Source organism: Cellulomonas sp. KU4C (genome assembly GCF_056868065.1).
Genome location: NZ_CP200322.1, coordinates 3768094 through 3824090 on the forward strand (window position 1 = coordinate 3768094; position 55997 = coordinate 3824090).

The window sequence follows — 55997 nt, forward strand, 5'->3', positions numbered from 1 at the left end:
TCTGCGAAGCCTTGCTGGGGTACCAGGACTCGAACCTAGACTAACTGAACCAGAATCAGTCGTGCTGCCAATTACACCATACCCCAATGGCATTCAGCGCCATCTCGACCACCCCGCGCACCAGCATCGCGACGCACGGAGCGCCGATCTGCGGGTGGAGGAGCGGCGTCAACCGGACGCCTCACCGACCGAGAACATTACCGGACGGGATCGCTGGCACCAAACCGGCCGCTGGGAGACGTGGATCACGCCGCCGGGAGGGCCGCCCCGGGCTCAGAGGCCGAGCACGCCCGGGAAGCTCCGCCAGCGTGGTGATCACCACGTCCGACGGCGCCGGCTCCCCCGCGTTCGCGTCCTTCGCTCCCAGCCCCGGACGGGCCAGCCAGACGCCCCGCAGCCCCGCGGCGGCGGCCGCGCGGGCGTCGACGTCCAGCTCGTCGCCCACGTACGCGGTGCGGCCCGGCTCCGTGCCCAGCCGGCGGCACGCCTCGGCGAACACCCGCGGGTCGGGCTTGCCGAACCCGAGGGTGTCGACGCCGACCAGCAGCGGCACCTCGTCGACCAGGCCGACCGCGGTCAGCTTGGCGACCTGGTAGGCCGTCGCGGCGTTCGTCAGCGCGCCGACCCGGACCCCGGCGTCCAGCAGGTGCCGGACCACCGCGGCGGCGTCGTCGTGGGCCGCCCAGGCTCCGGTGAACCGCTCCTCGAACAGGGCGTTCCACCGGTCGTAGGCGGCGTCGTCGAGCACCGGGCCGCCGAACGCCGCGTGCAGGTCGTTGGCGCGGGCCATCCGCTGCTCGCGGTAGCCCACCTCGCCCCGGGTGTACTGCCGGTACCGACCGCCGGCGTCCGCGCGCCAGTGGTCCAGCAGCGCGGTGTCCCCCGCGGCGTCGAGGTGCGGCAGCCACCGCTCCCGGACCGCCGCCAGCGCCTGCGCGAACGCCCCGTGCGTGTCGACCAGGGTGTCGTCGACGTCGAACAGGACCCCGTCGACGGGCCGGCCCGTCACAGCGAGGCGCGCAGCGCCGCGAACCGGGCGAGGGTCGAGGCCTGCCCGAGGATCTCGAGCGACTCGAACAGCGGCGGCGACACCCGGCGCCCGGAGACGGCGACGCGCAGCGGGGTGAACGCGAACCGCGGCTTGATGCCCAGCCCGTCGACCAGCGCGGCCTGCAGGGCGTCCTGGACGGCCTCGGTGGTGAACCCGTCCGCCGGGAGCGCCGCCAGCGCCTCCGTGGCCGCGTCCAGCACCTGCGCGGCGGTGTCCTTGAGCGCCCCGCGGGCGTCCTCCTCCACCACCAGGGCGTCGTCCGCGACGAACAGGAAGCCGAGCATCCCGACGACCTCGCCCAGCAGCGTCACTCGGGTCTGGATCAGCGGCGCGCCCGCGTCGAGCAGCGCGCGGTGCTCGGCGGACAGGTCGGCGTACGCGTCCGCGGGCACCAGACCGGCACGGTGCAGGTAGGGCACCAGGCGGTCGCGGAAGTCGTCGGGGGCCAGCAGCCGGATGTGCTCGGCGTTGATCGCCTCGGCCTTCTTCAGGTCGAACCGCGCCGGGTTGGGGTTCACGTCGGCGACGTCGAACGCCTCGACCAGCTCGGCGACCGAGAACACGTCGCGGTCCGGGCCGATCGACCAGCCGAGCAGCGACAGGTAGTTGAGCAGGCCCTCGGGTGTGAACCCGCGGTCGCGGTGCAGGAACAGGTTCGACTCGGGGTCGCGCTTGGAGAGCTTCTTGTTGCCCTCGCCCATCACGTACGGCAGGTGCCCGAACTCCGGCGCCACCGTCGCGACGCCGATGTCCAGCAGCGCCCGGTACAGCACGACCTGGCGCGGGGTGGAGGACAGCAGGTCCTCGCCGCGCAGCACGTGCGTGATGCCCATGAGCGCGTCGTCGACGGGGTTGACCAGCGTGTAGAGCGGCTGGCCGTTGCCGCGGACGATCACGTAGTCCGGCACGGAGCCGGCCTTGAACGTGATCTCGCCGCGGACCAGGTCGGTGAACGTCACGTCCTCGTCGGGCATCCGCAGCCGCAGCACGGGCTCGCGGCCCTCGGCGCGGTAGGCGGCCTTCTGCTCGTCGGTCAGCGCGCGGTCGAAGCCGTCGTAGCCGAGCTTCGGGTCACGGCCGGCGGCGCGGTGCCGGGCCTCGACCTCCTCGGGCGTCGAGAAGGACTCGTAGGCGTGGCCGGCCGCCAGCAGCCGGGCCGCGACGTCGGCGTACAGGTCCATCCGCTGCGACTGCCGGTAGGGCTCGTGCGGGCCGCCGACCTCGACGCCCTCGTCCCAGTCGAGGCCGAGCCAGCGCAGCGCGTCGAGCAGCTGCTGGTACGACTCCTCGGAGTCGCGCGCGGCGTCCGTGTCCTCGATGCGGAACACGAAGGTGCCGCCGACGTGCCGGGCGTACGCCCAGTTGAACAGCGCCGTGCGGATCAGGCCGACGTGCGGCGTCCCCGTCGGGCTCGGGCAGAAACGGACCCGGACGGCGCTGCCGGCGGACGGGACGGGATCGGTTGCACTCACGCCGCCCACCCTAGCGAGGGTGGGCGGCGTGCCGAGAACGCTCAGGACCGACGCAGCACCGGGTTGCGCAGCGTGCCGATCTCCTCGACCTCGACCTCGACGACGTCCCGCTCGACGATCAGGCCGACGCCCGCGGGGGTGCCGGTGAGGATGACGTCGCCGGGCAGCAGGGTCACGACCTCGGAGATGTACGAGATCAGCGCCGGCACGTCGAACACCATCTGCGACGTGCGGCCGTCCTGCTTGGCCTCGCCGTTGACCCGCGAGCGCACGGCCAGGTCCTCGACGTCGAGCCCGGGGACGATCCACGGTCCGATCGGGCAGGACGTGTCGAAGCCCTTGGCGCGGACCCACTGGCCGTCGGTGCGCTGGGCGTCCCGGGCGGTCACGTCGTTGGCGACGGTGAAGCCGAACACCTTGCTCAGCGCGTGCTCCGGGCTGACGTCCTTGGTGACCTTGCCGATGACGACGGCGAGCTCGGCCTCGTAGGAGACCTCCTCGGTCCAGTCGGGCAGCACGATCGGGTCGTCCGGGCCGACCACCGCGGTGTTCGGCTTGAAGAACAGCAGCGGCGCCGTCGGCACCTCGTTGCCCATCTCGGCGGCGTGGTCGGCGTAGTTCCGGCCGACGCCGACGATCTTGGACCGCGGGATCACCGGGGCGAGCAGGCGGACGCCGTCGCCGAGCGGGATCCGCTCACCGGTGGGCTGCACCGGGGTGTAGATGGGGTCGCCGGAGATGACGACGAGCTGCTCCTGACCGGGATCGCCCTCGACCAGGGCGTAGCGGGGGTCGTCCCCCGTGGTGAACCTCGCGATACGCACGGGGACAACCCTAGCCGTCAGACCCGGGCCAGCACCTCGCCGTGCAGCACGGCGAACCAGCCGTCCGGGGCGTCGCCCCACTCGCGCCAGCCGGCGGCCAGCTGCTCGAGCGCGACCTCGTCGGCCAGCCCGTGCGCCACGGCCTGGTGCGCGAAGTCCGACGCGACGCAGCGCTCGGCCCACAGCCCGGCCCACCAGGTGCGGTCCTCCTCGGACGCGTACGACCAGACCCCCGCGGTCGCGACGAGCGCGTCCGGGTCGAAGCCGGCGGCCAGCGCCCAGGAGCTCAGCCGGCGGCCGGCGTCGGCCTCCGCGCCGTTGGCCTGGGTGACCTCGTGGTAGAGCGCGGACCACTCGTCGAGCACCGGCGAGGCGGGGTACCAGGTCATCCCGGCGTAGTCGGCGTCCCGCACGGCCACCACACCGCCGGGGCGGGCGACGCGGCGCAGCTCGCGCAGGGCGGCGACCGGGTCGCCGAGGTGCTGGAGCAGCTGGTGGGCGTGCACGACGTCGAACGTGCCGTCCTCGAACGGCAGCGCGTACGCGTCGCCCACCGCGAAGGTCACGTCCGGGGCGCCCTCGGTCGCGGCGGCCTCCGCGCGCGCCAGCTCCAGGACCGCCTCGGACCGGTCGACGCCGACCACCCGGCCCGGCGCGACGCGCGCGGCCAGGTCCAGGGTGAGGTTGCCGGGGCCGCAGCCCACGTCGAGCAGCGACTGCCCGGGCTGCAGGGCGGGCAGCAGGTAGGCCGCCGAGTTCTCCGCGGTGCGCCACCGGTGGGAGCGCAGCACGCTGTCGTGGTGGCCGTGGGTGTAGACCTCGGCCTCATGCGTGTCAGTCACCCCCCGACGGTAGTGGCGCCCGGGGTGCTCGTTCCAGTGCGCGGTACGTGCCGTCCCGGTGGGCGAGACAGGCGGGTCCGGCGGCTACCGTGGCCGCCATGCAGCGGATCACCGGCGTGGACGTCGCCCGCGGGCTCGCGGTCCTCGGGATGCTCACCGCCCACGTCGGACCGGGCGAGCCGGACTCCCCCTGGCCCTGGTCGCTGACCCAGGTCGCCGACGGCCGGTCGGCCGCGCTGTTCGTGCTGCTGTCCGGCATCTCGGTGGCGCTGATCTCCGGCGGCCCCGACCCGGCGGTCGGCACCCGGCGGGTCCAGGCCCGCACGAAGCTGCTGGTCCGCGCGTTCGGCGTGCTCGGCATCGGCGTCGTGGCCGTGCTGCTGGGCACGCCCGTCGTCGTGATCCTGCCCACCTACGCCGTGCTGTTCGCGGCCGCGGTCCCGCTGCTCGGCGCGAGCCCGCGGCGGCTGCTGACCGGCGCCGTCGTCGTGGCGCTGGCCGGCCCGGTGCTGCGCCTGGCGCTGGAGCCGGCGTTCGCGCGCCTGCCCGGCCGGGCGTGGACCGACCTGCTCGTCGGCGCGTACTACCCCGCCGTCGTCTGGTTCGCGTACGTCCTGATCGGGCTCGCGGTGGGCCGCTGCGACCTGCGGGACCGCGCGGTCCGGCTGCGGCTGCTCGGTGCCGGCGCCGGCCTGGCGGTCCTCGGCCACGGGGCGTCGGCGGTCCTGACCCGCACCCTCGGTCCCGGCACCGGCCTCGACGCGCTGGTCACCACCGAGCCGCACTCCAGCAGCCCGCTCGAGGTGGTCGCGAACACCGGCGTCGGGCTCGCCGTGCTGGCGCTGTGCCTGCTGGTCGCCGACGCCGCGCCGCGGCTCGTCGCCCCCGTCGCCGCCACGGGTGCGCTGGCGCTGACCGCCTACACGGTGCAGCTCGTCGGGATCGCCGCGCTCGGGTCCGCGGTGGTGTGGGAGCCCGACGTCGTCACCTGGATCGCGTTCCTGGTCGTCACGCTCGCGGGCTGCTGGCTGTGGCGGGCGGCGTTCGGCCGCGGGCCGCTGGAGCGGGCCCTGCACACCCTCGCCGCCCGGGCGTCGGACGTCGCCCCGGACCCGCTGCCGCCGCGCTGACCCCGCCGGACCCCGCGGGCACCGGACGGCACCGGGCGGCACCCGGCGTCACGGCCAGTCGAGCCGCCGGTCCCAGCGGTCGCCGTCCCGGGAGTAGCGGACCCGCAGGTGCGCCCGGTCGTGGTCGCCCTGCCACAGCTCGACCTCGTCGGCCTCGACCGCCCACAGCTGCCAGGTCGACGGCACCAGCCGCGGGTCCCGGTCCACCCGGGCGCGCGCCTCCCCGACCGCCGCGACCATGTCCTCCACGGAGCGCAGCGGCTCACCCGGACGTGACGCGAGCGCCGCGGCGCGGGCGCTGGGCGACCTGCGCAGGAAGTCCGCCGCGCACTCCTCGGGGTCGAGCAGCCGCACCGCCCCCGCGACCCGGACCTGCCGCCCGAGCGGCTGCCAGTAGAACGTGAGCGCCGCCCGCGGGTTCGCCGCGAGATCCCGGGCCTTGCCCGCGCGGGCGTCCGTCGAGAACACCCACGCGCCGTCGGCGACGTCGGTCAGCAGCACCACGCGCGCGGCGGGCCGCCCGCCGGCGTCCGCCGTCGCGAGGGTCATCGCGTGCGGCTCGGGCACCCCGGCGCTCACCGCCGCGACGAACCACTCCTCGAACGCCTCCACCGGGTCCGCCGGCAGCGCGTAGGGGTCGACCTCGGGCAGGTCGCCGGTGAGCGCGGGCAGGCCGCGCAGCCACTCGCGCAGGGTCGGTCGGGGCACCATCGCCCCAGTATCGGTCCGCCCCGGCGGCCGGACCCGGGACACCGGTCCCGCCGCCGCCCGGTCCCGCCGCCGCCCGCTCCCGCCGAGGTCGCCCCTCCCGGCCGAGGTCGCCGGTCCTCGGGTGCGACCTCGGCCGGTTCCCCCGACCTCGGCAGGCCGGGGGGTGCCGTGTGGCGCGGGGGTGCCGTGACGGGCGGGCGGGCGCTCGCGTCAGGCCAGCTCGAGCAGCGGCTGACCCGCGGTGACGTGGGCGCCCGGCTCGACCAGGCGGGTCAGCGTGTCCGGCGGCGCCTCCAGCCCGATCACCGGGCAGATCGCCGAGCGCCCGCCGGCCTCGACCGCCGCGGGGTCCCACTCGACCAGCAGCTGGCCCGGCGTGACGGCGTCCCCCTCGGCGACGTGCAGGACGAACCCCTCGCCGCCGAGCTGCACGGTGTTGATCCCGAGGTGCACCAGCACGCCCCGGCCGCCCTCCGCGAGCAGCACGAACGCGTGCGGGTGCAGCTTCGCGACCGTGCCGGCCACCGGGGCGACGACCCCAGCGACGCCGGTGCCCGTGTCCGGCGCGAGGGCCAGACCCGGTCCGACGATCTCCTGCGCGAACACCGGGTCGTCGACGTCCGCGAGCGCGTGCACGACGCCGGTGACGGGCGCGAGGACCGTCAGACCCGCCATCAGCGCAGGTCCTCGATGTCGGAGGCGAGGGTGTCGGCCTCGGGACCGACGATGACCTGCACGACCGTGCCCTGCTGCATGACCGCGATGGCGCCCGCGGCCTTGAGCACGGACTCGGTGACCTTCGCCGGGTCCTCGACCTCGACGCGCAGCCGCGTGATGCAGGGCTCGAGGTCGACGATGTTCGCGTCCCCGCCCAGTCCGGCGAGGATCTGCTCGGCCTTGCTCATGGTGTGTCTCCTTGGTGGATCCGGTGGTTCGGTCGGTCTGGTCGGTCGGGTCGGTCGGAGGTGGGTCGGTCAGCGGGGGCGGGTCACATCAGGTCCTCGAGGTCGCTCGCGAGGGTGTCGACGCTGGGGCCGATGACGACCTGCACGACGCGCCCGGAGACCATCACCCCGAAGGCGCCGGCGGCCCGCAGGGCCGCGGTGTCGACCCGGCCGGGCTCCTTGACGAGCGACCGCAGCCGCGTGGTGCACGGCTCGATCTCGTCGATGTTGGCGACCCCGCCGAGCCCCGCGAGGATCGCCGCGGCCTGCCCGGTCCCTGCGGTGCTCATCCGGTCTCTCCCGTCGGTCACGGCTCGACCCCCACGCGGATCTCGTCGGCGGTCCGCGTGCGCGGGACCAGGGCGGGCCCGGGTGCGCTGAGCGGCACCCAGACGCTGTACCGGTCGCCGCGGTAGCAGGCGCGCGAGTACATGGCGGGCGTGTCGGTGCTGAAGGTCCGCCGGGTCGCGCGCAGGACCGCGCGGGGGCCGCGCAGGTCGAGCAGCGCGGCCTCCTCGTCGGTGGCCTCCGCCGCCGTGAGCGTCTCCTCGCCCCACGACGGGTCGAGCCCGACGGCGCGCAGGGCGTCGTGCATGCTCGGCGGCGGCCCGTCGGCCAGCAGGTCCGGCACGAGCGCGACGGCGACCCAGTGCTGCTCGATGCTCATCGGGGACCCGTCGGCGTAGCGCACCCGCCACAGGTGGTGCAGCGGGGCGCCGACGTCGGTGCCGAGCGCGTCCGCGGCCTCGGGCGACGCGGGCACGGTGCGGGCGTCCAGCACCCGGGTCTCCGGGCGCATCCCGCGACGGCGCATCTCCTCGCCGAACGTGGTCAGCCGCATCTCGAAGTCCATCCGCTGCGGGGCGACGAACGTGCCGCGCCCCTGCTCGCGGACCAGGACCCCCTCGGCGACCAGCGCGTCGATCGCCTGCCGCACCGTCATCCGGGAGACGCCGAACCGCTCGCAGAGGGTGCGCTCGGACGGCACGGCGTCGCCGACGTGCAGCGACCGCTCGACGAGGTCCATCAGGTAGGTGCGCACCGCCTGGTACTTGTGGCCGGTGGCGGGGGCGACCGTGGTCGCGGGCGCCTCGGGGGCGGGACGGGGCTGCTGGACGTGCACGCGCTCACCCTCCCACCTCGGTCGTCGTCGGCCGCGCACCGGTGCGCACTGTGGTCCTTGACACATCTTCCGGTCTAGACCAGTCTGCTCGCAACTGGTCCAGACAACTTGCCGGACTCGACGGCGACAAGCAAGTTCGACCGCTCCCCTCCCCCTCTCTCGACGAGGAGTCACCATGACCGCCACCACGGTGGACACCCCCAAGCGGGGCATCCCCGGGCTCGCGCAGCTGCAGCGCGTGGGCCGCTCGCTCATGCTCCCCATCGCCTCCCTGCCCGCCGCCGCGCTGCTGCTCCGGCTCGGCCAGGCCGACATGCTCGGCGCGGACGGCCTCGGCGCGAACGCGGACTGGCTGCTGCCCGTCGCCGACGTGCTCGCCGCGGCCGGCAACGCGCTGCTGGGCAACCTGCCGCTGCTCTTCGCGCTGGGTGTCGCCATCGGGTACGCCCGCAAGTCCGACGGGTCCACCGGGCTCGCGGCCCTGATCGGCTACCTCGTGTTCAAGGGCGTCACCGACGCGCTGTCCCCGTACATCCTCGGCAAGCCGGCCGCGGTCGAGCCCGGGGGCGTCCTCGACTCGGCCGACCCGGCGGCGCTCCAGGCGGCGGCCGACGGCGACTACAACGGGCTCGTCCTGCACTCGATCACCGAGGCGCTGGCGGGACCGAAGCAGGAGCTCATCAACTACGGCGTGCTCGGCGGCATCGTCATCGGCCTGACCGCCGCGCTGCTGTTCCAGAAGTTCTACCGGATCAAGCTGCCCCCGTACCTGGCGTTCTTCGGCGGACGCCGGTTCGTCCCGATCGTCACCGCGGGCGCGGCCGTCCTGATCGCCGTCGTCGCGGCCCTCATCTACCCCGCGTTCGACGCCGGGTTCACGTCCGTCGGCGAGTGGGTCACCGGGTCGACGATCGTCGGCGGCTTCGTGTTCGGCACGCTCAACCGGCTGCTGCTGCCGTTCGGCCTGCACCACCTGCTGAACTCGCTGCCCTGGTTCCAGTTCGGGGCCTACGAGGCCGACGGCCAGGTGTGGAACGGCGACATCGCCCGGTTCCTGCACGGCGACCCGACCGCCGGCGGCTTCATGACCGGGTTCTTCCCGATCATGATGTTCGCCCTCCCGGCCGCCGCGCTCGCGATCGTGCACACGTCCAAGCCCCAGAACCGCAAGAAGATCGCCGGCATCATGGGCTCGGCCGCGCTGGTCGCGTTCGTCACGGGCGTCACGGAGCCGCTGGAGTTCGCGTTCGTCTACGTGGCCTACCCGCTGTACGCGATCCACGCGGTGCTCACCGGCACCTCGCTGGCCCTGGTCAACGCGCTCGAGATCCGCAGCGGCTTCGGCTTCTCGGCGGGCGCGATCGACTACCTGCTGAACTTCCGGATCGCCGACCAGCCGCTGCTGCTGATCGTCATCGGGCTCGGGTACGCGGTCGTCTACTACTTCCTGTTCCGGTTCATGATCGTGAAGTTCAACTTCAAGACGCCGGGCCGCGAGGACGACACGGCCGCCGACGCGACCGGCGACCCGGCGTCGGAGGTCGAGGTCCCCGCGACCGCGGGCACCGCCACCGCGACCTCGGCGCCGCCCGGCCGCACCTCCTGACGGTCGACCACCCCGCACAGACAGGAAGGTCCTGCCGGACACGCCGGGCGTGTCGGGCAGGACCTTCCTGTGTGCGGGGCGGGACCCGACGGGTCAGGCGATCTCGACCTGGCTGAGGAACGCCTCGAGCGCGTCCAGGGACGCCTCGGCCTCGGGGCCGTCGACCTCCGTGGTCAGCACGACGGTCTCGCCCGCGGCGGCACCCAGCGTCATGACGCCCAGGATGCTCGCGGCCTGCACGGGGGCGGCGTCGCCCTTGCGCACCGAGACGGGGACCGGCTGCTTGCCGGCCTCCGCGACGAACAGGGCGGCGGGGCGGGCGTGCAGGCCCTCCGCGATGGCGACGACGACGGACCGTTCCATTGACCGACCTCCGGTGCGAGCGGGATCGTGCCCGGCAGTGGGCACGTCGTCGAGGGTACTGGTCTGGACCACTACCGGGGAAGTCGACCGCCGCGACGGTGCCCTCAGCCGGCCCGGACCTGGTCCACGCCCTTGTTCGCCAGCTGGTCCGCGCGCTCGTTGCCCGGGTCGCCCGCGTGGCCCTTCACCCAGTGCCAGCTGATCGCGTGCCGGGCGACCTCGGCGTCGAGCGCCTGCCACAGGTCCTGGTTCTTCACCGGCTTCTTGTCCGCCGTGCGCCACGAGTTCCGCTTCCAGCCCGCGATCCACTTCGTGACGCCGTTCATCACGTACTGCGAGTCGATGTGCAGGTCGATCCGGCACGCGGTCGTCAGGGCCCGCAGCCCCTCGATGACGGCCGTCAGCTCCATGCGGTTGTTCGTCGTCAGCGGCTCGCCGCCGAACAGCTCGCGCTCGTGGCCGCCGGACCGCAGCAGCACGCCCCAGCCGCCGGGCCCCGGGTTGCCCTTGCAGGCCCCGTCGGTCCACATCTCGACGGCGGGCGGGGGGTTCTCGGCGGCGCTCATGGTCGACCACTGTAGGGGCGCCCCCGGCGTGAAAGGATCGACGGGTGCCAGCCTCCCGCCAGACCCTCGCCGACCGGGTCCCGGCGGACCCCCACGACGCCGACGCGCTCTACGCCGCGTTCACCGGCTGGGCGCAGGACCAGGGCCTGACCCTGTACCCGCACCAGGAGGAGGCGCTGCTCGAGCTGGTCACCGGCTCGCACGTCATCCTGTCGACGCCCACCGGCTCCGGGAAGTCCCTCGTCGCGACCGCGGCGCACTTCGTCGCCCTCGCCCAGGGGCGCCGGACCTACTACACGGCCCCGCTGAAGGCGCTCGTCAGCGAGAAGTTCTTCGCGCTGGTCGAGGCGTTCGGGTCCGCGAACGTCGGCATGATGACCGGCGACTCGGCCGTGAACGCCGACGCGCCCATCATCTGCTGCACCGCCGAGATCCTGGCGAACCTGTCGCTGCGCCAGGGGCCGCGCGCGGACGTCGGCCAGGTCGTGATGGACGAGTTCCACTTCTACGCGGACCCGCAGCGCGGCTGGGCGTGGCAGGTGCCGCTGCTCGAGCTTCCCGAAGGCGCAGTTCCTGCTGATGTCGGCGACGCTCGGCGACGTGTCGTTCTTCGCGGAGGACATCGAGCGGCGCACCGACGTGCCCGTCTCCGTGGTCGCCGGCGCGGAGCGGCCGGTGCCGCTGACGTTCTCCTACGAGATCGAGCCGCTGCACGAGCTGCTGGAGATGCTGGTGCAGACCGGCCGCTCCCCCGTCTACGTCGTGCACTTCACGCAGAAGGAGGCGGTCGAGCGCGCGCAGTCGCTGCTGTCGACGAACCTCGCGACCCGCGAGCAGCGCGACCTGATCGCGGCCGAGCTCGGTGACTTCCGGTTCGGCCCGGGGTTCGGCAAGACGCTCTCCCGGCTGCTGCGGCACGGGGTCGGCGTGCACCACGCGGGCATGCTGCCCAAGTACCGCCGGGTCGTCGAGCGCCTGACCCAGAAGGGCATGCTGCGCGTCGTCTGCGGCACCGACACCCTGGGCGTCGGCATCAACGTCCCGATCCGCACCGTGCTGCTCACCTCGCTGGTCAAGTACGACGGCGTCCGGATGCGGCACCTGTCCGCGCGTGAGTTCCACCAGATCGCCGGGCGCGCGGGCCGGGCCGGCTACGACACCACCGGCGAGGTGCTGGTGCTCGCGCCCGAGCACGTGATCGAGAACCGCAAGGCCCTGCAGAAGGCCGGCGACGACCCGAAGAAGCTCAAGAAGATCGTCCGCAAGCAGGCGCCGGCGGGCATGGTCAACTGGACCGACAAGACCTTCGAGCGGCTGCGGGACGCCGAGCCGGAGCCGCTGACCTCGTCGTTCGCCGTGTCGCACGCGATGGTGCTGAACGTCCTCGCGCGCGAGGGCGACCCCGTCGAGGCGATGCGGCACCTGCTGCTCGACAACCACGAGCCGGAGTCCTCCCGAGGGCGCCTCGTCCGCCAGGCGGTGGCGATCTACCGGTCCCTGCGGGCCGCGGGCGTGGTCGAGCGGTTCGTCGAGCCCGGCCCCGGCCCCGAGCGCCTGCGCCGCACGGTGCGGCTCACCGTGGACGTGCCCCCGACGTTCGCGCTGAACCAGGCGCTGTCCCCGTTCGCCTACGCGGCGCTGGACCTGCTGGACCGCGAGGACCCGGCGTACGCGCACGACGTGGTCTCGATCATCGAGGCGACGCTCGACGACCCGCGCCAGGTGCTCGCCGCCCAGCAGAACAAGGCCCGCGGCGAGGCCGTCGCGGCGATGAAGGCCGACGGCATCGAGTACGAGGAGCGGATGGCGCTGCTCGAGGACGTCAGCTACCCGCGGCCGCTCGCCGAGCTGCTGAGCGCGTCCTTCCAGATCTACAAGCAGACCAACCCGTGGGTCGCCGACCAGGAGCTGTCGCCGAAGTCCGTGGTCCGCGAGATGCACGAGCGCGCCGCGACGTTCGCCGAGTACGTCTCGCTCTACCAGCTGGACCGCACCGAGGGCGTGCTGCTGCGCTACCTCGCCGACGCGTTCCGGGCGCTGCGCCAGACGGTCCCGGAGGACGCCCGCACCGAGGAGCTGCACGAGATCATCGACTGGCTCGGGGACCTGGTGCGCCGCACCGACTCGAGCCTGCTGGACGAGTGGGAGCGCCTGGCGCACCCGGCCGACCTCGACGACGCGACGGTCACCGCCTCCCGCCCCGAGGACGACGCGCCGCCGCCGGTCACCACCAACACGCGGGTGTTCCGCGCGCTGGTCCGCGGGGCCCTGTTCCGCCGGGTCGACCTGGCCGCGCGCGAGGCCTACCCGGCGCTGGCCGCGCTCGGTGACCGGGACGCCGCCGACGAGCCGTGGACCGCCGACCGCTGGGCCGACGCGCTCGACCCGTTCTACGACGACCACGACGAGATCCTCACCGGCCCGGCCGCGCGCGGACCGGCGCTGTTCCAGGTGGACCAGCGCCCCGAGGGCCACGGCGAGGCGGGGCGGCGGGGCGACCTGTGGTTCGTCCGGCAGATCCTCGACGACCCCGCCGGCGACCACGACTGGCGGGTCGACGCGCTGGTCGACCTGCCCGCCTCGGACGCCGCCGGTGAGGCCGTGCTGCGGGTGCTCGCGGTGGGCCCGCTCTGACCTGCGAGAACGGCTGGAGTCGTTCCAGATAAGGACAGGCATACCTGCGTTTGCGCAGGTCAGGGCAGCCTTTCCTGTGATGACACGTCGTCAGGAACGGCCTACCGTGAGCGTTATGAGCACGCTGTCGAACCTCCTGCTGACCACCGACCGCACCCCCGCGCGTCCGGCGCAGGTGCCCGTGCGCGAGACCGACCCCACCCTCCCGACCGCCGAGCGGATCAACTGGCTGCGTGCCGGTGTGCTCGGCGCCAACGACGGCATCGTCTCGATCGCCGCCACCGTCGTGGGTGTCGCGGGCGCCTCGACCGGCGTGTCCGCGCTCGCGATCGCCGGCGTCGCCGCGCTGGTCGCCGGCGCGCTGTCGATGGCCGCCGGCGAGTACGTGTCGGTCAGCAGCCAGCGCGACGCCGAGCGCGTCCTGCGCGACCGCGGGCTGCTCGACGCCGAGGTCGGCCTCACCAACCCGTGGCACGCCGCACTCGCCTCGCTGGTCGCGTTCGTCGCCGGCGGACTCGTGCCGCTGCTGGTCGTGCTCGCGCCCTGGGGCGGCGGCAGGATCGTCGCGACGTTCGTGGCGGTCGTCGTGGCGCTCGTCGTCACCGGCTCCGTCAGCGCCCGCCTCGGCGGCGCCCCCGCCGGCCGGGCCGTCCTGCGCAACGTGGTCGGCGGCTCGCTGGCGATGGCGATCACCTACGGCATCGGCACGCTCGTCGGGCTCGCGGTCTGACCCGGCCCTACGCTGGCCGGATGACCCGGCTGACCGGCACCACCACCGGGCTGGGCCGCGCCGCCGCCGTCCTGCTCGCCGCCACCGCGCTGCTGCTCGTGCCGTCGTGGTTCGGGCGCCCCGAGGTCGCCTGGCTGCTGCCGCTCGCCGCAGCGGCGGCCGTGGGGTTCGACCTGCTCGTGGACCCCGAGAACCGCGCCGCCCGACCCGGGCCCGCGCTGCTGGCGTGCCTCGGGACCGGTGCGGCGCTCGGCGGGGTGGCGCTGGCGGTCGCGGCGGTCGTCCGCGTGCCGGCCGCCGACGACCCGGGCGCGCTGCTGCTCGGCGGCGCCGCGCTCGTCGCCGGGCTGGCGCTCGGCGGCGCCCTGCTGTCCGCGTCCGCGGCGACCACCCGCCGCTGACCCCGGTCTCCCGCCCAGGTCGAACGCCGACGGCGGACGCGCGGCGCGGCGTTCGTAGGATGACGGGGTGAGCAAGCACGCACCCTCCGGCACGCCCGCGCTGGCCGCCCTCGCCGCCGCGGGGGTCCCCCACACCGCGCACCCGTACGAGCACGACCCGCGCAGCACGGTCGGCTACGGGCTGGAGGCCGCCGAGGTGCTCGGGGTCGAGCCCGACCGGGTGTTCAAGACCCTGATGGCCAGCGTCGACGGGACCCTGACGGTCGCGGTGGTGCCCGTCACCGGCAAGCTCGACCTCAAGGCCCTCGCGCACGCCGTCGGCGGGAAGAAGGCCGCGATGGCCGACCCCGCCGCCGCCGAGCGCGCGACCGGCTACGTCGTCGGGGGCATCTCCCCGCTCGGCCAGCGGACCGCGCACCCGACGGTCGTCGACGAGACGGTCGAGCTGTTCGACACCGTGCTCGTCTCCGGCGGCCGCCGCGGCCTCGACGTCGAGCTGGCCCCCGCCGACCTGATCGCCCTCACGTCGGCCACCGTCGCGGACATCGCCCGCCACTGAGCGGCGCTCGGCAGCCGAGGTCGAGGGTTCGTGACGCGATCGGGCGCTGAGACCCTCGACCTCGCGTGGAACCCTCGACCTCGACGCCCGGGTCCGCGCGGGCGGGGCGTTAGGGTCGGGGGCATGGGGGGTGGGGTGGCGGAGCGGCTGGCGCGGGTGCGGGGGCGGATCGCCGCCGCGGAGGCCGCCGCCGGGCGCGAGCCGGGGTCGGTGCGGCTGCTGCTGGCGACGAAGACCCTGGACGCCGCGACCGTCCGGGAGGCCGTGCTCGCCGACGCCGCCGCGACCGCGACGACCGCCGGCCACGCGCATCGGGTGCTGCTCGGGGAGAACCGGGTGCAGGAGCTGGTGGCCAAGGCGCCCGACCTCGCCGACCTGGCGCCGGAGCTGCACCTCATCGGCCCGCTGCAGTCCAACAAGGTGAACGCCGCGCTCCGCTGGGCGACCTGCGTGCAGAGCGTCGACTCCCCCGCCCTGGCCGAGCGGCTGGCCCGGCGGTGCGCCGACACCGACCGGGTGCTCGACGTGCTGGTGCAGGTGAACGTGTCCGGCGAGCCGACGAAGCACGGTGTCGCCCCGGGGGACGCGATCGACCTGGTCCGGGCCGTCGCGGGCCACGACCGGCTGCGGCTGCGCGGGTTCATGACGGTCGGCGCGAACTCCCCGGACGAGCGCGAGGTCCGCGCCGGGTACGCCGCGCTGCGCGATCTGCGGGACAAGGTCGTCGACTCCGGCGAGCCGGGCACGGCCGGCGCCGTGGAGCTGTCGATGGGCATGAGCCGCGACCTCGAGGCGGCGGTGGCCGAGGGCGCGACCGTCGTGCGCGTCGGCACCGCCGTGTTCGGCGCCCGGCCGGCCCCACCGGTGCCGGCATGACCGACGACGGCCGGTTCCCCCGGCAGGTCTACGCCCGCGGGTCCGAGCCGGACGGCCGGTTCTCCCTGGCCAACGAGCGCACGTTCCTGGCCTGGGTCCGCACCGCGCTGGCGCTGCTCGCGGGCGGCGTGGCGCTCGAGGCGCTGGACCTGCCCGTCGAGCCGCACCTGCGGCTGGCGGCGTCGCTCGTGCTGCTGGTGCTCGGCATCGTCGCGCCCGTGCAGGCGTGGTTCGGCTGGGCACGCGCGGAGCGGGCGCTGCGCGAGCGGCGGCCGCTGCCAGCGCCGGTGCTGGGCGGGCCGCTCGCCGCCGGGGTCGCGCTGGCCGGTGCTCTGGTGCTGGTCGGGCTGCTGGTGCGGTGACCGGACCCGACGCGCAGCCCGGCGCGGCGCCCGGTGCACAGCCCGAGCGGACGGCGCTCGCGTGGCGACGCACCGCGCTGGCGCTGGCGGCGGGCGCCCTGGTCGGCGGGCGGGTGCTGGAGCCGTGGCTCGGACTGCTGGTGTGGCTGCCGGTCGCGGTCGGGGTGCTCGCGGCGGTCGCGCTGGCCCGGGCGGGCGGGCGCCGGGCCGCGCGGTGGTCCGCGGTGCTGGACGCGTCGTCGGACGCCCGCGTGCCCGGTGGCGGGCCGCTCGCCGTGACCGCCGCCGGGGCGGTCGTGCTGGGCGGTGCGGCGCTGGTCGTCGTGCTGCGGCACGCCGCGGCCGGCTGAGCGTTACCGCCCGTACGCGGCGAACGGCCGGTCGGTCGGCACGATCTCCTTGCCCAGCGGCAGCAGCGACACCGGGATCATCTTGAGGTTCGCGACGGCCAGCGGGATCCCGACGATCGTCACCGCCTGCGCGAGCGCGGTGGTCAGGTGCCCGAGCACGAGCCACCAGCCGGCGACGAGCACCCAGATCACGTTGCCGATCGCGGACCACGCGCCGGCGCGCGGGTGGTCGACGACCGTCCGGCCGAACGGCCACAGCGCGTAGCCGGCCATCCGGAACGACGCGATGCCGAACGGGATCGTCACGATCAGCACGCAGCAGACGATCCCGGCGAGCACGTAGCCCAGCGCGAGCCACAGGCCGCCGAACACGAGCCAGATGAGGTTGAGGAGTGCCTTCACCCCCTCAGCCTCGCCCACCCGGCGCGCCCGCGGTATCCGGGACCACCCCGAGCCGCCCCTGGTCCGCCGACACGGGACCGTCCGGGCTCACGGCACCCGCGCGGTCCACTCCGGGTTGCCGAACTTCTCCGCCACGAGCTCCTGCGCCCGGGCGAGCTCCTCGGGACGCAGCGCGCCGTCGACCGTGGTGTACCGGGAGCGGAAGTACGCGATGAACGCGTCGATGACCGCCTCGCGCGGCATGCCGGTCTGCGAGCGCACCGGGTCGACCCGCTTGTTGGCGCTGGCCGTGCCCTTGTCGGACAGCTTCTCGCGGCCGATCCGCAGCACCTCGACCATCTTGTCCGCGTCGATGTCGTAGGCCATCGTCATGTGGTGCAGGACGGCGCCGCCGGCGAGCCGCTTCTGCGCGGAGCCCGCGATCTTGCCCGCGGGCGAGGCGATGTCGTTGAGCCCGGCGAACGTCGCCGTGACCCCGACCTCGGCGAGCGCGCCGATCACCCAGTCGTCGAGGAACCGGTAGGACTGCTCGAACGACAGGCCGTCGACCAGCGACGCGGGCACCACCAGCGAGAACGTGATGCAGTTGCCGGACTCCATGAACATGGCGCCGCCGCCGGAGATCCGCCGGACCACGGTGACCCCGTGCTTCGCGACGCCCTCGGGGTCGACCTCGTTGCGCAGCGACTGGAACGAGCCGATGAACACCGCGCGCTCCTCCCACTCCCAGAACCGCAGGGTTGGTCCGCGCCGGCCGGCGGCGAGCTCCTCGGTGAGCACCTGGTCCAGCGCGCCCAGCACGGCCGGCGGCAGCGGGCCGGGGTGGATGAGCTCGAACGTGTGGTCCTGCCACCCGGTCGCGTGCCCGAGCGCGCGGCGCACCGCGATGGCGACGGACTCGGCGGTGAACCCGACCATCTGCACGGGCGACTCGACCCGGCCGTCGGACTCGGCCCGGCGCAGCTCGGCCTCGATCGCGGCGGTCAGGTCCGGCACGCGCGCCTGCGCGGGCTGCCCGCGCAGCGCCTGGTCGATCACCGCCAGCGCGGAGTCGGGCTCGAGGAAGAAGTCGCCGCTGACGCTCACCTGAGCGAGCGCACCGTCGACCACCTCCACGTCAGCCGCCACGAGCTTGCCACCGGGGACCTTGTACTCACCGCGCACGGTCCCGATCGTAGGCCCCCGACCGGCGGGCGTGGGCGCGGTCCTCAGCCCAGGGAGTCCAGCGCCCGCTGGGCGGCCGACGCGGCGACCTCGGCGAGCACCGCGGGGTCCCCGGGGTCGCCCGCCGGATCGACCGACGACGCGGTGGTCGTCACGAGGGCGTTCCCCGCGAGCGCCGTCACCTCGACCTCGGGGCTGGTCGCACCCTCGGCGGTGAGCACCTGCCGGTGCGCGGTGGTCGGCACCGCGCCGCGGTCGGTGGTTGGCGGCTCCGCGGTCCACGAGCCGCCGTCGACGCCCGGCGTCACCTGCTGGAACTGCGCACACTCCCCGAGCGTGCCCACCAGCGCGTCGAACGCGTCCCCCGCGGCGACGGCGTCGGGCAGCACCGCGACCGTCTGCAGCACGACCACCACGTCCGACGTGGCCAACCGGCGCAGGAACACCTCCGGCTCCTGCTCGACGACCGTCACCGCCGGGGTGCAGGACGCGGGCTGGACGACCGAGCCCTCCGGCAGCCCCCACCGGGCTCCCTCGGCGTCGGCGAGGCTCAGCCCCGCGGCGTCCGGGACCGCCCGGGCCAGCTCGGCGTCGGTGAGGAACAGCCCGGCGGCGGTCCTGGCGTCGAACCCGGGCGCCACGGAGGCCCCGGGTGCGGGTTGCGCGGTCGGGCCGGCCGTCGCCGGCGCGGACGCCGTGCCCGCGGCGGTCGGGGTCGCCCCGGCGTCCGGCGACGGGGCCGGCGACCAGGGCCGCCACGCCACCAGCCCCGCGACCACCAGCGCCGCCACCAGCGCGACCAGCCAGGGCCAGAACCGGGAGCGGTCCGGTGCGGTGGGGGCGTCGGGCGTGCGGTCGGGCATGGACCGTCCTCCTCGTGACGGGGGGTGTCCTCCGCCACGCTACGGGCGGGACGGGGCGCTCGCGACGGGGGGAGGTCGGTCCGGGCCGCGCGGCTCAGGCCCGCAGCACCAGCGCCTGCACGACCGGGCCGACGACGACCAGGTGCATCAGCCCGAAGAACACCCCGGCCACCGCAGTGAACCCGACCGCCTGCGCGGCACGCCCGCGCTCGCGCAGGTGCCGCAGCACCTGCGCGACGAGCGACCACGGGTGCAGCACGTCCCAGGTGTTCACGCGGACGTGCCGGCCCAGGTAGATGCCGAACGCGGCGAGCAGCAGCGTCACGCCGGTCAGCACGCGCACCTCGGTGCTCACCAGCGCGGCGACGTCCCCGTACCGCAGCGCCGCGTAGACCAGCTGGACCAGCAGCACGTTGCCCAGCATGTTGAGCACGCCGGACATCGCCAGGGTCAGCACGAGCAGCACGTCGTACCACTCCGGGACCCCGTCGTCCGCGCGCCGGTGCGACAGGTTGAGCTCCGTGATGAGGTACCCGGCGTTGGGCAGCAGCAGGAGCCACACCAGCAGGAGGAGCACCGCGAGCACGACGAGCACCGCGGCCGGCACACCGGCGACGGACAGCAGCGCGCCCACCCCGAGCCCGACCCCCAGCACCAGGAGGGGTGCGACCGACAGCCCGATGTTGAGCAGCATGGGCCGGTACAGGCGCGCGCGGAAGACGCGTGCGCGCGCCAGGACGAGCACGACGGCGAGCACGTTCATGCCCATCGCGCCCAGCACCGTGTCGTTGATCACCGCAGGCTCCCGCCGCCGCGCGCCCGGCCGGCCCGGGCGATCTGCCTCCGACCGTAGCGGGCAGGGGGACGTCGCCCGAGGTCACGGCAGCACGGTACTCAACGCGCGACGATGCCCCGGTTCCGCAGGCCCCAGATCGCCGAGTCCGTCAGCGCCTCCCAGGCGGCCTCGATCAGGTTCGGCCCGACCCCGACGGTGGACCAGGCGGTCTGGCCGTCGCTGGTCTCGATCAGCACCCGGGTCACCGCGTCGGTGCCGTGCATGGCGTCGAGGATGCGGACCTTGAAGTCGATCAGCTCGAACGCCGCGAGCTCCGGGTACACCCGCTGCAGCGCGAGCCGCAGCGCGTGGTCCAGGGCGTTGACGGGACCGTTCCCCTCACCGGTGGCGACGATCCGCTCCCCGCCGGCGTGCAGCTTCACGGTCGCCTCGGCGGTCGCCGGGGTGCCGCGGGAGCCCGCACGCTCGACGATCGTCCGCCAGCTCTCCACCCGGAAGTACCCGGGGCGGGCGCCGTCGACCTCCTCGGCGAGCAGCAGCTCGAAGGAGGCGTCGGCGGCGTCGTAGGTGTAGCCCTGCGCCTCGGCGTCCTTGACCCGGTTGGTCACCCGGGTCAGCACGTCGTGCCGGCCGGCCAGGTCGAACCCGAGCTCGCGGCCCTTGAGCCTCGATGGACGCGCGGCCCGCCATCTCCGAGACGAGCATCCGCATGTCGTTGCCGACGGCCTGCGGGTCGATGTGCTGGTAGAGGTCGGGGTCGACCTTGATCGCCGACGCGTGCAGCCCGGCCTTGTGCGCGAACGCGCTCGCGCCGACGTACGGCTGGCGGGCGAACGGGGCGATGTTGGTGATCTCGCTGATCTGGTGCGCGATCCGAGTCATCTCCGCGAGGCCGCCGGGGCCGTCGGGCGGCGGGACCAGGACGCTGCGGCCGGTCTTGAGCTCGAGGTTCGCGACGGTCGCGAGCAGGTCGGCGTTCCCGGTGCGCTCCCCGTAGCCGTTGACCGTGCCCTGGAGGTGCACGGCGCCGGCCTCGACCGCCGCGATCGAGTTCGCTACCGCGCAGCCGGAGTCGTTGTGCGCGTGGATGCCGAGCCGGGTCAGCCGGTCGGCGGTGCCGAGCGCGGCGCGCAGGTCGCGGACCACCTCGGTGATCCCGGTCGGGAGCATCCCGCCGTTGGTGTCGCACAGCACGACCGTCTCGGCGCCGGCCTCGACCGCGGCGAGCACGACGTCGCGCGCGTACGCGGGGTCGAACCGGAACCCGTCGAAGAAGTGCTCGGCGTCGACGACCACGCGCCGACCCTCGCCGACGAGCAGCGCGACGGAGTCCGCGACCATCGCCAGGTTCTCCGCGCCGGTGGTGCGCAGCGCCCGCTCGACGTGCCGGGAGTCGCTCTTGGCGACGAGCGTGACCACCGGCGCCTCGGAGTCGAGCAGCGCCCGCAGCTGCGCGTCGTCCCACGCCCGGACGCCCGGCTTGCGGGTGGCGCCGAACGCCGCGAGCACCGCGCGCCGCAGGTCGAGCTCCTCGGCCGCGCGCGCGAAGAACTCGGTGTCCTTCGGGATCGCGCCCGGCCAGCCGCCCTCGATGTACCCGACGCCGAGCTCGTCCAGCAGCGGCGCGATCGCGAGCTTGTCGGCGACCGACAGGTTCATGCCCTCCTGCTGGGCGCCGTCGCGCAGCGTCGTGTCGTAGACGTCGAACGCGGCGGGCCCGCCGGCGGCGGGGTGGGCGGTCCCGGTGCGGGGCAGGCGCGCGGGGGGCGTGGGCTGCGTGGGCTCTGCGGTCACGGGTCGTTCTTCTCTCGGCGAGGTGACGAGGACGGCGTGCGGTGCCGGGGTGGTGCACGGGGTGGAGCAACAAAAAGACCCCCCGGGTTCGGGAGGTCGGCGCGTCCGCGGTGGTGGGCGGACGCGCTACGCGATGACGATCGGTCGGAGGTCGGTCACGACCCCATCGTGACACACGCCACGCCCGGCGTCAGCCCCGCCCAGCCCGCGAGACGCGCGGGCGGACGGGGCCGACGACGACGCGTCAGACCAGGCGGTGCATCCAGCCGTGGGTGTCGGCGGTGCGGCCGTACTGGATGTCCGTGAGGCGGGTGCGGATGCTCTGCATGACGGGCCCGGCGTGGCCGTCGCCCACGGTCTCGTCGAAGTCGGTGCCGGCGAGCCGGCCGATCGGGGTGACCACCGCGGCGGTGCCGCAGGCGAACACCTCGGCGACGCTGCCGTCGCGCAGGCCGGCGAGCAGCTCGGTCAGCGGGATGTCCCGCTCGGTGACCTCGCGGCCGTCCTCGGTGAGCAGCTGCAGGATGGACGAGCGCGTGACGCCCTCGAGGATCGAGCCGGTCAGGCGCGGGGTCGACACGGAGCCGTCGGCGTGCACGACGAACACGTTCATGCCGCCGAGCTCCTCGATCAGGGTGCCGGTCGCGGCGTCGAGGAAGCAGACCTGCTCGCAGCCGCGGGCGTAGGCCTCCTGCTGGGGCAGCAGGCTCGCGGCGTAGTTGCCACCGCACTTCGCCGCACCGGTGCCGCCGGCCGCGGCGCGCGCGTAGTCCTGGGACACCCAGATCGACACCGGCTGCACGCCGCCCGCGAAGTAGGAGCCGACCGGGGAGGCGATGACCAGGTACTCGGCCCCGAGGCTGGGCCGCACGCCGAGGAACGCCTCGGACGCGTACATGAACGGCCGCAGGTACAGCGAGGTCTCCTCGCCCGACGGCACCCAGTCGACGTCGGTCCGCACGAGGGCGGTGACCGAGCCGAGGAAGTCCTCGGTGGACAGCTCGGGCAGGGCGAGCCGGCGGGCGGAGCGCTGCAGCCGCTCGGCGTTCGCCCACGGGCGGAAGGTCCAGACCGACCCGTCGTCGTGCCGGTAGGCCTTCATGCCCTCGAAGATCTCCTGCGCGTAGTGCAGGACGGCGGTCGCGGGGTCGAGCTGCAGCGGGCCGTACTTCTCGACGCGGCGGTCGTGCCAGCCCAGGCCCTCGGTCCAGGTGACGCGCGCCATGTGGTCGGTGAAGACGGTGCCGAACTTCGGGGTGGCGAGCAGCGACTCCCGCTCGGCGTCGGGCCGCGGGCTGTCGGAGGGGCGCACCTCGAAGGGTGCGGCCAGGTCGGTCGTGTCGGAGGTGCTCATGAGTCTGCGGCCTTTCACCAGGAGTCGGTCTGACGGTACCTGGGCGACGGCCGGATGGGCACGGCGCTGCCCCTCGACGCGGCTGCGGCGAGGGGCGGGCGCCCGGAGCGGATCAGCCGGCGATGCGCGCGGCGAGGTCCTGGCCCACCTCGGCCGTCGTGCGTACTCGGCCGGCCCGCTCGAGGACGTCGGCGGCGACGGCGGCCTCGACCCGGGCGGCGGCGTCGGCCTCGCCCAGGTGCTCGAGCAGCAGCGCGACGGACAGCACGGTCGCGGTGGGGTCGGCCTTGCCCTGCCCGGCGATGTCCGGGGCGGAGCCGTGCACGGGCTCGAACATGCTCGGCGCGGTGCGGTCCGGGTTGATGTTCGCGGACGCCGCGAGCCCGATGCCGCCGACGATCGCCGCGGCGAGGTCGGTGAGGATGTCGCCGAAGAGGTTGTCGGTGACGATCACGTCGAACCGGGCCGGGTCGGTGACCAGGAAGATGGTCGCGGCGTCGACGTGCAGGTAGTCGACCGTGACGTCGGGGAACTCGGCGTTGACGGCCTCGACCGTGCGGCGCCACAGGTGCCCGGCGTGCACGAGCACGTTGTGCTTGTGCACCAGCGTCAGCTTCTTGCGCGGGCGGGCGGCGGCCCGGGCGAACGCGTCGCGGACCACGCGCTCGACGCCGAACGCCGTGTTGACGCTGACCTCGTTGGCGACCTCGTGCGGGGTGCCGACACGGATGGCGCCGCCGTTGCCGACGTACGGGCCCTCGGTGCCCTCGCGGACGACGACGAAGTCGACCTCGCCCGGGTCGGCCAGCGGGGACGCCACGCCGGCGTAGAGCTTGGAGGGGCGCAGGTTCACGTAGTGGTCCAGGGCGAACCGCAGCCTGAGCAGCAGCCCGCGCTCGAGGACGCCGGACGGGACGCCCGGGTCGCCGATCGCGCCGAGCAGGATCGCGTCGTGGGTGCGGATCGCCGCGAGGTCGGCGTCGGTGAGCGTCTCGCCCGTGGCGTGCCAGCGGCGCGCGCCGAGGTCGTACTCCGTCGTGGTGACCGTCGAGCCGGAGCCGGACAGCGCCGCGTCCAGGGCGAGGAGCCCCTGCTCCACGACCTCGGTACCGATGCCGTCACCAGCGACGACTGCCAGGTTGATCTGCTGCGCCATGCCGGACACCCTAGTCGCGCGTCTTACGGAACGGGACGGCCGTCTCAGGCCTCGGACACCGGCGCGGACGGGCCGCGGTCGCCGGGCCGGGGGTACAGGAGCTCGAACCGCTCCGTCACGACGGGCATCCCCGGGGCGAACGCCGCGCCGAGCGGCTCCAGCGCCCGGTGCCAGTACGCCTCGTGCTCGGTGCGCCACGACGCGAGCGTCCGGTCGCCCTCGCCCTCCGCGGCCGCCAGGTCCTCGTCGACCTGGTCGAACGGCACGGTGTCGACGGCGGTCGTGCGGACCAGGGCCGCCGGTCGGCCCGCGCTGTCCAGCACGATCGCGAGGTCGCCGCGCTGCGGGAGCGCCTCGCCCGCGAGCTCGTACTCGACCAGGGCGGACGACGTCGCGGTCTTCTCCCCCGCGAGCACCAGGCCCAGCAGGCGGTCGGCGAGCCCGGGGTCGTCGCCGAACGTCCAGGTCGGCGGCACCATCGACCCCGACACCCCCGGCCCCGCCACGGCGGCGACCCGGACGACGCCGGCCCGGACCCGGGCGACCTCCCAGAACGCGAGGATCTCGTCGGCGTGCGTGCTGGCGGCGGCGTCGTCGGTCATGCGACCCATCCTCCCCCACGCCGCTCGTGTCTCCCCGGGAACGGCCGACGCCGAGACAGGTCCTCCCGACCGAGACAGGGCCGTAGGAGGTCCTGTCTCGGCGCGGGAGTCCTGTCTCGGCGTCAGCAGCGCGGGTGCGCGGCCGTCAGCGCGCGGCCGAGCCCTCCACGTAGTCCGTGTCCGAGGGCTTCACCCACGCGAACAGCTTGCGCAGCTCGCGGCCCACGGGCTCGATCGGGTGGTTCTGGCCCTTGGCGCGCAGCTCCTGGAACTCGGGGGCGCCCGCGTCCTGGTCGGCGATGAACCGCTCCGCGAAGACGCCGTTCTGGATGTCCGCGAGGACGGCCTTCATGTTCTCCTTCACCTCGGGCGTGATGACCCGGGGACCGGAGACGTAGTCGCCGTACTCGGCGGTGTCGGACACCGACCAGCGCTGCTTGGTGATGCCGCCCTCCCAGATGAGGTCGACGATCAGCTTCGAGCTCGTGCAGCACCTCGAAGTACGCGACCTCGGGCTGGTAGCCGGCCTCGGTCAGCGTCTCGAAGCCGTACTGGATCAGCTGGGACACGCCGCCGCACAGGACGGCCTGCTCGCCGAACAGGTCGGTCTCGGTCTCCTCGGTGAACGTGGTCTTGATGCCGGCCGCACGCAGGCCGCCGATGCCCTTCGCGTAGGACAGCGCGAGCTGCCAGGCAGCGCCGGACGCGTCCTGCTCGACGGCGACGATCACGGGCACGCCGCGGCCGTCGACGTACTCGCGGCGCACGAGGTGGCCCGGGCCCTTGGGGGCGACCATGACGATGTCGTGGCCGGCCTCGGGCTTGATGTAGCCGAACCGGATGTTGAAGCCGTGGCCGAACACCAGGGCCGCGCCCGCGCGCAGGTTCGGGGCGATCTCGTCGCGGTAGATGTGCCGCTGGACCTGGTCCGGGGCGAGGATGACGACGACGTCGGCGCCCTTGACCGCGTCGGCGACCGTCGCGACCGCGAGGCCCTCGTTCTCCGCCTTGGCCCGGGAGGCCGAGCCCTCGCGCAGACCGACGGTGACGTCGACGCCCGAGTCGCGCAGGTTCAGCGCGTGCGCGTGCCCCTGGCTGCCGTAGCCGATGACGGCGACCTTCTTGTTCTGGATGACCGACAGGTCGGCGTCGTCGTCGTAGAACAGCTCAGCCACGATGGTTCTCCTTGGTGATCGGGTGGTGGGAGGTCAGGCGGACCGGCTGACGCGCTCGAGCGCCCGGTCCGTGATGGAGCGCGGGCCGCGGCCGATGGCCACCGTGCCCGACTGGACGATCTCGCGGATGCCGAACGGCTCGAGCGCCGCGAGCAGCGCGGAGAGCTTCGACGGCCCGCCGGTCGCCTCGATGGTGACGGTGTCGGGCACGACGTCGACGACGTGCGCGCGGAACAGGTCGACGACCTCGAGCACCTGGGTGCGGGTGGCGCCCTCGGCGCGCACCTTCACCAGCAGGAGCTCGCGCTGCACGGAGGCGGCGTCCTCGAGCTCGACGATCTTCAGCACGTTGATCAGCTTGTTCAGCTGCTTGGTGACCTGCTCCAGCGGCAGCTGGTCCACGTCGACCACGACGGTGATCCGGGAGATCTCGTCGTGCTCGGTGGGGCCCACCGCGAGGGAGTGGATGTTGAACGACCGCCGGGCGAACAGGCCGGCGACGCGGGTGAGGACGCCGGGCTTGTTCTCGACGAGCACGGAGAGGGTGTGACGGCTCATGATCTGCTCTTTCTCCCCGCTCAGTCTTCGCGGTCCCACGCCGGGCTGATGCCCCGCGCGTACTGGATGTCGTCGTTGGGCACGCCGGCGGCGACCATCGGCCACACCATCGAGTCGCGGGACACGGTGAAGTCCACGACCACGGGCTGGTCGTCGATCTCGAGCGCGCGCTTGATGGTGGCGTCCACGTCGGCGCGGGTCTCGCAGCGCAGCCCCACGGCGCCGTAGGCGTCGGCGAGCTTGACGAAGTCGGGCACCCGCACCGTGCCGTGGCCGGTGTTGAGGTCGGTGTTGGAGTACCGGGACTCGTAGAACAGGGTCTGCCACTGGCGGACCATGCCCAGCGAGGAGTTGTTGATCACCGCGACCTTGATCGGGATCTCGTTGATCGTGCAGGTCGCGAGCTCCTGGTTGGTCATCTGGAAGCAGCCGTCGCCGTCGATCGCCCAGACGGTGCGCGACGGGTCGCCGACCTTGGCGCCCATCGCCGCGGGGACGGAGAAGCCCATCGTGCCGAGCCCGCCGGAGTTCAGCCACGAGTTCGGCCGCTCGTAGCGGATGAACTGCGCGGCCCACATCTGGTGCTGCCCCACGCCGGCCGCGAAGATCGCCTCCGGGCCGGAGATCTCGCCGATCCGGGAGATCACGTGCTGCGGGGCGAGGTGCCCGTCGGTCGGCTCGTCGAACCCGAGCGGGAAGGTCTCGCGCCACGAGTCGATCTGGTGCCACCAGGCGGCCAGGTCGGGCTTGCCGTGGTGCGCGTGCTCCTTGGCGAGCTCGGGCAGCAGGTCGGTGATGACCTCGCGCAGGTCGCCGACGATCGGCACGTCCGCGGCGCGGTTCTTGCCGATCTCCGCCGGGTCGATGTCCGCGTGCACGATGGCGGCGTTGGGCGCGAAGGACGACAGCTTGCCGGTGACCCGGTCGTCGAACCGCGCGCCGAGGGCGACCACGAGGTCGGCCTTCTGCAGCGCGGCCACCGCGGCCACCGTGCCGTGCATGCCGGGCATCCCGAGGTTCTGCGGGTGGCTGTCGGGCAGCGCGCCGCGGGCCATCAGCGTGGTGACCGCCGCGGCGCCCGAGGCGTCGACCAGGCGGCGCAGCTCGGCGGCAGCGCCGGAGCGGATCACGCCGCCGCCGATCATCAGCACCGGACGGCGGGCGGTCGCCAGCAGCCGAGCGGCCTCCCGGATCTGCTTCGCGTGCGGCTTGGTCACCGGGTGGTAGCCCGGCAGGTCGAGCTGCTGGGGCCAGGAGAACGTCGTGTCGGTCTGCATCGCGGACTTCGCGATGTCCACCAGCACGGGGCCGGGCCGACCGGTCGAGGCGATGTGGAACGCCTCGGCGATGGTCCGGGGGATGTCGGCGGGGTCGGTCACCAGGTAGTTGTGCTTGGTGATCGGCAGCGTGATGCCGACGATGTCGGCCTCCTGGAACGCGTCCGTGCCGATCAGCGGCGCCGCGACCTGGCCGGTGATCGCGACCAGCGGGATCGAGTCCATGTTGGCGTCGGCGATCGGGGTGACCAGGTTGGTCGCGCCGGGGCCCGACGTGGCCATGCAGACGCCGACGCGGCCGGTGGCCTGCGCGTAGCCGGTGGCCGCGTGGCCGCCGCCCTGCTCGTGCCGCACGAGGATGTGCCGCAGGCGGGTGGAGTCCATCAGCGGGTCGTAGGTGGGCAGGATCGCGCCGCCGGGGATGCCGAAGACGACCTCGGCGCCGGCCTCCTCGAGCGAGCGGACGATCGACTTGGCACCCGTGACCTGCTCGGTGACGACGGGGCGCGGCCGGCTGGACGCGGCGGGCTCGGCAGCGGGGCGGACGTGCTCGGTCGCGGCCGTGGTGGCCGGCCGGCGGGGCGGTGCCGGGTGGGGGCCCTGGACCATCGGTGTCTCCTGGCGTCGGTGCTGGTGGAGCTGCGGGGTGGCACGAAAAAACCCCTCGGGCCCGGTGGGACCGGCTGGGCCGGACCGGACGAGGGGTGCGCGCGCGGGCGTTGCCTTCCTGGGGGGTGGCTTCAGCCTGCGCGCCCGGGAAGTACTACGAGGAGGTTCGTCCGCATGTCCAGGACACTACGCCCCGGCCGCGACGGTGTCACGCGGACCCCGCGCCGTCTCACATCGTGGTCCACGAGTCCACTTCGTGAACGGGGGCCGGGGCGGGGCCGCGGCGCGGCGGGCGGTTCCGCAGCCCGGCGGCGCGGCGCACGCGCGTCCGACGGACGGCCTCCTAGCCTCGCTCCATGAGCGGACCCACGCACGCACGCCGCCCCCTCCTCGCGCTGACGGCCGCCGCGGCGCTCGCCCTGGTCGCCGCATGCGGCGGCGGGGACGCGCCCGGCGACGACGCCGGCACCCCGGCCGGCAGCACCGCGCCGACCGCCGCGGCCCCGTCCGCCACACCCACGCCCTCGGCGACGCCACCGGCCGACGGCAGCGACGCCGACGCCGACACGGCGGCGCCGCCGTTCCCCGCCGACACCGCCGTGGACACCGCGGAGCCCGCCGGCGACGCGGCGCTCACCGTGACCGACGTCCGGGTCGGGCACCACGACGGGTTCGACCGCGTCGTCCTCGAGCTCGCCGGCACCGGCACCCCCGGCTGGCGCGTCGAGTACGTGGACGCCGCCGTCGAGGACCCCACCGGCGAGACCGTGGACCTGGCCGGCGACACCGTGCTCCAGGTCGTCGTCACGGGCGCGGCGTACCCCTTCGAGACCGGCGCCACCGAGTTCCCCCTCCGGCAGCCGGTCACCGCCGCCGGCACCACGGTCGTCGGCGAGGCCGTCCTCCTCGGCACCTTCGAGGCGCAGTCGCAGGCCCTCGTCGGGGTCACCGGGGCACCCGCGCCGTTCCGCGCCTACCTGCTGGAGAACCCGACCCGCCTGGTCGTGGACGTCCAGGGCTGAGACCTCCCCGCACCCCAGCCCCGGCCGGGGTGCGGGCGCCTCCGCCCCCCGCGGCCTCAGCCGCGCCGGTGCACCCGCGCCTCCCACGGCCGCAACGTCGCCGGCCCCGGTCGCGCGCCGTCCGGGCCCGCGGGGTCGTCGTCGTGCGTGCCCAGCACCAGCGGGCCCCAGGCGCCGTCGCCGTCCACGGGCCACGCGTCGCCCAGGTCCACCTCGCGCTCCTCACCGGAGACGTTCACGACCACCAGCAGCGTCGCGCCGTCGAGCGAGCGCGTGTACGCGTAGACCTGCTCGTCATGCGGCAGCAGCATCGTGAAGTCGCCCAGCGCGACCACCGGGTCGGACTTGCGCAGCGCGATCAGCGCCCGGTGGTGGTGGAACACCGACCGCGGGTCGGCGCGCTCCGCCTCGGCGTTGACCTCGGTGTGGTTCGGGTTGACGTCCAGCCACGGCTCCCCGGTCGTGAACCCGGCGTGCCGCGACGCGTCCCACTGCACCGGCGTGCGCGCGTTGTCCCGGCTCATCGCGGCCAGCCCGGCCAGCAGCTGCTCGTCGGTCGCCGACCCGAGCGCGCGCGCCTGCTCGACGTGCCGCAGCGACTCGATGTCCCGGTACCGGTCGAACCGGTCGTAGTGCGCGTTCGTCATCCCGAGCTCCTCGCCCTGGTAGACGTACGGCGTCCCCCGGTGCAGGTGCAGCAGGGTCGCCAGCGCCCGCGCGGACTCCCGGCGGTACCGCCCGTCGTCCCCGAACCGCGACACCACGCGGGGCTGGTCGTGGTTGTCCCAGTAGAGGCTGTTCCAGCCCACGTCCTGCAGCCCGTGCTGCCAGCGGCCGAACGTCGCCTTGAGGTCGGTCAGCCGCAGCGGCCGCGGGTCGAACTTCCCGCCCGGCCCGTGGTCGAGCCCGACGTGCTCGAACTGGAACACCATGTCGACCTCGGCGCGCGCCGGGTCGGTGAACAGCCGCGCCTGCTCGACCGTCACCCCGGGCATCTCCCCCACGGTCAGCAGGCGGTCGGACCGGCCCGCGAACACCTCGCGGTGCATCTCCGCCAGGAACTCGTGGATCCGCGGCCCGCTCGTGTAGGACGCGGACCCGTCGCCCCACACGCCCGCGACGACGGGGCCGTCGGGCAGCGACGTGTCCTTGGAGATCAGGTTGATGACGTCCATCCGGAACCCGTCGACCCCGCGGTCGAGCCACCAGCGCATCATCGCGTGCACGGCCCGGCGGACCTCGGGGTTCTCCCAGTTGAGGTCTGGCTGCTTGCGGCTGAACAGGTGCAGGTAGTACTCGCCGGTGGCCTCGTCCAGCTCCCAGGTCGACCCCGAGAAGAACGAGTGCCAGTTGGTCGGCTCCGCGCCGGGCTCGCCGGCGACCGCCCCCTCGCGCGCCGGGCGCCACCAGTACCAGTCGCGCTTCGGGCTGTCGACGGACGACCGGCTCTCGACGAACCACGGGTGCTCGTCGGACGTGTGGTTGACCACCAGGTCCATCACCAGCTTCATCCCGCGGTCGTGCAGCGCCGCGATCAGCTCGTCCAGGTCGGCCAGCGTGCCGAACGACGGGTCGACGTCCTGGTAGTCGCTGATGTCGTAGCCGTTGTCGTCCTGCGGCGAGCGGTAGATCGGCGACAGCCACACCACGTCGACGCCCAGCGCCTCCAGGTGGTCGAGGCGGGACAGCACGCCCCGCAGGTCACCGATCCCGTCGCCGTCCGAGTCCTGGAACGACCTCGGGTAGATCTGGTAGACGGTGGCTCGGGTCCACCAGGGCGCGTCCTCGACGGTGAAGGCCATGCCCTCGACCTTCTCACGCGGGTCGCCCGCGCGCAGCGGACCTCAGTCCACGTCCCGCCGACGGAACACCAGCGCGCCGACGACGACCAGCAGCACCGTGGCGCCGAGCAGCAGCAGACCGCCGTGGACGCCGGTGACCAGGCGCTCCGCGGTGCAGACCCCGTTCGGCACGACCCCGTCGATCGGCTCGCACGGCACGGAGACGAACGCGGTGTAGCCGTCGTCGACCCACGCCTGCACCCCGACCCGCAGCGTCCACGGCTGGAGCCCCGGCAGGAACCCCGCGATCAGCGAGTCCACCACCACCAGCCAGCCGACGCCGACCCCGAGGGCCGCGGCGGCGCTCCGGGTGACGAAGCCGAGCGCGGCCCCGACCGCCCCCGCCGCGCCCGACACGGCGAGCACCCGCAGCGCGGTCAGCCCGAGGTCCGTCCACGTCCTCCCGTCGAGGTCGCCGAGGGCGCCGTTCGCCGCAGCGCCCGCCCACGAGCCCCCGACCACCACCAGCAGGGCCAGCGCGGTCGGCACCAGCACCCCGGCGGCGGCGACCGCGACCTTGCTCGCGTAGACGCGGCCGCGCCGCGGCACGAACGTCAGCCACGTCGACAGCGACCCCGAGCCGATCTCGGCGGTCACGAACGTGACACCCGCGGCGAACGCCAGGAGCAGCAGGACCGTGCTGGCCCCCGAGATCCAGGACCCCGCGGCGTCGGCGAACGTCGTCCGGTACGGCAGGTAGCTCTCCTCGCGCGGCTCCATCTCGTCGCAGCCGAAGTCCACCTCCGGGTCGGTGGCGCGCTGCTCCTCCTCGCCCGCCCGGCAGTCCTCGAGGTACTGCTCGCCGTTCTCCGCCCAGTCCTCCTGCGCCCACGCGAGCTGCTCGCGCGCGTCCGCGACCGCCTGGGCGGACGGCGGGCGCGTGCTGGACCAGGCGCCCGCGACCACCGCGAGCGCCGCGACGACGGCCAGCACCGCGAGCCAGCGCACCGCGGCGCGGTACCGGAACCGGCGGGCCTCGACCCGCACCAGCCCGGTCACGCGCGCGCCCGTCGGCCGTGCGGGGCGGGCCGGCCCTGCTGCGCCTCGGCCAGTCCGTCGGGGGCCGTCCCGGTGAGCGCCAGGAACACCTGCTCCAGGTCCGCCCGTACCGGCACGAGCTTCCCGGAGGTACAGGCCGGCGGCGGCGAGCGCCCGGGTCACGTCCGCCAGGTCCGGTACCCCGGACACCTGCAGCGCGCCGTCCCCGGCCGGACGCACGGCCCAGCCCCGCGCGGCGAGGACCTCGGCCGCCCGCGCCGGGTCCGTCACCCCCACCCGGGCCTCCCCCGCACCCGCCTGGGCGAGCAGGTCCTCGACCCGCCCGGACGTCACGAGGCGGCCGCGGGTCACGATCGAGACCGTGTCGGCGACCTGCTGGACCTCGGCCAGGATGTGGCTGGACACCAGCACCGTCTTGCCCGCGTCCGCGAGCGAGCGCATGATCTGGCGCACCTCGTGGATGCCGGCGGGGTCCAGGCCGTTGGTCGGCTCGTCGAAGATCACCAGGTCCGGGTCCTTGAGCAGCGTCGACGCGATCGCCAGCCGCTGCTTCATCCCCAGCGAGTAGGTCCGGAACGGGCTCGACCCGCGGTCCGCGAGGCCGACGTCGGTGAGCACCCGGTCCACCTGCGCCGAGGGCGCTCCGATCGCGGCGGCCAGCAGCTCGAGGTTCCGGCGCCCGGAGAACGCCGGGAAGAACGTCGGGGACTCGACGATCGCGCCGACCCGCGCCACCACCTCGGGCAGTGCCTGCGGCACGGGGCGGTCCAGCACGCGCACGGTGCCGGCGTCCGGGCGGATCAGCCCGAGCAGCATCCGGATCGTCGTCGTCTTGCCCGCGCCGTTCGGCCCGAGGAACCCGTGCACGCCGCCCAGCGGCACGTCCAGGTCCAGCCCGCCGACCGCGACCACGCGCCGTCCGCGGTGCCGGTAGGTCTTGCGCAGGCCGCGGGTGCTGACGGCGGTGGTCCCCGCCGGCGGCAGATCGGTCACGCTCGCCCCCTCGCCGGGCGCCCGGTGCGAGCGCCCGACGCGACCCTAGCCGCGCGCACCGGGCCGACGGGAGCGTTCCGGCAGATCGGATGAGCACGGCACCGGTTCACCCAGCGCCAGAACTTCGCCACTGTGCACCGTGCACGTTCAGACGGGTGCTCGATTCCCCGGCGAGAGATTCACTCCGAGCCCGAACGTCCTCCCGCGCCAAGATCATCGGACCTCCGAATTCGCACATCGCGGCGAGTTCGCGCGTACACCAGCGAACCCAAGCGCTCCTCCCAATGTTGCCTGTCAGAAAGCAACGCCCTCGCAACGTCCCGCGGCGAGGTGAATGGATCGGAAATCTCGCCCATCGCCGCAGCGGCACCGAGAGCCACTGCAGCACTTCTATGCCGTACGCCGGAAGCCATCAAGAACCTTGCAGCGGAACTAGCGACGCCGAAGCGCAGACACTCCGGGAAAGTCAGCACTGCATCCGATAGCGGGAACTGCGCGTCATCGCCATATCGCCGAATCACCGCAATCGCTTGCTCAACCAACGTCGCGAAATCATTGAGAAGCACCTTCGCATGGACACGGAGACAATGATCCATCTTGAGCCCGCTAGCCGCTGACATCTCGGTGTATGGCTCGCCACCGATCCAGGCGCGAATCAGCGCGGCCAGAGACACCGATGGATCCGCAACCTCCGACTTGTCGAAAGCGGCGTCCACCTCGATCTCGAACCCTGGCTGACGCATAGCCCAGCCCAGCAACGCCTCGATCAAGCCGTCTTCCGTGCCGGATCCAACAGTCGCCCAACCACTAAAGCTTGGGATCAAGTCGTCGATAACCGAGTCCACGATTCTGGGGCGACCGCCCGACTCGCGTACCCAATCAAGCCTTCCGCTACTTCGCAATGCCACAACTCGATCTGCCCGCATTTGAAAAACACTCAGCATCAGACGCGCCTGAGCCGCGGTCGCGCGGCGCGCCGCGAAGGTAGCGGTGTACACCTTGGTGGCGATCGCGCGGAACTCGTCATCGCCAATCTCGTCGTGGATGAGCTCCAGAAGCGATGCATCGACCCCATCGACCATCGACAGCAGCGCTGGAACTTGCTCAAGGAGCGTGTTCGTTAGCGCCCTACCGGATCGCGCGAGCGCAGTCTCCAGCTCTCGCAGCAACTCTATTAGGGCACCCTCGACCAGTTCACCGGGCAAACCCTGAGCGACAGGAGCCACAACCGGCCACTGATCCGGATTGGCGCAGATCACTAACCCGCGACTGGAACTTCCTGCACGACCGGCGCGACCGACAAGATTCTTGATGTCACGTGCAAGCATGGGAGCTGACCGTTGATCGGCAGACCCACGAACTACGGAATAGAGCACCAGGGTACGAATCGGAAGATTGACGCCTTCTGCGAGCGTGCTCGTGCAGAGGACGAGTGCCAACTTTCTCTCAGCGAGAAGTTCCTCAAGCACTTCACGAACCTCTTGCGGGAGGTCGCCATGGTGCACCACTGCGCCTGACTCCAAAGCGCGAGCACCGATCCAAGACTCGCCGAACTCGCGCTTCAGGTACGTCACCGCTCGCGCTACACCCTGAGCATCGGTAACGAACGATGTTGGGACCGGAAGCGGCAACCCGAGCTCGACCTGCTTCACAAGCTCTTCCGCAAGACCCAAGACACCCTGCGCTCCTCGCTTGACAGATGCGAAAACCGCTACCGCCCCGAGAGGCAGGGCCTTGCGAGCGGCTGCGATAGCTCGCGTTTTCACCGTGCCGATGGTGTGAGTTTTCAGCCGACCACTGGCTGGATTCGTAAACACAAAATCGTTACGAGTCAAGAAGTCGGGCAACGTATGACTGGGGAGCGAAGATGCAAGTTCCTGCATTTCCAAGCCAACCACGGTGTTGACACCCGACCCTGTTGGTCGTAGGACCGCATACTCGGCCGATGCAGCTTGATAGTCACTGCGCACGACAGTAGAGTCGGAGCCTCCCAGCCACTCGTTGACCTCGGATATATTGGGAACAATAGCTGAAACGAAAATGACACGCGGCGGCTCTTCCCTTGCCCGCAATCGCGCCAGCAGCAATTCGAGGCCCACCCCCCTGGAATCGCTCGCCAGTAGATGCCCCTCATCACACACGACGAGGTCGATGGTCGGGACTATCTCCGGGTGAGTTCCAAGCAACCCCGTCAGAGCCTCGGGCGTCGCGATGAGCAGTCGGACAGACTGCAGATTCTCAACTTCCTCCGGGGTTGGCACCGTGCCCCCATAGACAGCGCGACTCGATATGCCCATATCGGAAAGACTAGAACCGATCGAGTCACGCAGTTCCCGCGCGAGCGCACGGAATGGAACGAGGAGAACCGCTCGGGCCGTCGCGTTCGATCGAAGGTGGTGATACAGAAGTGTTTCCGTCAGCGCTGTCTTGCCGGATCCCGTCGGCATCTGCAGCGAGAACGACTCCGCCCTCGTTAAGAGACCAGACTGAATAGCTTCGATCTGTGAAGGGAAAAAGTCCCAGACGGGGCGCGGGCGGCCAAGGAAAGACGCGACCAGGGCGTCCCAATGATGGCTTGTACCATCTGGGAGGACAGCACGGAGGTTTGTTCGCTGGAATCGCTCGAGAGAGTGCGCGAACAGATGTGCAGTCACCCATTCATCGGGCCCAATACGAAGCGCGGCCTCCGCGTCCGCTTGCGCCTGAGCACGGATAGAAGCAACAGTCGCGTCGTCACCGATGGCCATCGCGCCGAGAAGTTCTGTGACCTTAGGCGTCATCACCCCGGTCGCGGACGCTGGCCGGCGACTGAGCAACTCAGACCAAGCTGCGAGATCGGGGTCCACGCCAAGGCTTTCGCCAGCCGTCCTCATTGTGACCACTGCCGAGGCAGGAAATCCGCCCAGATAGAACGAAGTGGCGGCAAATAGAGTGGCGTCGGACTTCGCCGACCCCGAAAGCTCTCGACCGATAGAGACGAACGCATTGCCGAGCGCCGACCAACTGCGCCCGTCCGACTCACCGAAACGGATGGAGTCGAAGAGTTGACCAACGAGAGAGAAGTACAGGTCGAGTTCGCGGCCGTCTAGATATCCCAATTGGCCGAGATGAGTCTGAATCCTGAAGTCACCCAGGCTCGCACGGGTCTGAAAGTCTGCGACCCACTCTTGCAGCGTCCGCCTCATTGTGGACCCGGGAGCCCGGTGTCTGCGCTGCGCACGGCGAGCGCGTAGACGCCTTCGTAACCGGCTTTGAGTTCGGGCACGGATATCACGATCAACGAAGCGGCGTTCTGGTCCAACACGGCCGTGTCTTCAAGCTCATCCGCGAGGAGATCTAGCTGATGACCGCCACCGCCTTGAACTCGCGTGCGGCAGGCGGGTGGTCGTTTGCGTTGATGAACCGGTCGAGGTGGTCAATCGTCAAAGTTCCGAGGTCAGCATAGGCGGCCCTCTCCCGAAGCCACACCAGCGTCTTCGCCAATCGCCCGTCAGCGTCCTTCTTGGAGTCGGCTATCGCCTGAGGTATGGGACGGAAGCTTCCCTTAGTGGATTTGGTCTTCACTTCTGCGCAGATTAACCTGTCTCGATGTGTGGCGTTCGGCCATTCCGGCAGATCGAACTGCACCACGTCTGAATGCGACATCGCTTTGGTGCGATCCTGCTTGAGGCGCCATTTCTTGGGATCGACCAACTCGGCCGGGTACTCGCGTGCTGCGCTGAATATGGCCGAGAGTATCTCCCCGAAATCGCCTGACATCACGGAACCTGGATCGGGCAGCTTCATCGCGATCAACTCTCGGTGCAGACGGCCCGATCGCTCTATGGCGGCATTTAGAGTGGCATCGTCGACGTAGCATCTTCGAACCGCGGTGCCAAGACCTGGAATATCGATGCTGGCCAGTTCGACCAAAAGATAGGCAGTGTCATCAATCGTGAGGAACAAGTCTCGCAGCGATGCAAAATCAAGCCCTAACTCGCGCATCGCCTGACTCTCCCTCCGGCGGATCACGTTGTCCGGCGCACCGTGGACTACGCGCCATCCTCCCGAGGATAGTGATGAGCCTCTGCGTTCGACCGCGCGCCTGCGCAATTCATCCGATCGGCCGACTGCGGTGCCGCTAGGGGCACCACGTTGTGTGCGCTCAGATCAGCACGGCCCCCGTCGACGCGGACTGCACGAGCTTCGCGTACTTCGCCAGCACGCCCCGGGTGTACCGCGGCGGCAGCGGCGCCCAGCCGACCCGGCGCTCGGCGAGCTCGGCCTCGTCGACCAGCAGGTCCAGCGTCGCCTCGGCGACGTTCAACCGGATCCGGTCGCCGTCGCGGACGAACGCGATCGGGCCCGCGTCGACCGCCTCGGGCGCCACGTGACCGACGCACAGGCCCGTGGTGCCGCCGGAGAACCGGCCGTCGGTGAGCAGCAGCACGTCCTTGCCGAGGCCCGCGCCCTTGATCGCGCCGGTGATCGCCAGCATCTCGCGCATGCCCGGGCCGCCCTTGGGGCCCTCGTAGCGGATGACCACGACGTCGCCGGCCTGGATCGTGCCGTCCTCGAGGGCGTCGAGGGCCGCGCGCTCGCGCTCGAACACCCGCGCCGTGCCCTCGAACACGTCCGTGTCGAAGCCCGCGGACTTCACGACCGCGCCCTCCGGTGCCAGCGATCCGTCGAGGATCGTGATGCCGCCGGTGCGGTGGATCGGGTTGTCCAGGGCCCGCAGGATCTTGCCGTCCGGGTCCGGCGGGGCGATGTCCGCGAGGTTCTCCGCCACGGTCCGCCCGGTGACCGTGAGGCAGTCGCCGTGCAGCAGGCCCGCGTCGAGCAGCGCCTTCATCACGACCGGCACGCCGCCGATCCGGTCGACGTCGGCCATCACGTACCGGCCGAACGGCTTCAGGTCACCCAGGTGCGGGACCTTCGCGGCGACCCGCTTGAAGTCGTCGAGCGTCAGGTCGACCTCGGCCTCGTGCGCGATGGCCAGCAGGTGCAGCACCGCGTTGGTCGAGCCGCCGAACGCCATCACCACGGCGATGGCGTTCTCGAACGCCTCCTTGGTCATGATCTGCCGGGCGGTGATGCCCCGACGCAGCAGCTCGACGACCGCCTCGCCCGACTTCAGGGCGAAGTTGTCGCGGCGCCGGTCCGCGCTCGGCGGGGCGGCCGACCCGGGCAGCGACATGCCGATCGCCTCGGCGACCGACGCCATCGTGTTCGCCGTGTACATGCCCCCGCACGCGCCCTCGCCCGGGCAGATCGCCCGCTCGATGCGGTCCAGGTCGCCCTTCGACATGAGGCCGCGGGAGCAGGCGCCGACCGCCTCGAACGCGTCGATCAGCGTGACGTCCTTCTCCGTGCCGTCCTCGAGCTTCACCCAGCCCGGCATGATCGACCCGGCGTAGAGGAACACGCTGGACAGGTCGAGCCGCGCCGCGGCCATCAGCATGCCCGGCAGGGACTTGTCGCAGCCCGCCAGCAGCACCGAGCCGTCCAGCCGCTCCGCCTGCATCACGGTCTCGACGCTGTCCGCGATGATGTCGCGGCTCACCAGGGAGAAGTGCATCCCCTCGTGACCCATCGAGATGCCGTCGGACACCGAGATGGTGCCGAACTCCAGCGGGTAGCCGCCGCCCGCGTGCACGCCGTTCTTCACGGCCTGGGCGAGCCGCTGCAGCGACAGGTTGCAGGGCGTGATCTCGTTCCAGGAGCTCGCGACGCCGATCTGCGGCTTGACCCAGTCGTCGTCGCCCATCCCGACGGCGCGGAGCATCCCGCGCGACGCGGTGGCCTCGATGCCGTCGGTGACCTGACGGGACCGGGGCTTGATGTCAGGGGTCTGGGAGGACGTGGTCGTCATGACCCGACTCTAGGCGCGGCACGCCCCGCGCGCCGCCCCCTCGCCGAGACAGGGCGTGCGCGCCGACACAGGACCTCCGCGCGCCCTGTCTCGGCGCGGAGGTCCTGTCTCGGCGGGGGTGCGGGGTCAGCCGCGGCGGATGCGGCTCACGTCGCGCACGGCGCCGCGGTCGGCGCTGGTCGCCATCGCCGCGTACGCCTGGAGCGCGGGCGACACGTACCGGTCGCGGTCGACGGGCTGCCACGGGTTCTCGCGGGCCTCCATCTTGGCGCGACGGTCCGCGAGCACCTCGTCCGGGACGTTCACCCGGATCAGGCGGGTCTCGACGTCGATCTCGATCTCGTCGCCGTCCTCGATCAGGCCGATCGTGCCGCCGGCCGCCGCCTCCGGGCTGACGTGCCCGACGGAGATGCCGCTCGACCCGCCGGAGAACCGGCCGTCGGTGATGAGCGCGCAGACCTTGCCCAGACCGCGGCCCTTGATGAACGACGTCGGGTAGAGCATCTCCTGCATGCCGGGGCCGCCGGCGGGGCCCTCGTACCGCACGACGACGACGTGCCCCGGCTCGACCTCCTTGCGCAGGATCTTGTCGACCGCCTCGTCCTGGGACTCGCAGACCAGCGCGCGCCCGACGAAGTGGAAGACGTCCGGGTCGATGCCAGCGGTCTTGATGATCGCGCCGTCCTCGGCGATGTTGCCCCGCAGCACGGCCAGGCCGCCCTCGACGGTGTAGGCGTGCGGGACGTCGCGGATGCACCCGGCGGCGCCGTCGGTGTCCAGCGACTCCCAGACGTTCGAGGTGGAGAACGCCTGCGTGGTGCGCACCCCGCCCGGGGCGGCGTGGAACAGGGCGGTCGCGCGCTCGGTGGCCCTGCCGCCGCGGATGTCCCAGTCGTCCAGCCACGCGCGCAGCGTCGGGGTGTGCACGCTCGTCACGTCGTGGTCGAGGAGCCCGCCGCGGTCGAGCTCGCCGAGCAGCGCGGGGATGCCGCCCGCCCGGTGCACGTCCTCCATGTGGTAGTCCGGGTGGTTCGGCGCGACCTTCGCGAGGCACGGCACGCGGCGGCTGATCGCGTCGATCTCGGCCAGCGTGAACTCGACCTCGGCCTCCTGGGCGGCCGCGAGGATGTGCAGCACCGTGTTGGTCGAGCCGCCCATCGCGACGTCGAGGGTCATCGCGTTCGTGAACGCGGCCTTCGTCGCGATGCCGCGGGGCGCCGCGGTGTCGTCCTCGTCGTCGTAGTAGCGGCGCGCGAGGTCGACGATCGTCCGGCCGGCCTCGAGGAACAGCTCCCGGCGGGCGCTGTGCGTGGCCAGGGTGGAGCCGTTGCCCGGCAGGGACAGGCCCAGGGCCTCGGTCAGGCAGTTCATCGAGTTCGCGGTGAACATCCCCGAGCAGGAGCCGCAGGTCGGGCAGGCGTTCTCCTCGACGGTGGCGAGCGCCTGGTCGGAGACGGCGTCGTCCGCGGAGTAGTTGATCGCGTTGATGAGGTTGAGGTGGGTCTTCGCGACCCCGTCCGCCACGACCGCCTTGCCGGCCTCCATCGGACCGCCGGACACGAAGATCACGGGGATGTTCAGCCGCAGCGCCGCGTTGAGCATCCCGGGCGTGATCTTGTCGCAGTTCGAGATGCAGACCAGCGCGTCGGCGCAGTGCGCCTGGACCATGTACTCGACGGAGTCGGCGATCAGGTCGCGGCTCGGCAGCGAGTAGAGCATCCCGGCGTGGCCCATCGCGATGCCGTCGTCGACGGCGATGGTGTTGAACTCCTTGGCGACGCCGCCGGCCTCCTGGATCGCGGACGCGACCAGGTCGCCCATGTCCTTGAGGTGCACGTGGCCCGGGACGAACTGCGTGTACGAGTTCGCGATCGCGATGATCGGCTTGCCGAAGTCCTCCGAGCCCATGCCCGTGGCGCGCCAGAGCGCGCGGGCGCCGGCCATGTTGCGGCCGTGGGTGGACGTACGGGAGCGCAGCGGACGGCTCACGGGACAGCTCCTTCAGCAAGCAGGGCGCCACCGCGTCGGCGGCGTGCCTGCACGGTACGTCCGCGCTGGTGGGGGTCGTCGCGCGCGTCCGTCCTGTGATCGCCCAACCCGCGAGACGCGCGCCCCGTCTGACGCCCGTCCCAGCGCGACGCCCGTTCCCGCGCTACCCGTCCCCGCGCGCCTGCCAGGTGCAGACGCAGGCCTCGTTGCCCTCCGGGTCGGCGAGCACCCAGAACGCGGGCGCCCGCACGTCCGACAGCAGCGTCCCGCCGGCCGCGAGCGCCGCCGCCACCCGGGCCTGCGCCTGGTCGTGCGGCACGGTGACGTCGACGTGGATCCGGTTGCGCTGCGGTCGCGGCGCGTCCATCTGCTGGAACCAGTACGCCGGGCCGAGCGCGCCGGACGGGTCGACGAGCGACGGGTCGTCCGGGTCGGTGCCGGGCTCGGGCACGTAGCCGAGCACCGCGCGCCAGAACGGGGCGACCGCCGGGATGTCGAGGGCGTCCACGGCGATCTCCTGCGCGGTCAGCCGCTCCGGGGCGCCGGGCAGGCCGAGCTCGTCCGCCACCGCCGTGACCGCCGCCGCGAGCGCGAGGTCCCGCTCGGTCAGCCCGCGGGCGTCGGGCGTGCTGGTCCGGACCTGGACGTGGTCCGGGCGGAGCACCACGTCGGGGGTGGCGCCCACCCGGTCCGCCTCGGCCGCGACCCGCGCGACGAACGCCGCCCCGGTCGCCAGGTCCGGGGTGCGGAACGCGGCCTGCAGCCACACCAGCAGCACCCGCCAGTGCCGCGCGTCCACCCGCTCGGTGGCCGCACCCGGCCCGATCACCCGCTGCTCCGCGTCGCTCATGGGCCCAGCGTGCCACCGCCCTCCGACACGTCCGCGCGACGGGCTTGCGGTTGACGCGACGTCAACCCCTACGGTCGGGTGACGACGGCGGGAGGTCCGCCGTCGGAGGTGAGGAGCACCCGATGACCGTCGACACCGCGCGCTGGACGACCGCCGAGGTCGTCCGTCTGTCCGGCGTCACGTCGCGGACCCTGCGGCACTACGACGCGATCGGGCTGCTGCGCCCGGCCGGCAGCACGCCGGGCGGGCAGCGGGAGTACGGCCACGACGAGCTGCTGCGCCTGCAGCAGGTGCTGGTCCTGCGGGAAGCTCGGCGTGGGCCTCGGCACCATCGCCGAGATCCTCGACGACCCCGACGACCCCGACGACCGGGCGCGGCGGCTCCGCGAGCACCACGCGTGGCTGCTCGCCGAGCGGGACCGCCTGGACCGGCTCGCCCGGACCGTCGCCTCCACCATCGAGTCCCTGGAAGGGGGCACCACCATGCCCGCGGAGCAGCTGTACGACGGGTTCGACCACACGCAGTACGAGCAGGAGGCGCGCGAGCGCTGGGGAGCCGAGACCGTGGACCGCAGCACCCGCACCTGGGAGTCGCTGACCGCCGACGAGCGGGCCGCCCACCAGCGGGAGATGCACGACGTCAACGCGGCCCTCGCCGAGCACCTCGCGGCGGGCACGCCCGTGACGGACGCGGCGGTCCGGGGGCTCGTGGCCCGGCACCACGCCTGGGTCTCGCGGTTCTGGACCCCGGACCCCGACGCGTACCGGGGTCTGGCCGCGACGTACGTCGACGACCCCCGGTTCACGGCGACCTACGACGCCGTGGCCCCCGGCCTGGCGGTCTACCTGCGGGACGCGGTCGACGCCCACGCGGACGCCGTCGCAGGCGGCTGACGGATCGGGACCAACGGCCCAACCGCGCGGGGGCGTCGCGCGGCAGGCTGATCCGCGTGCCGGACCACCGGTCGCCTCTCCCCCGGGGCGATCAGCGGGCTTCCCCGCCCGCGGTCCGCCGCGAGGTCACCTGGTGACGACGACCCGTCGTCAGGTACCCCCTGTCGAGGCACCATCGGCTCATCGCCCGGGCCGGTGGTGCCTCGACTCCTTCCCGGCGCCGGTCCGGCCGCGCAGCCCGGCCGCGCAGCCCGGCCGCGCAGCCCGGTCGCCGTCACGCCCGGCGCTGGCTACCGTCGCCGGGTGACCGCGATCCACTGGTTCCGCCGCGACCTGCGCCTCGGCGACAACCCCGCCCTGCACGCCGCCGCCGAGGCGGGCGGCGACGTCCTCGCCCTCTACGTCCTCGACCCCCGCATCTGGGAGTCGGCCGGGGCGCCGCGCCGCGCCTACCTGGCCCGCAGCCTCGCCGCCCTGGACGCGCAGACCGGCGGCCGGCTGCTGGTCCGCCACGGCGACCCGCGCGACGTCGTCCCCGCGGTCGCGCACGAGGTCGGTGCCGAGCAGGTGCACGTCGCCGCGTCGTACGAGCCGTTCGGTCGCCGCCGCGACGACGACGTCGAGTGGCGGCTCGAGGACGCCGGTGCCGCGCTGATGCGCACCGGCTCGCCGTACGCGGTCGCCCCCGGGCGGGTCCGCAACGGCTCCGGCGCCGACTACAAGGTCTTCACCCCGTTCCGCCGCGCCTGGGCCGAGCACGGCTGGCGCGCGCCTGCGCCGGACGCCGCAGCGACCGCCCGGGACGTGACGTTCGTCGACGCGGGCCGGTCCGACGCGGTCCCCGACGCCCCGGTCCCCGACGGCCTGGAGCTGCCCGAGGCCGGCGAGCACGCGGCCCTGGACCGCTGGCGCGCGATGCTCGACGGGCCGCTGAGCCACTACGCCGACGAGCGCGACCGCCCCGACCTCGACAGCACCTCGCGGCTGTCCGTCCCGCTCAAGTGGGGCGAGATCCACCCCCGGACGATCCTCGCCGACCTGGCGCACCGGCGCGGCGAGGGTGCCGACACGTTCCGCAGCCAGATCGCGTGGCGCGAGTTCCACGCGGACGTGCTGCACCACAACCCGACGGCCCGCCGGGAGTCGCTGACCCCGGTCGTGCCCGAGGCGTCGTGGGCGAGCGGGGACGCCGAGCAGCGGCTCCTGGACGCCTGGGCGTACGGCCGCACCGGCTACCCGGTGGTCGACGCCGGGATGCGCCAGCTGCGGGCCGAGGGCTGGATGCACAACCGGGTGCGGATGGTGGTCGCGTCGTTCCTGGTCAAGGACCTGCACGTGCGGTGGCAGCGGGGCGCGGACCACTTCATGGCGTGGCTGGTGGACGGCGACGTGCCGCAGAACCAGCTCAACTGGCAGTGGGTCGCCGGCACCGGCCGCGACGCCGCGCCGTACTTCCGGGTGTTCAACCCCGTGATGCAGGGCGTGAAGTTCGACCCGCACGGCCACTACGTGCGCCGGTGGGTGCCCGAGCTGCGCGACATCCCCGGCAAGGCGGTGCACGAGCCGTGGAAGCTTCCGCGGTCGGCGGCACCCGACTACGTAGAACGCCTCGTCGACCACGCGCACGAGCGCCAGGTAGCCCTGGGCGCGTACCAGTCGATGCGCTGAGCGGCGCCGGCCGGGACCCAGGTCCCACCTCGGGCCGGTCGGCCCGCCGGTGCGCACCCGCCCGCACGAAGTCGGGACCTTCGACCCGCCCACGGGACGCCCCGGTGGAGCACATTGGGAATGCAGTCACAAGACGACTCCCGACGAACCGAAGGCACGAACATGACCGCCACCGCCACCCCCCGCAGCAGCGCCGCTCCGGTGCCCGTGCGGACGCAGGAGACCATCGTCACGACCGTCAGCGCCCGCCGCTCGCTCGCCGTCCTGCGGCTGGCGACCGGGTTCATCTTCCTCTGGGCGTTCCTCGACAAGACCTTCGGCCTCGGCTACTCGACGCCGAGCGAGCGCGCCTGGCTCAACGGCGGCACCCCCAGCCAGGGCTTCCTCAACAGCCCCGCGGTGGTCGGGCCGTTCCAGAAGCTTCTTCCAGTCGATCGCCAGCCCCGCCACCGACGTGCTGTTCATGCTCGGCATGCTGGGTGTCGGCGCGGCCGTGATGCTCGGCGTCGGCGTCCGGGTCTCGGCCTGGGCCGGCTCCGCGATCATGCTGATGATGTGGGCCGCCGAGTGGCCGCTCACCGCCGGCTCGACCAACCCGGTGATGGACTACCACATCATCTACGCGCTGGCGCTGGTCGTCGTCGCGGTGACGTTCGCCGGCGACACCTGGGGCCTCGGCCGGATGTGGCGCGAGCTGCCCCTGGTCCAGAAGTACACCTGGCTCCGCTGATCCCGTGAGGCGCTGAGCCGCTGACGACGAGACGCCGGTCCCCGAGCGGGGGCCGGCGTCTCGTGCGTGCGCCAGGCGGCGCGCGGGTCAGGCGGCGCGCAGCGCGCGGTACTCGTCGTCGAGCATCCCCATGAGGATCCCGTCGCACCAGCCGTCGCCGTCGCGGTACGCGTCCCGGCGCCGGCCCTCGACCCGGAAGCCGATGTTCTCGTACAGGGAGTGCGCGCGGGCGTTGATGCTCAGCACGTCGATCCCGACCCGGTGCAGGCCGATGCCGTCGAACGCGAGGCCCAGCACCAGCTCGATCGCCTCGGTCCCGTAGCCCCGCCCGCGGTAGGCGGGCCGCATCACGAGCCGCAGCCCGGCGGACCCGACCACCTCGTCGATCTCGTTCAGCACGATCTCGCCGAGGTACTCGTCCGACCCGTTCGCCGTGATCGCCAGGTCGATGCGGCCCTCGATCCGCGACACCGACGCGCACCAGGCGTCGACCTCGGCGCGCGTGAACACCCGGGTCGTGCCGGTCGTGCGGCGGCTGTCGGGGTCGCTGACCATGTCCCACATCGCGGCGGCGTCGTCCGCGCGGATGGGGCGCAGGTGGATCATCTCGCCCTCGAGCGTGGGCTTGTCCATGGGGCCTCCCGTCGTCCACCCGATGCTAGGCACTGCGGATCACCGGGGTGTTTCGGCGCGCGGGACCCGCGCGCGGTGTGCGCACGCGCCGACGGCGCGGGACCGGGGTGCTCCCGGGGCCCGCGCCGTCGTGCGGTGCTGCGGTCAGCCCTGGGCGACGCGCTCCAGCACGAGCTCGCGGACCCGACCGGCGTCGGCCTGCCCGCGGGTGGCCTTCATGACCGAGCCGATGATCGCCCCGACCGGACCAAGGTTCCCGGAGCGGATCTTCTCGACGATGTCGGGCTGCGCGGCGAGCGCGGCGTCGATGGCCTCGAGCAGCGGGCCGTCGTCCGAGACGACCTCGAGCCCGCGCGCGACGACGACCGCCTCCGGGTCGCCCTCCCCCGCGAGCACGCCCTCGAGCACCTGGCGCGCGAGCTTGTCGTTGATCCGGCCCGCGTCGACGAGCTGCTGGAGCTGGCCGATCTGGGTCGGGGTGATCGGCAGGTCGCCGAGCTCGACGTCCTGCGTCTTGGCGGTCCGGGCGAGCTCGCCCATCCACCACTTGCGCGCGGCGGCGGGGCTGGAGCCCGCGGCGACGGTGGCCTCGATCAGCTCGATCGCACCGGCGTTCACGACGTCGCGCATCTCGGCGTCGGCGTAGCCCCAGTCGCCCTGGAGCCGGCGGCGGCGTGCGGCGGGGAAGCTCGGGCAGGTTCGCCCGGATCTCCTCGACCCACGCGCGGTCCGGCGCGATCGGCACGAGGTCGGGCTCCGGGAAGTACCGGTAGTCCTCGGCGTCGGACTTCACGCGGCCGGCGGTGGTGATGCCGGTGTCCTCGTGCCAGTGCCGGGTCTCCTGGGTGACGGTGCCGGCGGCGTCGAGGACCGCGGCCTGGCGGCTGATCTCGTACCGCACCGAGCGCTCCACCGACCGGAACGAGTTCACGTTCTTGGTCTCGGTCCGGGTGCCGAGCGGCGACTCGGGGGTCGGTCGCAGCGAGACGTTCACGTCCGCGCGGACGTTGCCGCGCTCCATCCGCGCCTCCGAGACGCCCAGCGACCGGAAGATGTCCCGGAGGGTCTGCACGTAGGCGCGCGCGACCTCGGGGGCCCGCTCACCGGCGCCGACGATCGGGCGGGTCACGATCTCCACCAGCGGGATGCCGGCGCGGTTGTAGTCGACGAGGGAGTACTCGGCTCCCTGGATGCGGCCGGTCGAGCCACCCACGTGGGTGTTCTTGCCGGCGTCCTCCTCCATGTGCGCGCGCTCGATGTCGACGCGGAACACGGTGCCGTCCTCGAGCTCGACGTCCAGGTAGCCGTCGTGCGCGATGGGCTCGTCGTACTGGGACGTCTGGAAGTTCTTCGGGACGTCCGGGTAGAAGTAGTTCTTCCGCGCGAACCGGCAGGTCTCGGCGATCTGGCAGTTCAGCGCGAGGCCGATCCGGATCGCGTACTCCACCGCGGTGCCGTTGACCGCGGGCAGCGCGCCCGGCAGGCCGAGCGACACCGGCGTGACCGCGGTGTTCGGCTCGTCGCCGAACGTCTGCGGCGCGGCGTCGAACATCTTGGTCCGGGTGCCGAGCTCGACGTGCACCTCGATGCCGATGACCGGGTCGAACCGGGCCACCGCGTCGTCGTAGTCGACCAGGTCGACCGTCCGGGAGCTCGACTCGCCCACCTCCAGCTCGGGAGCCTTGGCCAGCAGCGGGCCGCCCCAGTTCTTCTCCAGCAGCGCCTCGAGGGCGGCGCCCACGCGGTAGAGCCGGTCGTCGGCCTTCGCCGGCGCCAGCACCTGGAACCCGACGGGCAGGCCGTCGTCCGACAGGCCGTTCGGCAGCGACATGCCGGGCACGCCGGCGAGGTTCGCCGGGATGGTCGCGACGTCGTTGAGGTACATCGCCAGCGGGTCGTCGAGCTTCTCGCCCAGCTTGAACGCCGTGGTCGGCGCCGTCGGGGACACCAGCACGTCGGCCTGCTCGAACGCGGCGTCGAAGTCGCGCTGGATCAGCGTGCGGACCTTCTGCGCCGACCCGTAGTAGGCGTCGTAGTAGCCGGCGGACAGGGCGTAGGTGCCCAGGATGATCCGGCGCTTGACCTCGTCGCCGAAGCCGGCGCCGCGGGTCGCGGCCATCACGCGCTCGGCGGTGACCGGGCCCTCCGACGGCTCGACGCGCAGGCCGAACCGCATGCCGTCGAACTTCGCCAGGTTGCTGGACGCCTCGCTCGGGAGGATCAGGTAGTACGCGCCGAGGGCGTACTCGAAGTGCGGGCAGGAGACCTCGACGATCTCGGCGCCCGCGCCGCGCAGCAGCTCGAGCGACTCCTCGAACCGCGCGAGCACGCCGGGCTGGTAGCCCTCGCCCTGCAGCTCGCGGACCACGCCGACACGCACGCCCGTCAGGTCGCCGGACGCACCCTGACGGGCCGCGGCGGCCAGACCCGGCAGCGGCTCCGGGATGGACGTGGAGTCGCGCGGGTCGTGCCCGCCGATCAGCTCGTGCAGCAGCGCCGAGTCGAGCACGGTCCGCGTGACCGGGCCGGCTTGGTCGAGGCTGGACGCCAGCGCGATGAGGCCGTAGCGGGACACGGAGCCGTAGGTCGGCTTCACGCCGACGGTGCCGGTCACGGCGCCGGGCTGGCGGATCGAGCCGCCGGTGTCGGTGCCGATGGCGAGCGGGGCCTCGTAGGCCGCGACCGCCGCGGCCGAGCCACCGCCGGAGCCGCCGGGGATCCGGTCCAGGTCCCACGGGTTGTGCGTGTTGCCGTAGGCCGAGTGCTCGGTGGAGGAGCCCATCGCGAACTCGTCCATGTTGGTCTTGCCGAGGATCGGCAGGCCGGCGGCCTTGATCCGCTCGACGAGCGTCGCGTCGTACGGCGGCACCCAGCCCTCGAGGATCCTCGAGCCGGCCGTCGTGGGCAGGCCCTGGGTGACGACGACGTCCTTCACGGCGATCGGCACGCCCGCGAGCGGGTGCAGCTGCTCGCCGGCGGCGCGGCGCGCGTCGACGTCGCGGGCGGTCGCCAGCGCCTCGGCCGCGGACACGTGCAGGTAGGCGTGCACGGCGGGCTCGACGGCGGCGATGCGGTCCAGGTGGGCCTGCGTCACCTGGACGCTGGTCACCTCGCCCGCGGCGAGCTTGTCGGCCAGGACGGCGGCGGACAGGCGGGTCAGGTCGGTCTGCTCGGTCACGGTCACTCCTCCCCGAGGATCTGCGGGACGAGGAACTTGCCGTCCTCGGACGCGGGGGCCCCGGACAGGGCCTGCGCCTGCGTCAGCGGCTGCTCCGGCACGTCGGGGCGGAACACGTTGGTCATCGGCAGCGGGTGGCTGGTGGCCGGCACGTCGGGCGTGGCGACCTCGCTGACCCGGGCGACGGACTCGACGATCACGTCGAGCTCGCCCGCGAGGCGGTCGAGCTCCTCGGTGGTCAGGTCGATCCGCGCCAGGCCCGCGACGCGCGCGACCTCGTCACGAGAGAGGGAGGACATGCGCCCGAGTCTAGACGTGCGGGCAGGCGGGACCGGCGTCGTCCCCAGGGCGGGTCGCCGGCCGGGTCAGACCCGTGCGGCGGAGACCAGGGCCAGCACGGCGTCGGCGTACGCGTCGGCCGCGTCCGGGGCGGCGAACGACCGCTCCGGCTGCCCCGGCAGCTCGACCACGACGAGGTAGGACCCGTCGATCGCCCGGGCCAGGCTGCGGAACGTCCCGCCGAGCAGGTCGCGCAGCTGGTCCTCCCGCGGCAGCCAGACCGCGTCGTCCTGCGTCACGGAGTCCAGCGCCCACTCGGTGGTGCCGTTGAACCCGAGCACGGTCCCGGTGGGGTGGTGCTGCGGCTCGATGGTCATCTCGCTGATGGTGAAGACCTCGCCCGCGAGCGCGGGCTGGCGCAGCGTGAACCGGTCGCCGGAGGCGGGCGTCCAGCGCAGGCCGCTCGCCTGCAGCAGCTCCGCGCGGTCCTGGGAGATCATCCCGTCAGTATGGTCCGGGCGCCGTCGGCCCGCCCGGCGGGTGGCGGCGTCAGCGCTGCCGGTAGGCGTACCGCTCGGCCGGCAGGAAGCCCTCCGCGGCGTACAGGTCGGCTGCGCCGCGGTTCGCCACCTCCACCTGCAGGAACGCGTGCCGCGCCCCCCGGTCGGCCGCGGAGTGCAGCCCGGCGCGGGTGAGCAGCCGGCCCAGGCCGCGGCGCCGGGCGTGCGGCGCGACGACCAGGCAGGACAGCCCGGCCCACCCCTCGGCCAGCGCGACCCGCAGCACCGCGAGGACGCCGCCGTCGCGGTCGGTCGCGGTGAGGTAGAGCGCCGTCGACCCCTCGAGCACCCGGCGCGCGGTCCCGCGGTCGACGGGCGTGGACGCCGCCTTCACGCCCAGCCACCCCTCGAGCCAGGGGTCGTCCGGGCGGTCGGCGACCCGCAGGCGGACGTCCGGGGGCGCGCGCGGGTGCGGAGGTGGTGCCACGACCAGGTCGCGGACCAGGACGTCCGTGACCGCCACCTCGGCGTAGCCGCGCGCGTCGAGCTCCGCGGCGAGCCCGGGCGGCGCGGCGGAGCACAACCGCACGACGGCCGGCAGGCCCGCGGCGGCGTACCGCTCCTCGACCCGGTCGAGCGTGGCGGCGAGGTCCGGCGGGCCGCCCAGCGGCAGCACGCTGTTGGCCCGGCGCGTGAACCCGTCCGACAGTCCGAGCCGCCACCCGTCCACGACCTCCGTGACCGCCGGCACCCAGGTCGCCGCCTCCACCAGCACGCCCGGCGCGGGCGGCGGGTCCCAGGTGAGCACGTGCAGGACGACCCCCTCGTGGTGCCACTCCCGCTCCGGCACCGCGACGAAGCCGAGGCGCTGGTACAGCCGCCGGGCCACGACCATCTCCGCGAGCGTCGACAGGACGACCCGCCGCGCACCCCGGGCGACCGCCTCGCGGAGCGCCGCCGTCACGAGGCGCTCGGCGACGCCGCGCTGCCGGGCCTCCGGTGCGACGGCCAGCATGCGCAGCTCCACCTCACCCGGCTCGGCGACCTCGGCGTACGAGCTGCCGTACGGGGCGATCGTCAGGGTGCCGACGACGACCTCGGGCGCGGGGTCCGACGCGGGGCCGGAGTCCGGCGCGTCGTCCTCGACGGGCCGCCCGGGCACGGTCGCGACGAGGAGCACGGCCTCGGCGGCGCGCCGGACGGCGTCCCGGAGCTCGACCTCGTAGTCGTCCTCCGCGTCCAGGAGGCCGTCCGCGTGGTACGCCTCGGCGGTCAGCGCTCCGGCCTGCGCGAGCTCGTCGGCCCGTGCGGGCCGCACGTGCACGCCACCCCCGGTCACGAGGCGTCCCCGGCGGGGGCGTCCTCGGCAGGAGCGTCCTCGGCGGGCGTGTCCCCCACGCCGACCGGCCCCTGCGCGAGCAGCGCCACGAAGCCCGCCTCGTCCAGGATCCGCAGGCCCAGGTCGCGCGCCTTCGCCTCCTTGGAGCCGGCACCGCCGCCGACGACGACGTAGTCCGTCTTCTTGGACACGCTTCCGGAGGCCTTGCCACCGCGGGACAGCACCGCCTCCTTCGCCTGGTCGCGGCTGAACCCCTCGAGGCTCCCGGTGACCACGACGGTCAGGCCCTCGAGCGTGCGCGGCGTCGACTCGTCGGCCTCGTCGGCCATCACCACCCCCGCGGCCTGCCAGCGGTCGACGATCTGCGCGTGCCAGTCCTCGGCGAACCAGTCGACGATGGAGTCCGCGATGGTCGGCCCGACGCCCTCGACCGCGGACAGCGTGGTCCGCGCGGTCTCCGGGTCGGTCAGCACCTCGCGCAGCGCGGCCATCGAGCCGAGCCGCTGCGCGATCGCGCGCGCGGCGGACGGGCCGACGTTGCGGATGCTCAGCGCGACCAGGACGCGCCAGAACGGCTTCGTCTTGGCCGCGTCGAGCTCGTCGAGCAGCTTCTTGGCCGCCTCGGACGGCACGTCCTGGTACTCGGGCAGCTCGTCGCCGCGCTCCTGGGCCTCCTTGCGCGCCCGGACGCTGTGCGTCAGGCGGCGCCGGAACGGCGTGCGGCGGCGCACGACCCCGTCCTCGTCGACGCGGGGCTCGCCGGTCTCGGGGTCGCGGACGACGACCTGCACCTGCTGGAGCAGCGCGAAGCTCCGCCGACGCACGTCCTCACGCTCCTCCGGCGTGGCGTCCGGGGCCCAGCCGACGAGCTCGAACAGATCCGCCTCGTTCACGACCGGCGGCTGCTCGGGGATCTCCGGCTGGGTGAGCGCGGCGGCCGTGACCTCTCCGAGCGCCTCGATGTCGAGCGCCCCGCGGGACCCGATGTGCTCGACGCGGCCGCGCACCTGCGCCGGGCAGGTGCGCGCGTTCGGGCAGCGCAGGTCGACGTCGCCCTCGCGCATCGGCCGCAGCGTCGAGCCGCACTCCGGGCACCGCGTCGGCATCACCCAGTCGGTGCGGGGGTAGCCGTCGTCGGCGAGCGCGGTGACCGGGCCGACGATCTCCGGGATGACGTCCCCGGCCTTGCGCAGCACGACCATGTCACCGGGGCGCACGCCCTTCGCGGCGACGACGTCCTTGTTGTGCAGGGTCGCCATCGCGACGGTCGACCCGGCCACCCGGACCGGCTCCATCACCGCGTACGGGGTGACGCGCCCGGTCCGTCCGACGTTGACCTCGATGGAAAGCAGCCGGGTGTTGACCTCCTCCGGCGGGTACTTGTAGGCGATCGCCCACCGCGGGGCCCGGCTGGTCGCGCCGAGCCGGCGCTGCAGGGCGAGCTCGTCGACCTTGATGACGATGCCGTCGATCTCGTGCTCGACCTCGTGGCGGTGCTCGCCGCGGTGGTCGATCATCGCCTGCACCTCGTCCAGGCCCGCGAGGACCTCGAAGTACGGCGAGGTCGGGACGCCCCAGCCGGCGAGCAGGCGGTACACGTCGGACTGCCGCTCGAGCGGAGCCGACGGGCCCGCCGTGCCCGCCGTGCCCCAGCGGAGCGCCCCGACGCCGTGCGCGTACATCTGCAGCGGGCGCCCGGCGGTGACCCGTGGGTCCTTCTGCCGCAGGGAGCCCGCGGCGGCGTTGCGGGGGTTGGCGAACGGCGCCTTCCCGGCCTCGACCTGCGTCGCGTTCAGCCGCTCGAACGCCGCCACCGGGAGGAACACCTCGCCGCGCACCTCGATCTGCTCGGGGTGGGTCGCGGGGTCGCCGGCGAGCGTCTGCGGGATGCTGGCGATGGTCCGGACGTTGAGCGTGACGTCCTCCCCCGTGCGCCCGTCGCCGCGCGTCGCCGCGCGCACGAGCCGCGCCGGGCCGTCGCCGGACCGCTCGTAGAGCAGCGCGATGGCGAGACCGTCGATCTTGAGCTCGGTCAGGTAGTGCAGCCCCGCGTCGTCGGGCAGCTCGAGGTCGCGGTGCACGCGCTCCGCCCAGGCCGCGACCTCCTCCGCCGAGAACGCGTTGTCCAGCGAGAGCATCCGCTCGACGTGGTCGACCGCGCGGAACTCGGTCGAGAACGTGCCGCCCACGTTCTGGGTGGGCGAGTCGGGGGTGCGCAGGCCGTACTCCGGGTACGCGTCCTCCAGCGCCTCCAGGCGACGCAGCGTGACGTCGTAGTCCGCGTCGCTGGCCGTCGGCTCGTCGCGCACGTAGTACGCGAACTGGAGGTCGCGCACCCGGTCCGCCAGCTCGGCCCACCGCTGCCGGGCGCCCGCCTCGTCCAGGCCGGCGTCGTCGGGGGTCGTCGTCTCGGGTCGTGTCGCGTCCACGCGCACATCATGCCGCGAGCCGCCGACAGGCACCCGTGCGCGGGGAGCCGGAGGGCCGCGCAGATGGGGCTGGACGACGGCGGACGCGCCTGCTACTCATAGGTGTGTAGACAGATGAGTAGCGAGACCCGACCGTGGACCGCATGGAAGGCGATCTGCAGGTGGAGGTGGGCCGGCGCGTGCGCCGGATCCGGGACGAGCGCGGGATCAGCCAGGAGGCCCTCGCGGGCGCCCTGGGCGTGCACCGCACCTATCTCGGCGGCGTCGAGCGCGGCGAGCGCAACCTCACGCTGCGCTCGGTCGAGCGGCTGGCCGACCGGCTGGGCGTGGACGTGCGCACGCTGATCGGGGTCGACGGCCCGGGCTGAGCGGCTGCCTGTGGACGACGGGCGTTCCGTGTCGGTGCTCGCGGTCATGGTGTGCAGGACGAGGGGAACGGGCCGCCGAGGCCCCTCGCGACGACGACCCGAGGAGGACCCGTGAGGACCGACGACGACCGACCGACCTGGCAGGTGGAGGCCTGCCCGCCCTGGTGCGTGGTGCTGCACGCCGAGGACGACCACGAGAGCGACCGCGTGCACGTCAGCACGTCGATGTCCGTGCACGCCCGGCAGCTGCTGGGCTCGCCGGGCGGCACCCTGCCGCCGGACGTCGAGGTCGAGCAGGCCGGGCCGCCCGGCACCCCCGAGGCGGCGGACCGCACCGCGCACGCGGACCTCGCGGTGGCCGTGCACCGCCGCGACGGGGCCCGGACCACCTGGGTGTACGCCGGGGACGGCGCCGTGCAGCACCTGGAGCTCACCGCCGAGTCCTGGGGACGGCTCGTGCCCGCCGTCGACCGGGCGCTCGAGCTCGCTCGCGCCTGACCGACCCGGCACCCCGACGCCCCGCCCGTCCCGGCACCCGCCGGGCCGGGCGGCGGTCAGCCGTCGCGGGCGAGCAGGAGGAACGGGTCGACACCGAGGGCGTCGGCCAGGCTCTCGATGGTCTGCAGTCCGAGGTTGCGCTCACCGCGCTCGATGGCGCCGACGTAGGTCCGGTGGCGGCCGATCGTGTCGCCCAGGCTCTCCTGGGTGACACCCCGCTCGTCGCGGATGCGTCGGAGGTTGCGTCCGACGGCGCGCTGGAGATCACCTGTCATGGGCACGACCGTCGCGGGGCCGGTCGCGCGAGTCGACAGGCCGATCAGTAGCGCGCCCGGAACCGCGCGCCGACCACACGACCGACAGCCCGGTCGGTCAACGACCCGCGCGTGCCCGACGACGGCTCCGCAGCCATAGGGCCAGGGTTCCCGCCGCCACCAGCGCCCCACCGCCGGTCGCGACCACCGCTGCCGTCGCGAGCCCGGCGGGACGCTCGGCGAGCACGACGGTCTCCGACCGCCCGTCCACGGTCCAGGTGCACGCGGCGCGCGGGGGCAGCAGCGTCGACGTCACCGCGGCGTCGTCCTCGCCCGCGGTCGCGGCCGCCACGCACGCCCCGGCGGGGCCACCGGCTCCTTCGGGCCCGTCGCCGCCCTCGGCGAGACCGGCCCCGAGCGTCGCGGTGACCAGCCCGACCCACAGCACCAGCAGCGTCACGAGTCCCACGAGACCGACCAGCGCCGCACCCGCGAGCACCGCGGCGGTGCGCCGGTCGAGCCACGCCGTGCGGCGCAGCGGTGCCCGCCCGCCGACCGGCGCCCGGCCGCTCACGCCTCGGCCCGTTCGGCGACGATCCCCGCGGCCCGGGCCACCGTCGCGAGCGTGGACCGCGCGGCGGCGGGGTCCAGGACGTCCGCGCCGCGGGCGCTCGGCACCGCCGGCCCGGCCGGGGCCAGCAGCACGACGTCGCGCAGCCCCGCCCGGTCCAGGCCGACGCGCTCCCACCCGCGCAGCACCGCGTCGGCCACGCCCCGGACGTCCGGGCCGGCGCACTGGGAGGTCTCCGGCTGGGGCACGCCCGCCCACAGGTGGGTGCCGCCCTCGACGAGCTCGGCGACCGCTTCCCACCGCCGCTCGTCCAGCGCGGCGGCGTCGATCCCGAGCGCGTCCGCGCCGGAGCCGCGCACCGCCCCGGTCGTGCCCGCGCCGGTGCCGACGTGGAGCACCACCCGCTCGGCGCCGCCCTCGCGCAGCAGCCGGACCGTCCGGGCCAGCCGCTCGGACGCGACCGGGGCGGGCACCGAGCGCAGGCGCGCGTAGCCGGAGAACGACGGCAGCACCCCCGCGACCGCCTGGGCGAGCAGCGGCTCGTGCAGCAGCACCGTGGGCCGGGCGCCGGGGACCGCCCGGCGCACCGCGGCCAGGTGCTCGGCGACACCGGCGCCCAGCGACTCGACGATCTCCGCCACCGCACCCGCGTCCGCGACCGCCCGGTCGCCCCGGGCGAGGTAGACGCTCGCGGCGAGCGTGACTGGGCCGGACACCGGCACCACCAGGGGGCCGTCCCAGCCGTGCGCCGCGATCGCGAGCGCGTCGAGGTCCTGGCGGCGGGCGGCTGCGAGGCGGCCGGCGTCGGCCCCGG

General features: G+C 73.5%; 50 protein-coding genes, 1 tRNA gene and 5 pseudogenes (1 of these 56 running past the window's edge). 16 read left to right on the top strand and 40 right to left on the bottom strand.

Features of this window, described 5'->3' with window-relative positions:
* Positions 1–14: 14 nt before the first annotated feature.
* From AC1VL8_RS17910 to AC1VL8_RS17930, 5 genes are all read right to left on the bottom strand, one after another.
* Positions 15–86, bottom strand: a tRNA-Gln gene (locus AC1VL8_RS17910).
* A gap of 95 nt (positions 87–181) precedes the next feature.
* The gene (locus AC1VL8_RS17915) at positions 182–1009 is read right to left on the bottom strand and encodes an HAD family hydrolase (RefSeq protein ID WP_483076108.1); all 828 of its coding nucleotides are present in this window, start codon (positions 1007–1009) and stop codon (positions 182–184) included.
* Positions 1006–2523 (bottom strand): glutamate--tRNA ligase, encoded by a 1518-nt coding sequence (gltX, locus tag AC1VL8_RS17920; RefSeq protein WP_483076109.1) that lies wholly within the window; start codon positions 2521–2523, stop codon positions 1006–1008. Before gltX ends, AC1VL8_RS17915 begins: the two co-directional genes overlap by 4 nt.
* Positions 2524–2564: 41 nt before the next feature.
* Complete coding sequence (locus AC1VL8_RS17925) at positions 2565–3347, bottom strand: fumarylacetoacetate hydrolase family protein (RefSeq protein WP_389235038.1); 783 nt, start codon at positions 3345–3347, stop codon at positions 2565–2567.
* Between the two features lie 17 nt (positions 3348–3364).
* Positions 3365–4189, bottom strand: coding sequence for a methyltransferase domain-containing protein (locus AC1VL8_RS17930; RefSeq protein ID WP_483076110.1), 825 nt, complete (start codon positions 4187–4189; stop codon positions 3365–3367).
* A 98-nt stretch (positions 4190–4287) separates the two neighbouring features.
* Between AC1VL8_RS17930 and AC1VL8_RS17935 the strand changes: the two genes are divergently transcribed.
* Positions 4288–5319, top strand: coding sequence for a heparan-alpha-glucosaminide N-acetyltransferase domain-containing protein (locus AC1VL8_RS17935; protein ID WP_483076111.1), 1032 nt, complete (start codon positions 4288–4290; stop codon positions 5317–5319).
* A gap of 48 nt (positions 5320–5367) precedes the next feature.
* Here the strand turns inward: AC1VL8_RS17935 and AC1VL8_RS17940 are convergent, their stop codons facing one another.
* The 5 genes from AC1VL8_RS17940 to AC1VL8_RS17960 all read right to left on the bottom strand — a co-directional run bounded on the left by AC1VL8_RS17940 (position 5368) and on the right by AC1VL8_RS17960 (position 8097).
* Positions 5368–6030, bottom strand: a complete 663-nt coding sequence (locus AC1VL8_RS17940) for a pyridoxine/pyridoxamine 5'-phosphate oxidase (protein ID WP_483076112.1) — start codon at positions 6028–6030, stop codon at positions 5368–5370.
* Between the two features lie 210 nt (positions 6031–6240).
* A complete protein-coding gene (locus AC1VL8_RS17945) occupies positions 6241–6705 on the bottom strand; it encodes a PTS sugar transporter subunit IIA (protein WP_483076113.1) in 465 nt (154 codons plus the stop codon).
* On the bottom strand, positions 6705–6935 hold the full coding sequence (locus AC1VL8_RS17950; protein WP_203669373.1) for a PTS sugar transporter subunit IIB: 231 nt from the start codon (positions 6933–6935) through the stop codon (positions 6705–6707). Before AC1VL8_RS17950 ends, AC1VL8_RS17945 begins: the two co-directional genes overlap by 1 nt.
* 83 nt (positions 6936–7018) lie before the next feature.
* The gene (locus tag AC1VL8_RS17955; protein WP_483076114.1) at positions 7019–7264 is read right to left on the bottom strand and encodes a PTS sugar transporter subunit IIB; all 246 of its coding nucleotides are present in this window, start codon (positions 7262–7264) and stop codon (positions 7019–7021) included.
* Between the two features lie 17 nt (positions 7265–7281).
* Positions 7282–8097, bottom strand: coding sequence for a GntR family transcriptional regulator (locus tag AC1VL8_RS17960; RefSeq protein ID WP_483076115.1), 816 nt, complete (start codon positions 8095–8097; stop codon positions 7282–7284).
* 175 nt (positions 8098–8272) lie between these two features.
* On the opposite strand from AC1VL8_RS17960, the gene AC1VL8_RS17965 reads away from it, so the two are divergent.
* Positions 8273–9703 carry a PTS transporter subunit EIIC gene (locus tag AC1VL8_RS17965; RefSeq protein ID WP_483076116.1) on the top strand — a complete coding sequence of 477 codons (1431 nt, stop codon included), beginning with the start codon at positions 8273–8275 and terminating at the stop codon, positions 9701–9703.
* A gap of 93 nt (positions 9704–9796) precedes the next feature.
* Here AC1VL8_RS17965 and AC1VL8_RS17970 read toward each other — a convergent pair whose 3' ends face one another.
* Positions 9797–10066 carry an HPr family phosphocarrier protein gene (locus tag AC1VL8_RS17970; protein WP_389235012.1) on the bottom strand — a complete coding sequence of 90 codons (270 nt, stop codon included), beginning with the start codon at positions 10064–10066 and terminating at the stop codon, positions 9797–9799.
* 104 nt (positions 10067–10170) lie between these two features.
* Positions 10171–10632 (bottom strand): ribonuclease HI, encoded by a 462-nt coding sequence (rnhA, locus tag AC1VL8_RS17975; RefSeq protein ID WP_483076117.1) that lies wholly within the window; start codon positions 10630–10632, stop codon positions 10171–10173.
* A 44-nt stretch (positions 10633–10676) separates the two neighbouring features.
* Between rnhA and AC1VL8_RS17980 the strand changes: the two are divergent.
* From AC1VL8_RS17980 to AC1VL8_RS18010, 7 genes and pseudogenes are all read left to right on the top strand, one after another.
* A pseudogene (locus AC1VL8_RS17980) lies at positions 10677–13266 on the top strand (DEAD/DEAH box helicase).
* Positions 13267–13381: 115 nt separating this feature from the next.
* Complete coding sequence (locus tag AC1VL8_RS17985) at positions 13382–13996, top strand: VIT1/CCC1 transporter family protein (RefSeq protein WP_483076118.1); 615 nt, start codon at positions 13382–13384, stop codon at positions 13994–13996.
* Between the two features lie 20 nt (positions 13997–14016).
* On the top strand, positions 14017–14397 hold the full coding sequence (locus tag AC1VL8_RS17990; RefSeq protein WP_483076119.1) for a hypothetical protein: 381 nt from the start codon (positions 14017–14019) through the stop codon (positions 14395–14397).
* A 67-nt stretch (positions 14398–14464) separates the two neighbouring features.
* Positions 14465–14956: a Cys-tRNA(Pro) deacylase gene (ybaK, locus tag AC1VL8_RS17995; RefSeq protein WP_483076120.1), complete on the top strand. Its 492-nt coding sequence runs from the start codon at positions 14465–14467 to the stop codon at positions 14954–14956.
* Between the two features lie 123 nt (positions 14957–15079).
* Positions 15080–15832 (top strand): YggS family pyridoxal phosphate-dependent enzyme, encoded by a 753-nt coding sequence (locus AC1VL8_RS18000; RefSeq protein ID WP_483076121.1) that lies wholly within the window; start codon positions 15080–15082, stop codon positions 15830–15832.
* On the top strand, positions 15829–16194 hold the full coding sequence (locus AC1VL8_RS18005; RefSeq protein WP_483076122.1) for a YidH family protein: 366 nt from the start codon (positions 15829–15831) through the stop codon (positions 16192–16194). Before AC1VL8_RS18000 ends, AC1VL8_RS18005 begins: the two co-directional genes overlap by 4 nt.
* Positions 16191–16544, top strand: coding sequence for a DUF202 domain-containing protein (locus tag AC1VL8_RS18010; RefSeq protein WP_483076123.1), 354 nt, complete (start codon positions 16191–16193; stop codon positions 16542–16544). The genes AC1VL8_RS18005 and AC1VL8_RS18010 overlap by 4 nt, the downstream gene beginning before the upstream one ends.
* 3 nt (positions 16545–16547) lie before the next feature.
* On the opposite strand, the gene AC1VL8_RS18015 is transcribed toward AC1VL8_RS18010, so the two are convergent.
* The 11 genes and pseudogenes from AC1VL8_RS18015 to AC1VL8_RS18065 form a co-directional block, all read right to left on the bottom strand.
* Entirely contained in the window at positions 16548–16946 is a 399-nt protein-coding gene (locus AC1VL8_RS18015) for a YccF domain-containing protein (RefSeq protein ID WP_483076124.1), read from the bottom strand.
* A gap of 87 nt (positions 16947–17033) precedes the next feature.
* The gene (gene lplAB / locus AC1VL8_RS18020) at positions 17034–18110 is read right to left on the bottom strand and encodes a lipoate-protein ligase LplAB (RefSeq protein WP_483076125.1); all 1077 of its coding nucleotides are present in this window, start codon (positions 18108–18110) and stop codon (positions 17034–17036) included.
* Between the two features lie 44 nt (positions 18111–18154).
* A complete protein-coding gene (locus tag AC1VL8_RS18025; protein WP_483076126.1) occupies positions 18155–18973 on the bottom strand; it encodes a sensor domain-containing protein in 819 nt (272 codons plus the stop codon).
* A 94-nt stretch (positions 18974–19067) separates the two neighbouring features.
* Positions 19068–19769: a DUF1361 domain-containing protein gene (locus tag AC1VL8_RS18030; RefSeq protein ID WP_483076127.1), complete on the bottom strand. Its 702-nt coding sequence runs from the start codon at positions 19767–19769 to the stop codon at positions 19068–19070.
* 98 nt (positions 19770–19867) lie between these two features.
* Positions 19868–21428, bottom strand: a pseudogene (cimA, locus tag AC1VL8_RS18035) (citramalate synthase).
* A 379-nt stretch (positions 21429–21807) separates the two neighbouring features.
* Positions 21808–22917, bottom strand: coding sequence for a branched-chain amino acid aminotransferase (locus AC1VL8_RS18040; RefSeq protein ID WP_483076128.1), 1110 nt, complete (start codon positions 22915–22917; stop codon positions 21808–21810).
* A 112-nt stretch (positions 22918–23029) separates the two neighbouring features.
* On the bottom strand, positions 23030–24073 hold the full coding sequence (locus AC1VL8_RS18045; protein ID WP_389234973.1) for a 3-isopropylmalate dehydrogenase: 1044 nt from the start codon (positions 24071–24073) through the stop codon (positions 23030–23032).
* A 44-nt stretch (positions 24074–24117) separates the two neighbouring features.
* Complete coding sequence (locus tag AC1VL8_RS18050; RefSeq protein ID WP_483076129.1) at positions 24118–24675, bottom strand: ASCH domain-containing protein; 558 nt, start codon at positions 24673–24675, stop codon at positions 24118–24120.
* 145 nt (positions 24676–24820) lie between these two features.
* Positions 24821–25850: pseudogene (ilvC, locus tag AC1VL8_RS18055) on the bottom strand (ketol-acid reductoisomerase).
* Between the two features lie 33 nt (positions 25851–25883).
* Positions 25884–26408, bottom strand: a complete 525-nt coding sequence (ilvN, locus tag AC1VL8_RS18060) for an acetolactate synthase small subunit (protein WP_389234964.1) — start codon at positions 26406–26408, stop codon at positions 25884–25886.
* Positions 26409–26428: 20 nt separating this feature from the next.
* The gene (locus AC1VL8_RS18065; RefSeq protein ID WP_483076130.1) at positions 26429–28294 is read right to left on the bottom strand and encodes an acetolactate synthase large subunit; all 1866 of its coding nucleotides are present in this window, start codon (positions 28292–28294) and stop codon (positions 26429–26431) included.
* Positions 28295–28650: 356 nt separating this feature from the next.
* Between AC1VL8_RS18065 and AC1VL8_RS18070 the strand changes: the two genes are divergently transcribed.
* Positions 28651–29316, top strand: a complete 666-nt coding sequence (locus AC1VL8_RS18070) for an AMIN-like domain-containing (lipo)protein (RefSeq protein WP_483076131.1) — start codon at positions 28651–28653, stop codon at positions 29314–29316.
* A 56-nt stretch (positions 29317–29372) separates the two neighbouring features.
* On the opposite strand, the gene AC1VL8_RS18075 is transcribed toward AC1VL8_RS18070, so the two are convergent.
* From AC1VL8_RS18075 to AC1VL8_RS18105, 7 genes are all read right to left on the bottom strand, one after another.
* Positions 29373–31118: a glycoside hydrolase family 13 protein gene (locus AC1VL8_RS18075; protein WP_483076132.1), complete on the bottom strand. Its 1746-nt coding sequence runs from the start codon at positions 31116–31118 to the stop codon at positions 29373–29375.
* 42 nt (positions 31119–31160) lie between these two features.
* Complete coding sequence (locus AC1VL8_RS18080) at positions 31161–33149, bottom strand: ABC transporter ATP-binding protein (protein WP_483076133.1); 1989 nt, start codon at positions 33147–33149, stop codon at positions 31161–31163.
* Between the two features lie 179 nt (positions 33150–33328).
* Positions 33329–36334 (bottom strand): DEAD/DEAH box helicase, encoded by a 3006-nt coding sequence (locus tag AC1VL8_RS18085; protein WP_483076134.1) that lies wholly within the window; start codon positions 36332–36334, stop codon positions 33329–33331.
* A gap of 151 nt (positions 36335–36485) precedes the next feature.
* Complete coding sequence (locus tag AC1VL8_RS18090) at positions 36486–37133, bottom strand: Hachiman antiphage defense system protein HamA (protein ID WP_483076135.1); 648 nt, start codon at positions 37131–37133, stop codon at positions 36486–36488.
* A 160-nt stretch (positions 37134–37293) separates the two neighbouring features.
* Entirely contained in the window at positions 37294–39003 is a 1710-nt protein-coding gene (gene ilvD, locus AC1VL8_RS18095; protein WP_389234949.1) for a dihydroxy-acid dehydratase, read from the bottom strand.
* A gap of 126 nt (positions 39004–39129) precedes the next feature.
* A complete protein-coding gene (ilvD, locus tag AC1VL8_RS18100) occupies positions 39130–40992 on the bottom strand; it encodes a dihydroxy-acid dehydratase (protein WP_483076136.1) in 1863 nt (620 codons plus the stop codon).
* Between the two features lie 163 nt (positions 40993–41155).
* A complete protein-coding gene (locus tag AC1VL8_RS18105) occupies positions 41156–41842 on the bottom strand; it encodes a VOC family protein (RefSeq protein ID WP_483076137.1) in 687 nt (228 codons plus the stop codon).
* 122 nt (positions 41843–41964) lie between these two features.
* Between AC1VL8_RS18105 and AC1VL8_RS18110 the strand changes: the two are divergent.
* The 3 genes and pseudogenes from AC1VL8_RS18110 to AC1VL8_RS18120 all read left to right on the top strand — a co-directional run.
* A pseudogene (locus AC1VL8_RS18110) lies at positions 41965–42138 on the top strand (MerR family DNA-binding transcriptional regulator); the annotation flags it as partial.
* A 19-nt stretch (positions 42139–42157) separates the two neighbouring features.
* Complete coding sequence (locus AC1VL8_RS18115; RefSeq protein ID WP_483076138.1) at positions 42158–42736, top strand: TipAS antibiotic-recognition domain-containing protein; 579 nt, start codon at positions 42158–42160, stop codon at positions 42734–42736.
* A 303-nt stretch (positions 42737–43039) separates the two neighbouring features.
* The gene (locus tag AC1VL8_RS18120; protein ID WP_483076139.1) at positions 43040–44404 is read left to right on the top strand and encodes a cryptochrome/photolyase family protein; all 1365 of its coding nucleotides are present in this window, start codon (positions 43040–43042) and stop codon (positions 44402–44404) included.
* 126 nt (positions 44405–44530) lie between these two features.
* Here AC1VL8_RS18120 and AC1VL8_RS18125 read toward each other — a convergent pair whose 3' ends face one another.
* The gene (locus AC1VL8_RS18125; protein ID WP_483076140.1) at positions 44531–44869 is read right to left on the bottom strand and encodes a hypothetical protein; all 339 of its coding nucleotides are present in this window, start codon (positions 44867–44869) and stop codon (positions 44531–44533) included.
* Between AC1VL8_RS18125 and AC1VL8_RS18130 the strand changes: the two genes are divergently transcribed.
* Entirely contained in the window at positions 44868–45134 is a 267-nt protein-coding gene (locus tag AC1VL8_RS18130; RefSeq protein WP_483076141.1) for a hypothetical protein, read from the top strand. The two genes, AC1VL8_RS18125 and AC1VL8_RS18130, sit on opposite strands and share 2 nt — an antisense overlap.
* 87 nt (positions 45135–45221) lie before the next feature.
* Here the strand turns inward: AC1VL8_RS18130 and AC1VL8_RS18135 are convergent, their stop codons facing one another.
* From AC1VL8_RS18135 to ligA, 6 genes and pseudogenes are all read right to left on the bottom strand, one after another.
* Positions 45222–45767: a GNAT family N-acetyltransferase gene (locus AC1VL8_RS18135; protein WP_389234931.1), complete on the bottom strand. Its 546-nt coding sequence runs from the start codon at positions 45765–45767 to the stop codon at positions 45222–45224.
* Positions 45768–45911: 144 nt separating this feature from the next.
* Positions 45912–48945: pseudogene (gene gatB / locus AC1VL8_RS18140) on the bottom strand (Asp-tRNA(Asn)/Glu-tRNA(Gln) amidotransferase subunit GatB).
* A 2-nt stretch (positions 48946–48947) separates the two neighbouring features.
* Complete coding sequence (gene gatC / locus AC1VL8_RS18145) at positions 48948–49244, bottom strand: Asp-tRNA(Asn)/Glu-tRNA(Gln) amidotransferase subunit GatC (protein WP_389234922.1); 297 nt, start codon at positions 49242–49244, stop codon at positions 48948–48950.
* Positions 49245–49310: 66 nt separating this feature from the next.
* Complete coding sequence (locus AC1VL8_RS18150; RefSeq protein WP_389234919.1) at positions 49311–49724, bottom strand: pilus assembly protein CpaE; 414 nt, start codon at positions 49722–49724, stop codon at positions 49311–49313.
* Positions 49725–49773: 49 nt separating this feature from the next.
* On the bottom strand, positions 49774–51063 hold the full coding sequence (locus AC1VL8_RS18155; RefSeq protein ID WP_483076142.1) for a GNAT family N-acetyltransferase: 1290 nt from the start codon (positions 51061–51063) through the stop codon (positions 49774–49776).
* Positions 51060–53492 (bottom strand): NAD-dependent DNA ligase LigA, encoded by a 2433-nt coding sequence (gene ligA, locus AC1VL8_RS18160; protein WP_483076143.1) that lies wholly within the window; start codon positions 53490–53492, stop codon positions 51060–51062. The genes AC1VL8_RS18155 and ligA overlap by 4 nt, the downstream gene beginning before the upstream one ends.
* A 143-nt stretch (positions 53493–53635) precedes the next feature.
* Here ligA and AC1VL8_RS18165 point away from each other — a divergent pair, with 143 nt between their 5' ends.
* Positions 53636–53860, top strand: coding sequence for a helix-turn-helix domain-containing protein (locus tag AC1VL8_RS18165; protein ID WP_483076144.1), 225 nt, complete (start codon positions 53636–53638; stop codon positions 53858–53860).
* Between the two features lie 111 nt (positions 53861–53971).
* The gene (locus tag AC1VL8_RS18170; protein ID WP_483076145.1) at positions 53972–54358 is read left to right on the top strand and encodes a DUF6907 domain-containing protein; all 387 of its coding nucleotides are present in this window, start codon (positions 53972–53974) and stop codon (positions 54356–54358) included.
* Between the two features lie 56 nt (positions 54359–54414).
* Here the strand turns inward: AC1VL8_RS18170 and AC1VL8_RS18175 are convergent, their stop codons facing one another.
* The 3 genes from AC1VL8_RS18175 to AC1VL8_RS18185 all read right to left on the bottom strand — a co-directional run.
* The gene (locus AC1VL8_RS18175) at positions 54415–54633 is read right to left on the bottom strand and encodes a helix-turn-helix domain-containing protein (protein WP_483076146.1); all 219 of its coding nucleotides are present in this window, start codon (positions 54631–54633) and stop codon (positions 54415–54417) included.
* A 97-nt stretch (positions 54634–54730) separates the two neighbouring features.
* Positions 54731–55186 carry a hypothetical protein gene (locus AC1VL8_RS18180; protein WP_483076147.1) on the bottom strand — a complete coding sequence of 152 codons (456 nt, stop codon included), beginning with the start codon at positions 55184–55186 and terminating at the stop codon, positions 54731–54733.
* A protein-coding gene (locus tag AC1VL8_RS18185) for a uroporphyrinogen decarboxylase/cobalamine-independent methonine synthase family protein (RefSeq protein ID WP_483076148.1) crosses the window boundary here: on the bottom strand, positions 55183–55997 show its 3' portion. Its footprint extends 118 nt past the window's final position; 815 of the gene's 933 nt are visible here — the last part of the coding sequence; the start codon falls outside the window, past its right edge; its stop codon occupies positions 55183–55185. Before AC1VL8_RS18185 ends, AC1VL8_RS18180 begins: the two co-directional genes overlap by 4 nt.

Excerpts from the sequence above, each read along its gene's own strand:
- AC1VL8_RS17935 (WP_483076111.1), top strand. The coding sequence starts at position 4,288 with ATGCAGCGGATCACCGGCGTGGACGTCGCCCGCGGGCTCGCGGTCCTC.
- AC1VL8_RS17940 (WP_483076112.1), bottom strand. The coding sequence starts at position 6,030 with ATGGTGCCCCGACCGACCCTGCGCGAGTGGCTGCGCGGCCTGCCCGCG.
- AC1VL8_RS17945 (WP_483076113.1), bottom strand. The coding sequence starts at position 6,705 with ATGGCGGGTCTGACGGTCCTCGCGCCCGTCACCGGCGTCGTGCACGCG.
- AC1VL8_RS17950 (WP_203669373.1), bottom strand. The coding sequence starts at position 6,935 with ATGAGCAAGGCCGAGCAGATCCTCGCCGGACTGGGCGGGGACGCGAAC.
- AC1VL8_RS17955 (WP_483076114.1), bottom strand. The coding sequence starts at position 7,264 with ATGAGCACCGCAGGGACCGGGCAGGCCGCGGCGATCCTCGCGGGGCTC.
- AC1VL8_RS17965 (WP_483076116.1), top strand. The coding sequence starts at position 8,273 with ATGACCGCCACCACGGTGGACACCCCCAAGCGGGGCATCCCCGGGCTC.
- AC1VL8_RS17970 (WP_389235012.1), bottom strand. The coding sequence starts at position 10,066 with ATGGAACGGTCCGTCGTCGTCGCCATCGCGGAGGGCCTGCACGCCCGC.
- rnhA (WP_483076117.1), bottom strand. The coding sequence starts at position 10,632 with ATGAGCGCCGCCGAGAACCCCCCGCCCGCCGTCGAGATGTGGACCGAC.
- AC1VL8_RS17985 (WP_483076118.1), top strand. The coding sequence starts at position 13,382 with ATGAGCACGCTGTCGAACCTCCTGCTGACCACCGACCGCACCCCCGCG.
- AC1VL8_RS17990 (WP_483076119.1), top strand. The coding sequence starts at position 14,017 with ATGACCCGGCTGACCGGCACCACCACCGGGCTGGGCCGCGCCGCCGCC.
- AC1VL8_RS18000 (WP_483076121.1), top strand. The coding sequence starts at position 15,080 with ATGGGGGGTGGGGTGGCGGAGCGGCTGGCGCGGGTGCGGGGGCGGATC.
- AC1VL8_RS18005 (WP_483076122.1), top strand. The coding sequence starts at position 15,829 with ATGACCGACGACGGCCGGTTCCCCCGGCAGGTCTACGCCCGCGGGTCC.
- AC1VL8_RS18025 (WP_483076126.1), bottom strand. The coding sequence starts at position 18,973 with ATGCCCGACCGCACGCCCGACGCCCCCACCGCACCGGACCGCTCCCGG.
- AC1VL8_RS18040 (WP_483076128.1), bottom strand. The coding sequence starts at position 22,917 with ATGAGCACCTCCGACACGACCGACCTGGCCGCACCCTTCGAGGTGCGC.
- AC1VL8_RS18045 (WP_389234973.1), bottom strand. The coding sequence starts at position 24,073 with ATGGCGCAGCAGATCAACCTGGCAGTCGTCGCTGGTGACGGCATCGGT.
- AC1VL8_RS18050 (WP_483076129.1), bottom strand. The coding sequence starts at position 24,675 with ATGACCGACGACGCCGCCGCCAGCACGCACGCCGACGAGATCCTCGCG.
- ilvN (WP_389234964.1), bottom strand. The coding sequence starts at position 26,408 with ATGAGCCGTCACACCCTCTCCGTGCTCGTCGAGAACAAGCCCGGCGTC.
- AC1VL8_RS18065 (WP_483076130.1), bottom strand. The coding sequence starts at position 28,294 with ATGGTCCAGGGCCCCCACCCGGCACCGCCCCGCCGGCCGGCCACCACG.
- AC1VL8_RS18070 (WP_483076131.1), top strand. The coding sequence starts at position 28,651 with ATGAGCGGACCCACGCACGCACGCCGCCCCCTCCTCGCGCTGACGGCC.
- AC1VL8_RS18075 (WP_483076132.1), bottom strand. The coding sequence starts at position 31,118 with ATGGCCTTCACCGTCGAGGACGCGCCCTGGTGGACCCGAGCCACCGTC.
- AC1VL8_RS18085 (WP_483076134.1), bottom strand. The coding sequence starts at position 36,334 with ATGAGGCGGACGCTGCAAGAGTGGGTCGCAGACTTTCAGACCCGTGCG.
- AC1VL8_RS18090 (WP_483076135.1), bottom strand. The coding sequence starts at position 37,133 with ATGCGCGAGTTAGGGCTTGATTTTGCATCGCTGCGAGACTTGTTCCTC.
- ilvD (WP_389234949.1), bottom strand. The coding sequence starts at position 39,003 with ATGACGACCACGTCCTCCCAGACCCCTGACATCAAGCCCCGGTCCCGT.
- AC1VL8_RS18105 (WP_483076137.1), bottom strand. The coding sequence starts at position 41,842 with ATGAGCGACGCGGAGCAGCGGGTGATCGGGCCGGGTGCGGCCACCGAG.
- AC1VL8_RS18130 (WP_483076141.1), top strand. The coding sequence starts at position 44,868 with ATGCTCGGCATGCTGGGTGTCGGCGCGGCCGTGATGCTCGGCGTCGGC.
- AC1VL8_RS18125 (WP_483076140.1), bottom strand. The coding sequence starts at position 44,869 with ATGAACAGCACGTCGGTGGCGGGGCTGGCGATCGACTGGAAGAAGCTT.
- AC1VL8_RS18135 (WP_389234931.1), bottom strand. The coding sequence starts at position 45,767 with ATGGACAAGCCCACGCTCGAGGGCGAGATGATCCACCTGCGCCCCATC.
- gatC (WP_389234922.1), bottom strand. The coding sequence starts at position 49,244 with ATGTCCTCCCTCTCTCGTGACGAGGTCGCGCGCGTCGCGGGCCTGGCG.
- AC1VL8_RS18150 (WP_389234919.1), bottom strand. The coding sequence starts at position 49,724 with ATGATCTCCCAGGACCGCGCGGAGCTGCTGCAGGCGAGCGGCCTGCGC.
- AC1VL8_RS18165 (WP_483076144.1), top strand. The coding sequence starts at position 53,636 with ATGGAAGGCGATCTGCAGGTGGAGGTGGGCCGGCGCGTGCGCCGGATC.
- AC1VL8_RS18175 (WP_483076146.1), bottom strand. The coding sequence starts at position 54,633 with ATGACAGGTGATCTCCAGCGCGCCGTCGGACGCAACCTCCGACGCATC.